55 protein-coding genes, 4 tRNA genes and 1 pseudogene (2 of these 60 cut by a window edge) are annotated in these 57,671 nt (G+C 34.1%); 33 read left to right on the plus strand and 27 right to left on the minus strand.

What is annotated here, in order from left to right; translation table 11 throughout:
* The 7 genes from ABWH96_RS06035 to ABWH96_RS06065 form a co-directional block, all read right to left on the minus strand.
* Nucleotides 1-1,029, minus strand: the 5' portion of a protein-coding gene (locus tag ABWH96_RS06035) for an NACHT domain-containing protein (protein WP_375580586.1). 3,306 nt of this gene lie to the left of the window's left edge; the window shows 1,029 of its 4,335 coding nt (coding positions 1-1,029); its start codon is at nucleotides 1,027-1,029; its stop codon lies off the left edge, out of view.
* Between the two features lie 205 nt (nucleotides 1,030-1,234).
* Nucleotides 1,235-2,968, minus strand: a complete 1,734-nt coding sequence (locus ABWH96_RS06040) for a restriction endonuclease subunit S (RefSeq protein ID WP_375580587.1) — start codon at nucleotides 2,966-2,968, stop codon at nucleotides 1,235-1,237.
* Nucleotides 2,968-3,432, minus strand: coding sequence for a hypothetical protein (locus ABWH96_RS06045; protein WP_375580588.1), 465 nt, complete (start codon nucleotides 3,430-3,432; stop codon nucleotides 2,968-2,970). Before ABWH96_RS06045 ends, ABWH96_RS06040 begins: the two co-directional genes overlap by 1 nt.
* Before the next feature lie 3 nt (nucleotides 3,433-3,435).
* Nucleotides 3,436-4,875, minus strand: a complete 1,440-nt coding sequence (locus ABWH96_RS06050) for an N-6 DNA methylase (protein WP_375580589.1) — start codon at nucleotides 4,873-4,875, stop codon at nucleotides 3,436-3,438.
* On the minus strand, nucleotides 4,850-6,058 hold the full coding sequence (locus ABWH96_RS06055; protein WP_375580590.1) for a PD-(D/E)XK nuclease family protein: 1,209 nt from the start codon (nucleotides 6,056-6,058) through the stop codon (nucleotides 4,850-4,852). The genes ABWH96_RS06050 and ABWH96_RS06055 overlap by 26 nt, the downstream gene beginning before the upstream one ends.
* Nucleotides 6,058-8,454 carry an EcoAI/FtnUII family type I restriction enzme subunit R gene (gene hsdR / locus ABWH96_RS06060; RefSeq protein ID WP_375580591.1) on the minus strand — a complete coding sequence of 799 codons (2,397 nt, stop codon included), beginning with the start codon at nucleotides 8,452-8,454 and terminating at the stop codon, nucleotides 6,058-6,060. The genes ABWH96_RS06055 and hsdR overlap by 1 nt, the downstream gene beginning before the upstream one ends.
* A 197-nt stretch (nucleotides 8,455-8,651) precedes the next feature.
* Nucleotides 8,652-8,873 carry a helix-turn-helix domain-containing protein gene (locus ABWH96_RS06065; RefSeq protein ID WP_375580592.1) on the minus strand — a complete coding sequence of 74 codons (222 nt, stop codon included), beginning with the start codon at nucleotides 8,871-8,873 and terminating at the stop codon, nucleotides 8,652-8,654.
* A 355-nt stretch (nucleotides 8,874-9,228) separates the two neighbouring features.
* Between ABWH96_RS06065 and ABWH96_RS06070 the strand changes: the two genes are divergently transcribed.
* The gene (locus ABWH96_RS06070; RefSeq protein ID WP_375580593.1) at nucleotides 9,229-10,353 is read left to right on the plus strand and encodes an SIR2 family protein; all 1,125 of its coding nucleotides are present in this window, start codon (nucleotides 9,229-9,231) and stop codon (nucleotides 10,351-10,353) included.
* Nucleotides 10,354-10,361: 8 nt separating this feature from the next.
* On the opposite strand, the gene ABWH96_RS06075 is transcribed toward ABWH96_RS06070, so the two are convergent.
* The 4 genes from ABWH96_RS06075 to ABWH96_RS06090 form a co-directional block, all read right to left on the minus strand.
* Complete coding sequence (locus tag ABWH96_RS06075; RefSeq protein WP_375580594.1) at nucleotides 10,362-11,402, minus strand: hypothetical protein; 1,041 nt, start codon at nucleotides 11,400-11,402, stop codon at nucleotides 10,362-10,364.
* Nucleotides 11,403-11,435: 33 nt separating this feature from the next.
* The gene (locus ABWH96_RS06080; RefSeq protein WP_375580595.1) at nucleotides 11,436-12,005 is read right to left on the minus strand and encodes a hypothetical protein; all 570 of its coding nucleotides are present in this window, start codon (nucleotides 12,003-12,005) and stop codon (nucleotides 11,436-11,438) included.
* A gap of 59 nt (nucleotides 12,006-12,064) precedes the next feature.
* Nucleotides 12,065-12,853, minus strand: a complete 789-nt coding sequence (locus tag ABWH96_RS06085) for a phospholipase D family protein (RefSeq protein ID WP_375580596.1) — start codon at nucleotides 12,851-12,853, stop codon at nucleotides 12,065-12,067.
* Nucleotides 12,854-12,926: 73 nt separating this feature from the next.
* The gene (locus tag ABWH96_RS06090; RefSeq protein WP_375580597.1) at nucleotides 12,927-13,532 is read right to left on the minus strand and encodes a hypothetical protein; all 606 of its coding nucleotides are present in this window, start codon (nucleotides 13,530-13,532) and stop codon (nucleotides 12,927-12,929) included.
* A gap of 179 nt (nucleotides 13,533-13,711) precedes the next feature.
* Between ABWH96_RS06090 and ABWH96_RS06095 the strand changes: the two genes are divergently transcribed.
* Nucleotides 13,712-14,509: a HipA family kinase gene (locus tag ABWH96_RS06095; RefSeq protein ID WP_375580598.1), complete on the plus strand. Its 798-nt coding sequence runs from the start codon at nucleotides 13,712-13,714 to the stop codon at nucleotides 14,507-14,509.
* The gene (locus ABWH96_RS06100) at nucleotides 14,506-15,351 is read left to right on the plus strand and encodes a hypothetical protein (RefSeq protein WP_375580599.1); all 846 of its coding nucleotides are present in this window, start codon (nucleotides 14,506-14,508) and stop codon (nucleotides 15,349-15,351) included. The genes ABWH96_RS06095 and ABWH96_RS06100 overlap by 4 nt, the downstream gene beginning before the upstream one ends.
* 192 nt (nucleotides 15,352-15,543) lie before the next feature.
* Here ABWH96_RS06100 and ABWH96_RS06105 read toward each other — a convergent pair whose 3' ends face one another.
* The gene (locus ABWH96_RS06105; protein ID WP_375580600.1) at nucleotides 15,544-16,002 is read right to left on the minus strand and encodes an MgtC/SapB family protein; all 459 of its coding nucleotides are present in this window, start codon (nucleotides 16,000-16,002) and stop codon (nucleotides 15,544-15,546) included.
* A gap of 113 nt (nucleotides 16,003-16,115) precedes the next feature.
* Complete coding sequence (locus ABWH96_RS06110; RefSeq protein WP_375580601.1) at nucleotides 16,116-16,964, minus strand: agmatine deiminase family protein; 849 nt, start codon at nucleotides 16,962-16,964, stop codon at nucleotides 16,116-16,118.
* A gap of 135 nt (nucleotides 16,965-17,099) precedes the next feature.
* Here ABWH96_RS06110 and ABWH96_RS06115 point away from each other — a divergent pair, with 135 nt between their 5' ends.
* A complete protein-coding gene (locus ABWH96_RS06115) occupies nucleotides 17,100-17,930 on the plus strand; it encodes a hypothetical protein (RefSeq protein ID WP_375580602.1) in 831 nt (276 codons plus the stop codon).
* 79 nt (nucleotides 17,931-18,009) lie between these two features.
* Here ABWH96_RS06115 and ABWH96_RS06120 read toward each other — a convergent pair whose 3' ends face one another.
* Both ABWH96_RS06120 and ABWH96_RS06125 read right to left on the minus strand, forming a co-directional pair.
* Entirely contained in the window at nucleotides 18,010-19,707 is a 1,698-nt protein-coding gene (locus ABWH96_RS06120) for an acyl-CoA dehydrogenase family protein (RefSeq protein WP_375580603.1), read from the minus strand.
* Nucleotides 19,708-19,841: 134 nt separating this feature from the next.
* Nucleotides 19,842-20,111, minus strand: a complete 270-nt coding sequence (locus ABWH96_RS06125) for a hypothetical protein (RefSeq protein ID WP_375580604.1) — start codon at nucleotides 20,109-20,111, stop codon at nucleotides 19,842-19,844.
* Between the two features lie 106 nt (nucleotides 20,112-20,217).
* Between ABWH96_RS06125 and ABWH96_RS06130 the strand changes: the two genes are divergently transcribed.
* The 3 genes from ABWH96_RS06130 to ABWH96_RS06140 all read left to right on the plus strand — a co-directional run bounded on the left by ABWH96_RS06130 (nucleotide 20,218) and on the right by ABWH96_RS06140 (nucleotide 25,642).
* Nucleotides 20,218-21,588, plus strand: coding sequence for an MATE family efflux transporter (locus ABWH96_RS06130; RefSeq protein ID WP_375580605.1), 1,371 nt, complete (start codon nucleotides 20,218-20,220; stop codon nucleotides 21,586-21,588).
* A 370-nt stretch (nucleotides 21,589-21,958) separates the two neighbouring features.
* The gene (locus ABWH96_RS06135; protein ID WP_375580606.1) at nucleotides 21,959-24,175 is read left to right on the plus strand and encodes a S9 family peptidase; all 2,217 of its coding nucleotides are present in this window, start codon (nucleotides 21,959-21,961) and stop codon (nucleotides 24,173-24,175) included.
* Between the two features lie 375 nt (nucleotides 24,176-24,550).
* Nucleotides 24,551-25,642: a fasciclin domain-containing protein gene (locus tag ABWH96_RS06140; RefSeq protein ID WP_375580607.1), complete on the plus strand. Its 1,092-nt coding sequence runs from the start codon at nucleotides 24,551-24,553 to the stop codon at nucleotides 25,640-25,642.
* Nucleotides 25,643-26,251: 609 nt separating this feature from the next.
* On the opposite strand, the gene ABWH96_RS06145 is transcribed toward ABWH96_RS06140, so the two are convergent.
* The gene (locus tag ABWH96_RS06145) at nucleotides 26,252-29,236 is read right to left on the minus strand and encodes a TonB-dependent receptor (protein ID WP_375580608.1); all 2,985 of its coding nucleotides are present in this window, start codon (nucleotides 29,234-29,236) and stop codon (nucleotides 26,252-26,254) included.
* A gap of 212 nt (nucleotides 29,237-29,448) precedes the next feature.
* Between ABWH96_RS06145 and ABWH96_RS06150 the strand changes: the two genes are divergently transcribed.
* From ABWH96_RS06150 to ABWH96_RS06180, 7 genes are read left to right on the plus strand one after another with little or no spacing between them, the layout of a single operon-like run.
* The gene (locus tag ABWH96_RS06150; protein WP_375580609.1) at nucleotides 29,449-31,407 is read left to right on the plus strand and encodes a BatA domain-containing protein; all 1,959 of its coding nucleotides are present in this window, start codon (nucleotides 29,449-29,451) and stop codon (nucleotides 31,405-31,407) included.
* Nucleotides 31,408-31,409: 2 nt separating this feature from the next.
* A complete protein-coding gene (locus ABWH96_RS06155) occupies nucleotides 31,410-32,693 on the plus strand; it encodes a dihydroorotase family protein (protein ID WP_375580610.1) in 1,284 nt (427 codons plus the stop codon).
* A 2-nt stretch (nucleotides 32,694-32,695) separates the two neighbouring features.
* Nucleotides 32,696-33,220, plus strand: coding sequence for a DUF4199 domain-containing protein (locus tag ABWH96_RS06160; RefSeq protein ID WP_375580611.1), 525 nt, complete (start codon nucleotides 32,696-32,698; stop codon nucleotides 33,218-33,220).
* Nucleotides 33,217-34,182: a glycosyltransferase family 2 protein gene (locus ABWH96_RS06165; protein WP_375580612.1), complete on the plus strand. Its 966-nt coding sequence runs from the start codon at nucleotides 33,217-33,219 to the stop codon at nucleotides 34,180-34,182. The genes ABWH96_RS06160 and ABWH96_RS06165 overlap by 4 nt, the downstream gene beginning before the upstream one ends.
* Nucleotides 34,179-35,162: a glycosyltransferase gene (locus tag ABWH96_RS06170; protein ID WP_375580613.1), complete on the plus strand. Its 984-nt coding sequence runs from the start codon at nucleotides 34,179-34,181 to the stop codon at nucleotides 35,160-35,162. The genes ABWH96_RS06165 and ABWH96_RS06170 overlap by 4 nt, the downstream gene beginning before the upstream one ends.
* 51 nt (nucleotides 35,163-35,213) lie before the next feature.
* Complete coding sequence (locus ABWH96_RS06175; protein WP_375580614.1) at nucleotides 35,214-35,612, plus strand: HEPN domain-containing protein; 399 nt, start codon at nucleotides 35,214-35,216, stop codon at nucleotides 35,610-35,612.
* Nucleotides 35,561-35,896: a nucleotidyltransferase domain-containing protein gene (locus tag ABWH96_RS06180; protein ID WP_375580615.1), complete on the plus strand. Its 336-nt coding sequence runs from the start codon at nucleotides 35,561-35,563 to the stop codon at nucleotides 35,894-35,896. The genes ABWH96_RS06175 and ABWH96_RS06180 overlap by 52 nt, the downstream gene beginning before the upstream one ends.
* A 6-nt stretch (nucleotides 35,897-35,902) precedes the next feature.
* On the opposite strand, the gene ABWH96_RS06185 is transcribed toward ABWH96_RS06180, so the two are convergent.
* Nucleotides 35,903-36,670 carry a class I SAM-dependent methyltransferase gene (locus tag ABWH96_RS06185; RefSeq protein ID WP_375580616.1) on the minus strand — a complete coding sequence of 256 codons (768 nt, stop codon included), beginning with the start codon at nucleotides 36,668-36,670 and terminating at the stop codon, nucleotides 35,903-35,905.
* 337 nt (nucleotides 36,671-37,007) lie between these two features.
* Here ABWH96_RS06185 and ABWH96_RS06190 point away from each other — a divergent pair, with 337 nt between their 5' ends.
* The 5 genes from ABWH96_RS06190 (at nucleotide 37,008) to ABWH96_RS06210 (ending at nucleotide 41,971) form a co-directional block, all read left to right on the plus strand.
* Complete coding sequence (locus ABWH96_RS06190; RefSeq protein WP_375580617.1) at nucleotides 37,008-38,267, plus strand: efflux RND transporter periplasmic adaptor subunit; 1,260 nt, start codon at nucleotides 37,008-37,010, stop codon at nucleotides 38,265-38,267.
* A complete protein-coding gene (locus ABWH96_RS06195; RefSeq protein ID WP_375580618.1) occupies nucleotides 38,268-39,611 on the plus strand; it encodes an ABC transporter permease in 1,344 nt (447 codons plus the stop codon).
* Entirely contained in the window at nucleotides 39,604-41,061 is a 1,458-nt protein-coding gene (locus tag ABWH96_RS06200; RefSeq protein ID WP_375580619.1) for a TolC family protein, read from the plus strand. Before ABWH96_RS06195 ends, ABWH96_RS06200 begins: the two co-directional genes overlap by 8 nt.
* A gap of 48 nt (nucleotides 41,062-41,109) precedes the next feature.
* The gene (locus tag ABWH96_RS06205; protein WP_375580620.1) at nucleotides 41,110-41,511 is read left to right on the plus strand and encodes a hypothetical protein; all 402 of its coding nucleotides are present in this window, start codon (nucleotides 41,110-41,112) and stop codon (nucleotides 41,509-41,511) included.
* Between the two features lie 166 nt (nucleotides 41,512-41,677).
* The gene (locus ABWH96_RS06210; protein WP_375580621.1) at nucleotides 41,678-41,971 is read left to right on the plus strand and encodes a hypothetical protein; all 294 of its coding nucleotides are present in this window, start codon (nucleotides 41,678-41,680) and stop codon (nucleotides 41,969-41,971) included.
* 4 nt (nucleotides 41,972-41,975) lie between these two features.
* Here the strand turns inward: ABWH96_RS06210 and pncA are convergent, their stop codons facing one another.
* The 5 genes from pncA to ABWH96_RS06235 all read right to left on the minus strand — a co-directional run bounded on the left by pncA (nucleotide 41,976) and on the right by ABWH96_RS06235 (nucleotide 46,896).
* Nucleotides 41,976-42,581 carry a bifunctional nicotinamidase/pyrazinamidase gene (gene pncA, locus ABWH96_RS06215; protein ID WP_375580622.1) on the minus strand — a complete coding sequence of 202 codons (606 nt, stop codon included), beginning with the start codon at nucleotides 42,579-42,581 and terminating at the stop codon, nucleotides 41,976-41,978.
* 97 nt (nucleotides 42,582-42,678) lie between these two features.
* On the minus strand, nucleotides 42,679-44,091 hold the full coding sequence (locus tag ABWH96_RS06220; RefSeq protein WP_375580623.1) for a nicotinate phosphoribosyltransferase: 1,413 nt from the start codon (nucleotides 44,089-44,091) through the stop codon (nucleotides 42,679-42,681).
* 15 nt (nucleotides 44,092-44,106) lie between these two features.
* The gene (locus ABWH96_RS06225) at nucleotides 44,107-44,631 is read right to left on the minus strand and encodes a macro domain-containing protein (RefSeq protein WP_375580624.1); all 525 of its coding nucleotides are present in this window, start codon (nucleotides 44,629-44,631) and stop codon (nucleotides 44,107-44,109) included.
* 57 nt (nucleotides 44,632-44,688) lie between these two features.
* Nucleotides 44,689-45,894, minus strand: coding sequence for a porin (locus ABWH96_RS06230; RefSeq protein ID WP_375580625.1), 1,206 nt, complete (start codon nucleotides 45,892-45,894; stop codon nucleotides 44,689-44,691).
* Nucleotides 45,895-46,074: 180 nt separating this feature from the next.
* Entirely contained in the window at nucleotides 46,075-46,896 is an 822-nt protein-coding gene (locus ABWH96_RS06235) for a purine-nucleoside phosphorylase (RefSeq protein ID WP_375580626.1), read from the minus strand.
* Nucleotides 46,897-47,029: 133 nt separating this feature from the next.
* Here ABWH96_RS06235 and ABWH96_RS06240 point away from each other — a divergent pair, with 133 nt between their 5' ends.
* Nucleotides 47,030-47,620, plus strand: a complete 591-nt coding sequence (locus ABWH96_RS06240; RefSeq protein WP_375580627.1) for a YceI family protein — start codon at nucleotides 47,030-47,032, stop codon at nucleotides 47,618-47,620.
* 76 nt (nucleotides 47,621-47,696) lie between these two features.
* Nucleotides 47,697-48,221 carry an NADPH-dependent FMN reductase gene (locus ABWH96_RS06245; protein WP_375580628.1) on the plus strand — a complete coding sequence of 175 codons (525 nt, stop codon included), beginning with the start codon at nucleotides 47,697-47,699 and terminating at the stop codon, nucleotides 48,219-48,221.
* Nucleotides 48,222-48,223: 2 nt separating this feature from the next.
* On the opposite strand, the gene ABWH96_RS06250 is transcribed toward ABWH96_RS06245, so the two are convergent.
* On the minus strand, nucleotides 48,224-48,832 hold the full coding sequence (locus tag ABWH96_RS06250) for a TetR/AcrR family transcriptional regulator (RefSeq protein WP_375580629.1): 609 nt from the start codon (nucleotides 48,830-48,832) through the stop codon (nucleotides 48,224-48,226).
* A 61-nt stretch (nucleotides 48,833-48,893) separates the two neighbouring features.
* Between ABWH96_RS06250 and ABWH96_RS06255 the strand changes: the two genes are divergently transcribed.
* Nucleotides 48,894-50,024 carry an FAD-dependent monooxygenase gene (locus ABWH96_RS06255; protein WP_375580630.1) on the plus strand — a complete coding sequence of 377 codons (1,131 nt, stop codon included), beginning with the start codon at nucleotides 48,894-48,896 and terminating at the stop codon, nucleotides 50,022-50,024.
* A 59-nt stretch (nucleotides 50,025-50,083) separates the two neighbouring features.
* Here the strand turns inward: ABWH96_RS06255 and ABWH96_RS06260 are convergent, their stop codons facing one another.
* From ABWH96_RS06260 to ABWH96_RS06275, 4 genes are all read right to left on the minus strand, one after another.
* Nucleotides 50,084-50,806: an outer membrane beta-barrel protein gene (locus tag ABWH96_RS06260; RefSeq protein WP_375580631.1), complete on the minus strand. Its 723-nt coding sequence runs from the start codon at nucleotides 50,804-50,806 to the stop codon at nucleotides 50,084-50,086.
* A 145-nt stretch (nucleotides 50,807-50,951) separates the two neighbouring features.
* Nucleotides 50,952-51,512, minus strand: a complete 561-nt coding sequence (frr, locus tag ABWH96_RS06265) for a ribosome recycling factor (RefSeq protein WP_375580632.1) — start codon at nucleotides 51,510-51,512, stop codon at nucleotides 50,952-50,954.
* A gap of 6 nt (nucleotides 51,513-51,518) precedes the next feature.
* Complete coding sequence (gene pyrH / locus ABWH96_RS06270; protein WP_375580633.1) at nucleotides 51,519-52,232, minus strand: UMP kinase; 714 nt, start codon at nucleotides 52,230-52,232, stop codon at nucleotides 51,519-51,521.
* 71 nt (nucleotides 52,233-52,303) lie between these two features.
* The gene (locus ABWH96_RS06275; protein WP_375580634.1) at nucleotides 52,304-52,804 is read right to left on the minus strand and encodes an acetyl-CoA carboxylase biotin carboxyl carrier protein subunit; all 501 of its coding nucleotides are present in this window, start codon (nucleotides 52,802-52,804) and stop codon (nucleotides 52,304-52,306) included.
* Nucleotides 52,805-53,145: 341 nt separating this feature from the next.
* Here ABWH96_RS06275 and ABWH96_RS06280 point away from each other — a divergent pair.
* The 11 genes and pseudogenes from ABWH96_RS06280 to rplL all read left to right on the plus strand — a co-directional run.
* Nucleotides 53,146-53,228: transfer RNA gene (locus ABWH96_RS06280), tRNA-Tyr, on the plus strand.
* Nucleotides 53,229-53,309: 81 nt separating this feature from the next.
* Nucleotides 53,310-53,382, plus strand: a tRNA-Gly gene (locus ABWH96_RS06285).
* A 98-nt stretch (nucleotides 53,383-53,480) separates the two neighbouring features.
* A tRNA-Thr gene (locus tag ABWH96_RS06290) sits at nucleotides 53,481-53,552 on the plus strand.
* Nucleotides 53,553-53,612: 60 nt separating this feature from the next.
* Nucleotides 53,613-54,800: an elongation factor Tu gene (gene tuf, locus ABWH96_RS06295; protein ID WP_375580635.1), complete on the plus strand. Its 1,188-nt coding sequence runs from the start codon at nucleotides 53,613-53,615 to the stop codon at nucleotides 54,798-54,800.
* A 115-nt stretch (nucleotides 54,801-54,915) separates the two neighbouring features.
* Nucleotides 54,916-54,988 (plus strand) — tRNA-Trp (locus tag ABWH96_RS06300).
* 21 nt (nucleotides 54,989-55,009) lie between these two features.
* Nucleotides 55,010-55,201: a preprotein translocase subunit SecE gene (gene secE / locus ABWH96_RS06305; RefSeq protein ID WP_013455138.1), complete on the plus strand. Its 192-nt coding sequence runs from the start codon at nucleotides 55,010-55,012 to the stop codon at nucleotides 55,199-55,201.
* A 20-nt stretch (nucleotides 55,202-55,221) separates the two neighbouring features.
* A pseudogene (gene nusG, locus ABWH96_RS06310) lies at nucleotides 55,222-55,774 on the plus strand (transcription termination/antitermination protein NusG).
* Between the two features lie 4 nt (nucleotides 55,775-55,778).
* A complete protein-coding gene (gene rplK, locus ABWH96_RS06315; RefSeq protein WP_375580636.1) occupies nucleotides 55,779-56,222 on the plus strand; it encodes a 50S ribosomal protein L11 in 444 nt (147 codons plus the stop codon).
* 12 nt (nucleotides 56,223-56,234) lie between these two features.
* Nucleotides 56,235-56,933, plus strand: coding sequence for a 50S ribosomal protein L1 (gene rplA, locus ABWH96_RS06320; RefSeq protein WP_375580637.1), 699 nt, complete (start codon nucleotides 56,235-56,237; stop codon nucleotides 56,931-56,933).
* Between the two features lies 1 nt (nucleotide 56,934).
* Nucleotides 56,935-57,465 carry a 50S ribosomal protein L10 gene (gene rplJ, locus ABWH96_RS06325; protein ID WP_375580638.1) on the plus strand — a complete coding sequence of 177 codons (531 nt, stop codon included), beginning with the start codon at nucleotides 56,935-56,937 and terminating at the stop codon, nucleotides 57,463-57,465.
* Between the two features lie 47 nt (nucleotides 57,466-57,512).
* A protein-coding gene (gene rplL, locus ABWH96_RS06330; RefSeq protein ID WP_013455143.1) for a 50S ribosomal protein L7/L12 crosses the window boundary here: on the plus strand, nucleotides 57,513-57,671 show its beginning. Its footprint extends 219 nt past the window's final position; only the first 159 of its 378 coding nucleotides appear in the window; its start codon is at nucleotides 57,513-57,515; the stop codon falls past the right edge of the window.

The raw sequence follows: 57,671 nt of genomic DNA on the forward strand, positions 1-57,671 counted from the left end.
AGATATGTCGCGTAGATCAGCATCGTAGTTAAGGTCATAAGTTCTGACCGATATAATAATTCTTACGCCACTAATGGTTGCGAGACTATTGATAAGTGAAAGAAATGAATCAAGATATTCTCTCTTCGCAGACATGGATTGTGAGAGTGCATCTAGTTGGTCGATCAATATAATTACGTAATCATTTGTTACAGCAAGTGTTTCTACTAGTGTTTCAATAGGAAGGTCAAAATCCAATCGCTCCTGAAGCTCCTTTTTGGTTTTGGGATAATATTTGTCTGCCTTAATACCTAAGACAGGAATTTTTGCAGTATTTAGCTCTTCATAGAGATCTCTGGTAATAACACTCTTGCCATAACCTGCATTACCTTCCAAAAGTATAATTCCTTTCTCATCCTTACCAAGGGGGTTTTTGATCCATTCCATTAATTGTCTTGTCTCTTTTCGAGGAATATGAGAATCTGCCAGGCCTTCGAAATATTGATTGATATTTTGAAGGTGACAAGATGATAATTTAAACTTTTCTAATATCTCTTTTGATGAGGGTAAGGTAAGTCGAGTGAAATAACGATTGTATATGCGTTGGTTTTCTGGTTGCGAAAGTTGAATCTCCAATTGGCTAGGTACTTTCCAAACTAGCTTGATGTCTAGCTTTTTAGCCTCATCCTCTATTCGGGTTTGTATTTGTGATTTTTTTTGATTGGGGTCTCGGTTTTCTGTAAAAGGCTGATTAATATAGAATAAAACCTTTGATAATTCAGGGTTCTTCTTTTTCGCGCTTTGAAACGCCTCAATCAACTTTGATTTCCTTTTTGTAGGGTTGACATCAAGGAATTTTGCTTGAAATCCTATATAATCTTCTCCAACCTTAATAGGATCAGCTTCAATACCCGTTTGGTTTTTATACGAATGAATGCCAAATGGTCGGCTATATTCTTGACAAAAGAGCTCATAAGCAAGTGCCTCAAATGCATCTTGTTCTTTGCCAGAGAATTTTTCCTGAAAGATTGCCCATTTTAATTCTATCATTCTGTTACACTATTTTTTCGCTTTCTTTACTCAAATATTTTGAAGGTTTAGAAAGTCTTAACTTTTCCTCATAGGTGTTTTATAAATTCTAAATCTTTTTGGTTGCTGCTTCATTTTGAGATAATTCTTTCTTGCTACTTAAACCATGCTGGGTCATTTGATTGTTGGATTTTTTTATTTTTTGGTGAGTCATGGCTGAAAACTTTTATTGATTTATATCCCCCTCAAAAACCTCCTTCAAACAACTTTGCATCAGCTGCTCTATTTGTATTGTACTTTCTTCAATTGCCCTTTCCAACTGATCACAAAATGACAAAAAAGTATTGACCTTTTCTACGATGACCTTTTGTTCTTCTAAAGAAGGGATTCCAATTGGCATTTTTCTAAAATCACCAACATTAACACCTGGTAATGCAGCACCTTTTGTTTCTCCTTTCATATATTCTTGACCATACGGGGAATCAATTACGGTTCGTAAAAAAACATTATCCAAATTAGCATTAATTGAAAACCGCAATACATGTTGAGTTATATTACCTCCTGTTAATTCTTTCTGAACAAAGGCAGTTTTACCCAAAGTACCCCCATCTTTTGCAATCAACAAATCGCCTTCCAACAAGGTAGTCTTAGAGAATTTTTCAGCTCTTTTTGGATCACAATAAACTATAGATTCTAATGATATCTCACCATTAATCATATCTTTAATTCTGACGGTAGGTATACCGTCACTTACCCACACTGGCTTTAAAATCCCATATGTTATTGTTGAAGTTGGCTTAGTTAATTTAGAACATCTTGCCCATTCCCAACTATCAGGCAATTCATAAGGAATTTCATCTGCATGAATTGGTGGCAAAGGCTTTTCCTTCTTAATCTTCTTCTCTTTTATCAGCTGCTCTTTTTCAGCTTTGATTTTTTCAAGTAAGGCTGAAGCGGGCTCTACATCTGGGTTTTCAGCACGCCATTTTTTAGTGAGTTTGCCTTGCACGGCTAATTGCAATACGGTTTCTCGTAGTTTTTTTACGGTACCCTTTTCGGTAAAGAATTCTTTAAAATGAGGTATTAAGCTTGTCCACGCTTGTTCCGTAGACTGAGTACTTAATTCACGTAGCGCACTTGTAACATAATCTTCTTTCAGCTGTACTCGAAGCTTAGTTTGTACTTCTAATTGTTCTAATTCCTCAAATAGTTGCTCAACTATTTCAACTATAGCTTTCTGTTCATCTAGGGGAGGTAAAGGAAAATATAAACTAGCAAAATTGTTTCTTGATATACCGCCAATAATACCTGTCATACTTTCCTTAAATGCATTTTGAAAAGATTTTGAGCCATATACAGCTTGGATGTACGTAGGATAAATATTTGCAAACTGTTTAATTGCATACAGTTTATTACCGAAGCAAACGTCCTCTTCGACAATCCCCATTTTTTTCCCCGCACTGCCCCCTTCTGAACAAATTAAGACTGACCCTTTTTGAGCAATTTTAAATTGTGTTTCATTAAATGGAATTTTTATTCCATTTTCATAATTGATGGGGTCGTTAAGGTAGCCTACATCTTTTGTGGCAATGTATGGATATCCATCGGATAACCCTTCGTACTTCGACTCCTTTAAATTTTTATTAATGCTATCTCCATTGAATACAAAACCGATATTTCCGATTCTAGCCCACGCCCAGCTATCTGGAATTTCGAAATAGACCTTATCCATGTCAACAATGCCAATATTATCCTTTCTGATTGTCTTTTCTTTAATTAATTGCTCTTTTTCGGCTTTGATCTGTTCTAGTAAGACTGACGCAGATTCTACATTAGTATGCTCACCTCTCCATGTCTTAGTTAAATTCCCCTGTATTGCCAATTGCAGAATTAAGCCCTTCAGCTGTTCAGCATTTTTTGGAAGGTTAGTAAGTTCCTTAAATTGTTGTATTAGCTTCATTATTTCTCATTAAATCCACAATTCAAGAGCAATTCATCTATCCTCTTATTTGTAACATCAATTGCCTCTAAATAAGAATGTTTATCCTTAATATTTATTATTAAGTTGTATAACACACCTAACCCAAGACTCTTTCCTCTATGGGATTCATTTGTATACCATAAATTTATTTCTTTATGCAAATCATTAAACATACCAGATAAGGAAGAAACTATCTCTCCATCAAGGGATGCTACCGAAAAGACTGCTCCTGATTTACTCCTAATTTCTAAATTCTTTTGGAATTTCTCAAAACTGCTTAGTTTTGGATTTATAAGTTGTTCATTTAGGTAATATGAATGGATTAAGTCTTCTGGAATTTCTTTATAGAAAGTAAAATCGTATTCAGGATTTGCCACTTTAATATCCTTTAATGCATCTTCAAAGGAATAACTCACATTATTAAATATGATAATTCTGTCCATGATCTATAATAGGGCTTTGGTTAATACTTTCATAATCTCTTCCTGTACATCACTTAACTTTTGAGTGCTGACTTGGTATTGCTTTAATATTTCCTCTGGGCTTGCTAAATTATCACTGACTTGGTGAGGATTTTTAATGTCCAAATTAAAGTTTCTATTCTTAATTTCATCCGCAGATACTTTCCATGCGTACTGGCTAAATTTTTCATCTTCTCTATTCTCCCACCATTCTTTTTCTAAATCAAATTCTTTGATATTGATAGGTTTTCCTTTGTTATAGCTCTTTACGCCATCTGGGTAAGGGTGCTCAAAATACCAAATATCCTTGGTTGGTTGCCCTTTTTCAAAGAAGAGTAAGTTGGTTTTAATACCTGTATAAGGATTGAAAACGCCATTGGGTAGGCGCACAATGGTATGGAGATTGCATTTTTCCATCAGCTCCTCTTTCAGTCGTGTTTTTACGCCTTCGCCAAAGAGCGTGCCATCTGGCAATACTACTGCAGCTCTACCTCCATCTTTCAGTAAACGGATAATAAGGGCTAGAAATAAATCGGCTGTCTCTTTGGTACGGAATTTTGCTGGGAAATTGGTTTCTGTACCATCTTCCTCAACTCCACCAAAAGGAGGGTTGGTCAAAATCACATCTACTTTGTCTTTCCCACTCCAATCGCTATAGGGTTTACTTAATAAATTATCCCTCCGTACTGCTGGTAAGTCAAAACCGTGTAACATTAAGTTGGTAGTGCACAATAAGTGTGGTAAGGGTTTTTTCTCAATTCCCTTAATCCCTTTTTGTAGCTTTTCCCTTTCTTCTGCTGTCTTTACTTGATCCCGCATGGCATCAATCACACAAGTCAAAAAGCCACCAGTACCGCAAGCAGGATCTAAAACTGTATCTCCTAATTGAGGAGCTGTTATATCTACCATAAACTGTGTTACTGCCCTTGGGGTATAATACTCTCCAGAAGAACCAGCGGATTGCAATTCTTTTAGGATGGTTTCATATAAGTCATTAAAAAGGTGGCGTTCTTCTGTATTATTGAAGTCGATTTTATCAATTTCATTAATCACTTGTCTGAAGAGCGTACCATTCTTCATATAGTTGTAGGTATCTTCAAATACTGATCGAATGATTCTTGCCTGTGGTGAAATGGTAACATCCAAGTCCTTTAGTGCAGGGAAAAGCTCATTATTAATGAAGTCCATTAACTGATCGCCTGTTAGTCCTTCATCATCTGATGCCCAGTTTTGCCACTTTAATTTATCAGGAATAGGGCTTTCGTAGTTTTCTATAGTTAAATCCCATTCCTCTTCCTTATCGGCAAAGATTTTCATAAAAAGCATCCAAACCATTTGTGAAATTCGCTGCGCATCACCATCTACTCCGGTGTCTTTACGCATGATGTCGCGAATGGCTTTAATATTGGTTGTTATTGTAGGCATCTGCTATCTTTTCTTTATTCTTCTTTAAAACTTCCTCTAACTTACTAATTACAGTTTTATAATCGTCTAGAAATCTATTGGCATTCTCTTTCAATTTTTCATCTAGCTCTAATCCAATATCATAATAATTTATCCCCATAGTTTTTCTTAAAAAATAAGGCCAGGCTTTTTGAGTAGAAGGTTCAGCCTCATTAATTTCTAAGATAATATTTTGAAGAATTTCTGCTAAAGGGTGTGGACTAAGCACAATTTTTAATGAAATATGATCATCTTTCCAAAATGAAAATTCTATAAGCAATGGTTCATTATTCGACCATCCACCCTTCTGTTGCTTATATTCTGGAAGAATACTTTTAATGGTATCAGTAGAAAATCTAAGAAATCTTTTATTTCTACTACCCTCTTTGAAGCCTTTTTGATTTATAAGTTTTCGAAAGTAATCTGTTACAATCCCCCTTTCATCTGGTTTATTTTCAAAAATGAAATCCAGTATGTCTTTATGACTTTTATAAATTTTCTGAGCTAATTCTATTGATTGATCATTGTCCATAACATGTCTTTTTAAAGTCTTGAGGTAATCATTAATATAGACAGAAGCATTTTCTCCAAGAGTGCTACCACGAATCTGAATTACTCTTTCAATAATCTCAGCAATTTCAAAGTACGAAATTGAAACATATTTATCACTTTCATCGATTGCTTCTATTCCTTCAGGAGTTAAGAAACCATAAACTGTCTTTTTAATTCCTTTATATTCTTGCTCTACAATATCAAAGTATCGAGTTAGTTGTTTAGAGTGTTCTTTAGAGTACAGTTTATTTTCTAAAGCAATAACAAGATTATCAAATTCAATGAATAAGTCAATATGCTGCCATTCTCTTAAAATATTTACGCTTTGGTAATTAAGATTTTCAACCTCTATTTCTGTAATATCTTTAGCTCTATCATCTGAAAAAAGTTGACGAAGGAAACGCTTTAAGATAGTTTCACCTAATCCATGAGATGCTTTGGGATCGAGCAACCATGCCAAAAAATTTGAATGTCTAATTTCAGCTTTTGATGCTCCAATTATTTCAAAGAATGTGACAGCTTCCAATTGTAACTCTAACTGATCATAATCAATATCATTTACTAGATTGAGATAATGTTTTTTTACATCAAATTCAGTTTTTATCTCTCCCATTAAGCTCTTTTATATAATTCAGTTTCTAATTCTTTCACCGCTTTTTCAAAATCACCTCTTTTACCAAAAGCTCTCACAATCTCAACCGGAGAACCAATTTCGTTTAATGGCTTTAATTTCAGTACCGCTTTATCTTCAATTGAACTTACCCCCTCATCCTCATATTTTTTAAGAAGGGCTTTCATTACGTTTTGTGCCTGCTCACTATATTTTCCAAAGTAGTTACGCTTTCGCACTTGTTCTGCACGCTCTTTCCGTGTTAAGGGTGGTTGATCAAAAGCAACATGCGCTACCAAATCAAAGTCATCCATGTCTTTTCCTACTTCCTCTCTAAGGGCTTCCAGTAGAATACCCTGTTCAGCTAATTCTGAAAGCAGTTCTTTCTTCTTATCCGAGCTGTTCCATTTTTGAATAAAATCATCTAGAGAAGCAAAATCCTTTTGGATATTCTTTTTGGTGTAGTCTTTTAAAGATTCTGTAATGAGTTTACCATCTGCACCGTAGTACTGAACTCTTTCGTGCGCCACTGAAACGGGCACGTTCTGCACGTAGTACTTTTTAGGTTCAGAATCTTCCTCATCACCACCTGAGATATCAATATCGGGAGGATTACCATTAATATCTTCTGTATTTTCATCAGGATCATCACTAATCAACACCCCATCTGCACCCTCTTCACCCCCATATTGATCCTCTGGATTTACGGGATCATCAATACCTGGCTCGTAGATTTGAACAGGATCTCCATCAAAATCAGGGTCAGCAAATAGATTGGTAGCCTTCCTGAAATCCATAATGGTGAAATATACTTTCCCCTCTGCTTCCCGAATACGGGTTCCTCTACCAATTATCTGTTTAAATTCCGTCATGGAGCCAATGTTGGCTTCTAGTACTACCAACTTGACCATCTTTGTATCTACTCCCGTTGTGAGCATTTTTGAAGTGGTGGCAATGACCGGAATACGCTCTTCCACATCCATGAAGTTATCTAACTCTTGTTTTCCTACCTCATCATCACCCGTAATCTTCACTACGTAATTTGGGTGTTTGGCTACTAAGTCTGCGTTCTCATTGATTAACGCCATACGCATTCTATTAGCATGGTCGATATCCGTACAGAATACTATGGTTTTAGCGTATCGGTCGAAGGATTTAAGGTATTCAGTGATTTTTTGTGCCACCAGTTGCGTACGCTCATCTATTGCTAAGGTACGATCATAGTCCTTTAGATTGTAAATACGATCCTGTATTGTATTACCGTACTTATCACGTAGTCCTTTCGTAGGACGCCAGCCTTCATCTACCGTAGTACTAATCCTGATTACTTTATAGGGAGCTAGAAAACCATCCTCTATTCCTTGTTTTAGGGAGTACGTATAAACTGGATCACCAAAGTAGGCTATATTCGAAATATCTTTAGTTTCCTTCGGAGTAGCAGTTAAACCTATTTGTGTGGCTGCTGAAAAATAATCTAATATTTGTCTCCAAGCCGAAGCTTCAGAAGCACTCCCTCTATGGCACTCATCAATCACAATGAGATCGAAAAAATCTTTACTAAATTCTGAATAAACGTTTTTTACATCTTCATTTCCCGTCAGCCCTTGATAAAGGGCAAAGTAGATCTGATAAGACTTATCTATTTTCCGGTTCTTAATGATATGCATGATATCACTTCCAAAAGGTGAGAAATCACCATTCTTGGTTTGTGTCAGTAAAGCATTTCTATCCGCTAAGAAAAGAATACGCTTTTTCGTACCGGCTTTCCATAGTCGCCATATGATATTGAAAGCAGTGTACGTTTTTCCCGTACCGGTTGCCATTACAAGTAAAATCCTGTCCTGACCTTTGGCAATAGCTTCTATTGTTCTATTGATAGCATTTTGCTGATAGTAGCGAGGTGACATTCCGCTCATATCTAGATGATAATCTTGCGTGGCTATTTCTTTGGCTTTGGGTTCGGTTAAACCTCGATATACTTCATAAGCCTGCCAAAGCTCCTCGGGACTTGGAAATTCTTCTAGTTTGATCTCTTTTTCAAGATCTCCGAATTGCCCAGTATGATCATGGAATAGAAATGAATCGCCATTGGAGGTGAATACGAAAGGAACTTGTAAAATTTCACTGTACTCTAATGCTTGTTGCATTCCATCACCAACAGGCTTTTTATTGTCTTTTGCTTCTATAATGGCAATGGGAATGTTGGGTTTGTAATAGAGGATATAATCTGCACGCTTTCTTTTACCTCTGGTATGCATTTTACCCTGAACAATAATACGGCCATCTGTAAAGCTTACCTCTTCTCTGATTTGCTTTTTCACATCCCATCCAGCATTCTGAATAGCAGGGGTAATAAACTTAGTGCAGATGTCTCTTTCCGATAGGTCTTTCTTATTCATTGGTTGTAGTTGAACCTATAAATTTATAAGTATTTATGTAATTGACCTTAAGAATAAGAGTTTTTCGATGAGTGTAAGAAAAACCCTTGGAATAGTGATAGGTTTCGAGGTAAAGTGCATTGTTGAGGTAGTGGTCTTTGCGTGTTAAGAGGGTGAGGTATCTTTGAAAAGATAAAACCTCATATAAACTGTTTCAATTATGCTAGTGCTCTAATTAACTCCTCTTTTACATAGTACACCCTTCCTCCCAGATAGTGCGCTTTGATTATACTTCTTTTACTCCAATCACTCAGAGTCACTAATGTTATCTTGAGAAATTCAGCAGCTTCATTTCTACTAAGTAGTTGATATCGGTCTTCTTTAACAGGTTGCTCCACTGGCTTTAACGCCTTTATAGCTTCAACAACAACTTGATTCATTATTGCTTGAAACTCTTCAACAGAAATTGATATTAGAATTTGCTTTTCCTTGATTAATATAGTTATGAAGTTGGGTGTCTAATATATAATACTGGCAGCTTATCTAGCTTATTTTAGAGTGTTCACACAGTGTAAAGAGGGTGTAAAGCTTTTCTAAGGCTTTATAAGGATATATTTTTTGACACTGAATTCACACCCACTCACCACATCCATTTTTTGTGGTCGTAAATAAGAAGTGTTGAAAATTAAACTATACTAAAATAAATAAGAACTAAAGATATATTTCCAATCTAATTCCCTTATATTAATAGTTTATCTTTAAATCTTAGGTTTTTCAATGTGAGTAAGGATTAATATGGCAGAGAAGAAAAATAGAACGATAGTGTTAATGGGAGCTGGATCGGTTTTGGATTTTGGTGCGCCAAAAACTGAGGAATTAACTCTGGCATTATTAAAACATGAAGATGTAGGCGGAATCAATAAGGACATATTTTTCCTGTTAGAAAAAAATGAGGTTTACGCTGATATAAATTTCGAATCGATTATTCATTTTTTAGATTCTCTTATAAATTATCTAAGATCAGACTTCAAAAGTGGATTTAAAGATATTTACCAAGCTTTTACTTTTCTAGATGAAAACTTTTTAAAAAAATTAGAACTTGTTGATAAAATACAATTTTTAGAAGGTGGTAATCAATTCAGGGAAAAGCATTACAGGCGAGCTGTAAAATTATTATTTTTCAATTACTATAAAATTTTGATGCCACAACTCACACCATATTGTGATGCTTGGTCTGTAACCCATAAAAAGAATAAAAATTTAAAAAATTGGTATCTAAAAGAGTCAGAAAAATCAGTTCTAAGAATATACACTACAAATTATGATCGGCTAATACCTAATTTATTATCTAAATCTGGAATCAATGTATTTGATGGCTTTCAATATCAAAGCGATTATGATTATTTAAGTGTCAAGCCAGATTTATTTGGGATACTAAATAAATTAGATATCGCTGTACACTATAATTTACATGGTTCTCTTTATTGGAGCCTTGCATTTAATCAAATTAAGTATTGGAAAAGTAACCAAACAGAATTATATGGAGCAGATTCTTTTCAAAAGAACTATAGTAACTCTGAACCAAATCATGCTAATTTCTTGATACCAGTTATCACTGGATATGCCAAATTACGAAAAGCTCAGGTTAGTCCTATACGTGAATTTTTTAATGCATTTCAGAAAGACTTACTTTTAGCTGATAAAATTATAATTGCTGGGTACTCATTCAGTGATGATCACATCAATAATCTTCTTAGTACAGCTTGCTTATACAATCAGAACGTCCAAATCGAAATTGTGGATTATGATGAAAAAGGTAGTAATAAAAATATCTCAAAAAGATTAAGAGAAAAAGTAAAGAAAATGAATCAGAATAAAATTATCTACCATATGAAAGGATTTTCTCAATATTTACAATAGAAAATTATCTAACTTAAAATTGAAGCTTCTGCAATAATAAGTTCATTTATTTCTGTATCCCACTTGAAACGACTAAAAATAGCATCTATCTTGTCCTTTAGCGATGGATTTAAGTTTATTGTATTATAGCCGTCTTCATTAAAATAAATAACATATATTTTGTGATAATTAGGTTTACTTAAAAAAGGAATAAATTTCCCTACTTCAATTTCGTTGATTAAATTAACCAACTCAATATCCGATGAATTTTTGTTATAGAATTCTTTCTTCCCTTCCAAAAAATTCCTACTTTCTATTGCACTATTTTCTAGGAGATTGAAAAATTCCTCAACTGACCCATCATTTTTGTCAATACCCATCCTCATAAGAAAGGATTCATATTCAACCATTGATTCAATTAAACCCACATTTTTTACTTCATAAACAGTCATTAAAAAAAGTAAAAACTCTTTAAAGTATTTAAAGAATTGAAAACCATTGACATCATAAATATTCTTTATATGTCTTTCTGTTCCATAGATTCCACGATAAAAAAAATGCTTAAAAGTCGGGATATCTGATAATGCTTCTCTAAAATAAGGAAGCTGTTGAACTGTTTTGAACTGCTTTTCAGATATTATATCATTCAGCATTATAATAGGATCATCATTTAACTTAAGGGAATCTATAAATTCTTCAACATCAAAATCTTCTTTTACTAATTTTTTACCCTCATTAGTATTGACTTTCTTACCTCTAAAAATAAAACCTTTTTTTTGTCGCTTTAATATTTCATTTAATCTCTCTTTTGTTAGACGATTGGGTTCAAAATGATCTTGAGAATTTGGATTGATGATCATCGCACGTAAGAATACCTGGAAATTAAACCAGGCTTTTGCTTTCTCATTAAAGTCATTCCAATCTATAAATTCCCCTACTTTTTTATGGCAAAGTTGATTTAATTCATCTTGATTTAGGAAAGATGCTAAACCACCTCTCTTTATAATTTCAGAATGTAAAAAATCTAAATCAGCTATTACTTTTTTTCTTTTGATTTTCTCAAGTATCATATAGACTATTTAATCTCCCTATAAATTTAAAAACTAATTTAGGATCTTTTTGAAATATAGTTTCATTGCCGGAACGAAGAACTCTTTCCAATCAGTTTCAGATATCAAATTACTTTTTGCATTGTTACAAAATGGACAAGCTAGAACAGAGTTTTCATAGGTATAACCTTTGCTTGGATCTAACTTTTCTATTTCTAGTGTTCCTTTTGACCTTTTGGTTTTTTGATTTAATGTGAGATTACCATTTCTTTTATCCACTATTCTTAAAAGGTCTTTTTGAGATACTTCACAATATTTGCATTTCTCCCCCTGCTCTTTATACCACTTCATAAATTCTTCGGAATTAGAAAAAAGTTCACCTCTGGATTTATTAAAATACTTTGCATATAATCTATTGAATTCCTTGAAATGAGATTTAACTTTAATCAATTCTTCGTTTGAAATACTAAGCTCTTCCATGTAGAATTCATCGATTGAATTATATTTTAACTTTGCTTCACCTGGTTTTAAATTGCTATATACATCTATTTTAGAATATTCATGAATACGATATGTATAACATAATTGGTAGTATTTATCTTTTATGCTCAATTCTAATTTCATTGTCGTTTTAGATTATGGTATGAAATGATATGATTTGTAAAGACTAAATTTCAAGTGAATTAAACCTTTTTAGTTGCCTCCTTCCAATATTTCTGCAATACAGGTCGTGAAAAAGATGTTTGACCATTGGACTTTTCTCCTGAGAAATGGCAAAATTTTTCATTATAGTTTGGGTCACTATATTTTGACCATGATTTAAACGCCTTTTCTGAAAAGGGATGCTTTATATTAAATGGTATTTGCTCACCAGTTCTTATACAATAGCCTTTTAGATTCTTGTTTGAATTCTTAGGCTGCTTAAAGTAGTCATCTAAAATATCTATTTCCACTTCAGAACCTTTAAAGCTTTCTGAAAAGCCTAGCAACTTTGATTCTACAATCGGTCTTTTTTGATATAAAATTTTACTATTTTCAATTACTTTATCAAAATACCCCCAAGAATCGATATCAATATCTTCACTAGTAAACCTTCCAGCTTTCATCAATATTCCAAATTCAATATTATTGTTTTGGGAATAGTCATACAAATTCATGGAGCTTAAAATCGAAGAAGTCTCATTTGCATAATATTTAGCATGAAGTTTAGGTTCATACCGAATCTCTACATTAGGGAAAGATTTAAAAAACTCTAGGTCTTCTATACTTAAGCTTTTACTTAAGTCATTCTCATTCTTGCCAAACACAATAATTAATTCAAAATCATAATACTCTGATTTCTCCTGTAATCGCTTTTTTAACCGATCGTGCAACTTTATAAAAGGAGAGATTATTATAAAAGTCTGTTTCGCCTCTTCAATCAAATTAGATACTGCACCATTAAGGTTATCATCAGTTAAGAACTTAGCCATATTTTATTAATTTAACGTGTGAATATATTAAATCAAATTAAAAGAATGAGTATAAATAAAGATCTCTAAAATACTAATATTTACTAATACCCAATTTATCTCGCAATTGATAATCATGAAGGTCAAATAAATTATTAGTACTTAACTTCCCCTCTTCTATAGCCTGATGTTTTTTAAAGTGCCAATATAAATTATAGCTTCCTGTTTTTAACCATAAATAAATCAACTGAGTCTGATCATTGAATTCATACTGAATATCATCAACAAAAAAATAATCTGTACCTACCAATGCTTTAAAGTGATAAATATTAATAGCCTCGCCTATCCTTGGAATAACTGGTAAATTACTGAAATTTAAGTTTATTGAATTATCGAAACCTTTTATATAGAAAATATATTTAACTGAATTGATTTGAACCGGATGATCGTATGTCATTAAATAGATTTCTTTATATCCTTTAACAAGTAGATTTCTTGTAGACTGATAGCTTAATCCTGTCCATTCTGATAGTTGTTTTATATTAGGATATGCTAAGTCTTCATCATTGTAATAATCTTTATCAGTAAGTATCTTGAATAACGGGTAATATTTTTTTGTTTTATCCAACATTGAGATTACTAAGTTTCTCATTGTCATAACATCTTTAATGATCTGCTTGGGAGAGGGATTATCATTCATTTTGTTTATAGTTTAGTTTCTAATGAAATTACCGATTTTAATCTATATTAAAGACTTGATAAGATACGATTTATAAAAAAGATAGCAACTATAGGTATTTGATAAACACCTTATAAATCTGTTAAAGAGATAGTTTCAAAAAACTTATATATATTTAACTTGTAAAAAATTGTAATTATTTGATCCCAGTTTACAAAGCCATATCATTTATTAAAGTGATTCCTCAAGAATCGGGGCATACTAAACCTTGGGTAGTTTTGGTTAAGGAAGATTCAGGGATCAACCCTTATGTGGTTAAATTATATACTACTGATCAAATCGAAAATAGGAATAGTGTAGCAGCTGAAGTTTTAGGAAATCATTTGGCTTCCGAATTTGATTTTTATGTTCCAAAAATGGCATTGATTGAATTTCCTCAAGAGTTTATAGCTACATTACCTCAAGAAGAAATGTTTCAATTTGAACAATCTGATGAAAGATTGAAATTTGGATGTTTATATCTTCCCGATGCCATAAATTTCACAAGAGAGGTTCAGAAAAAGTATTTATCTTCCAGTATTCAATTAGATACGCTGTATGCCTTTGATAATTTTATCCGCAATGGAGATAGGGGTACAAAAAAGCCTAATTTGTTATTTAAAAAAGATGAAGCTTGGTTAATTGATCACGAATATGCATTGGATATCAAGGAGGATACCCTTCAAAGATTGTATGATTTTAACTGGGAAGATAAATTTGCTAGTCATCATATCAGTTTACCTTATTTAAAAAAAGTATCAAAAACCAATAAATTATCGTTATTCAACAGCTTTACAGAATACTTAAGGACAATGAATTTAAATGAGGTTCATAATGTTTTAACAACACTAGAAGGACACGGGTTTAACACCCAAAGTACACTAATAATACACTATTTCACTGAAATTAGAAGAAATTCAGCTATTTTTGTAAATAATCTGAAAGGATTTATCCAATGAACGACCTATTCACATATCAAATATTGAAGTATAAAAGCAGTATTGTAGCCGGTGAGGCTGTCAATGTTGCTGTGCTTTTCTATTTTTCAAAGTTTAATCACTTTGAGTTGGTAAGAGGTGATTTGAAGCGTCCTAAATCAATTTTTCCTGATTTTGATTCAAAATTGGTTAATCACTATTTAGATATTATTCAGGATAGAATTGAAGAAAAGAAGATAAATTTTTCCAAAGCACCTGATGAAAAAAGTATTCAACTGTATGTGCATGAAAATATTTTGGCGGTCGATGCAGCAGGTTTAGTTTTCGATTCTCCTGTTAAAGTGACGGAAGGATTAGATTCCATAGCTAGCACTGTTTCAACATACAGTCATTTATTATTGCCTGGACTCACACACCCTAAAAAAATAAAAGTACAGCACAACGAAAAATTCATAATCACTCAATATTTGAATAATATAACTTCCCAAAAGGAGGAAATAGAGGAAAAGCTGATTAGAAATAAGACCATTGAAACCAATACAGTTTCTTTGAAGTTTGATGTCGCTTGGAAGAACGGGACTTTAAATCACGTAAAGCCCATAAGTTTTGATTTAAGTCAACCTAAAGATATTCAAAATAAAGCAACACAATTTTTTGGTTATGTTTATCAATTAGCTGATTATGCAAAAATAACTTCTTCCCGTTTCGACTTTTTAGTTTCAAAACCTCAAAATAAGGAATTGATTAGAGATTACGAGAATGCATTAGATATTTTAGACTTTGATAAGACTCTCCCTAAAAGAATTATCACTGAAGATAAGCTAGAAGAATATTCACAAGAAACAGTGAATGAACTAAAATAACATTAACTACAGAGGATAGCGAAATAAAACAGGACTTCACTTCTTTATCTTATTTGAACACTTTCGAAACCAAAATCAATTTGAAATCTGTCTCTATTTTGTCTCTGTAATAATATAAAATACTTATTTTCAATTAGTTAATATTCCTGTATTGGTAAATAGTACTTAAAAAATCACGAATTTTAAAACCAATCAAACATTTTGATAAATAATTTTGGCCACACGATTAATAATTAGCAACAATAAGGTGGCCATAACAGCGAGAATATATTGTTCCAATGCTACTGCTATACCTATACCTGCAGAGAAAAGTACAGTAGCCGCAGTAGTTAGATAATACACTTTACTTTCATCACTGGCTTTTAAAATAGTCCCTGCCCCGATAAAACTAATTCCTAAAATAATGGCTTCAATAATCCTTGTTGGATCGGGTTGGATAATATCTTTTAGTCCATCTTGTATGTAGTTTTCAACCAGTATTTCACCTAAGGATAATAGCAAAGCTGCAGAAGCCCCAACAATCATATTTGTTCTAAATCCAGCAGGCTTATTTTTTACTTCCCTTTCCAGTCCAATAAAACCAGTTAAAACTGCAGCAATAGCCACATTCATCAGTATCAGTAACTCACCGTTCCAATTAAATTCTATCATCAAAATGGATTTTGGTTCTTAGAAAATAACGGAAAAACTACGTTATCGTTAGCTGGGGAATTGCGGCTGCCTACTTACGTTTTGGAATTAATAGTCATATTTAATTGCTAGAATCACTCCTTCAAACACCAACTAATACAATTCATCAACCCGCCATGTTTTCCTACAGCATCAATGTCGATAGGAATAATCTTTCTGTCAGGAAAACTATTCTTCATGATTTCTAAAGCTTCCTCGTTTTTCTGCTTGGGATGATAGAAAATAGGAAATAAAATGACATCTGCTATCTCAAGGAAATTAACATATACTCCAATAGCAGAATAGTGATTTTCTGCATCATCTTCAAAGAAAGGTAAATCAATATAATTGAGATGATATTTTTTTAACATTTGCTCAATATTCTCTCGGATTGGCTTAAATTCCTCACTTAAGCGATTGCCAATAAGCGTATTTTCATTTACAAATCGCAGCATTCCATCTGCATGACCTGTCATGTCAACTTTTTCAGAATGAGCTTTAATCACAATTACTTCTGTTTGTAAGTCTTGTGCAATCCTCTCATACAGTAGATTATGATCATTTTTATAGATGTGATTTTCTTGAACCACCCGATCCGTTATGATGACTTTGTCCTTCCATTTTACAATATTTCCACCATCCAAATTGATATTGTGATCTGAGAAATGAGTTTTTAAATTATTGGCTTTAATTACGTTCTTTGGAGAAGTCCAATTGGCTCTGGGTTCATAACTAGGTTGATATCGAAATTTTATTAAACGCTTATCAGCAGTTTGAATAGGCATATAATCCCTTGCCCATTCGTCTTTGGTTCCTTTTAGTAATTTTACATTGACGTAATCAAAAGGAGCGAGGGCATCAGAAATGCGCTTGAATTCATCAGGGAAATTTTCTTTTAACTTCTCAGAAAAGTAAACGGTATTACATTCAGAATCAATAATCATTCATCTAAATAAGTTAATGCTAGTCGAAAAAACTAATTTTATGCTTATCTGCAAAGGGAACTATATTTAAAGCTGCAAAATGCTTGACAATTTGAAGTTGATTAACTTATTTGACATTAAACCAATAAAATCAAGATGGACAACCAAAACAGAAATGAAGACGAGAATCAGGAAAAACTGAAGCAGGAAATTGAATTAAAGAAACTCAAATTAAGAGCTGAATTTGGGGCGAAATTCATGGAAGATGATCAAGAAAAACCAGATGTTCCGGCTGAGATAGAATCCCAATTTTTAGATTATGTTCAAAAATTTGAAGAAGCTGCGGCAAAAAAGGAAGTTAAAACAGTAAAGGAAGTATTGGGTAAACCGATCTTTAAAAAGTTAGAAGAGTTAAATGATAACCAATTAAAGGCAGAATTGGATAAGATTCTTGAATTTATGAATCTTCATAACTTGCAATTGGATGTAATTTATGAGGTAGAGGATCGTGAAATTTATCGCTTCATCACTGAGGAACTGATGGAGGAAGAAATTGATATTATTGATGTTCCGGGGATGAATACTTGTTTTATATATGAAGAATTTCATCCCAATCATTATGAAGATATTAAAAGGGAGACTGAGGATTTTCTTAAGATGTTGTTAAAGCAAGATTTTGAATACATAAATTTTCATTGTGCAGATCGATTGATACTTCATGAAAAGGAAATTCCTTTGGATGAGTTTTTGGAAAAAGCTAAAGAACTTTTAGAAACACAAAATGAAATTATTTTACCTGAGGTAGAGGTCAAGAATGTTGAAATTGAGAAAGATAAAGCTACAGTGAGCTGTGAAATTCAATTTGAAAATGTGTTTCCGGATCAAGCTAATCAGCAACAGAAAATAGAAGCTGAAGTATTCCATTATTTTGAATATGGATTTTGGAATCTTAACCAAGTTAAAATTCCTGAATTGGGTTTTAAATAAAATGGAAATAATAATAAAAGGTTCTAATTAATAGCATTGGGGGAGATATTAGGGGGATTTAATGGAAAAGCTGTTTTCATCAAAGCTCCCAGGCTATAAGTCCTTTAATGCTTTCAACAGTCCTTACTTTTAGATTTTCATGAGGTTGTAATTTAGATTTTAAAAATTCAGCGGTTGGTGCCATCCAATCATGATTACTATCTTCCCAATTTTTTAAAATCAAGCTTAATTGATACAAAGTAGTCAGTTTTTCAAAGAAATATTTGGCATGGAGTTCTAACTCATCTTGCTCCATTTTAAATAAGCTTTTCATTTTACTTTGCAGTTCTTTTAAATGCTCTAAAATAGCATTATCATAGTCGGACTTTTTGCCCAGTGAGGTTTTGATTTCTTCCATCATTACTTTCAATCCATCAGATTTGAAACTGGCTCGAAGCATATCTAGCGTCATGATATTTCCAGCGCCTTCCCAGATCGGTAGAACCATAACATCTCGCATAATTTTAGGTAGGACACCGTCTTCAATATATCCGATTCCACCCATTAACTCCATGCTTTCTCGGGTAATATAAACAGCTTTTTCGGCTGACCACTTTTTCACCATTGGTGTCAATAATCTGCCCAAATGTCTTTCATTTTCGTCTCCATTATCTGCTTTATCCAAAGCTTCTATTGCTCTCCAAGTCAAATAAAAATTGGCTACGTTTAAACTCCCCAGTTCAAATAGTTTTTCTTTAATAAGCGTATGTTCAATTGCGGTTTTGCCAAAGCTTTTTCTGAAAAGATTGAAATTATAAGCCTCTACTAATGCGCGTCTTCCTCCCGATAGTGCCGCTATGGAATTGTACAGACGTGACAGATTAATCATATCTGTCATGATTTTAAAGCCATTGAATTCATCACCAATCAATTTGCCTACAGTTCCGTCCAAGACGCATTCGGCACTTGCCATGGAGCGAACACCCAGTTTATCTTTCAACCGAACAATGGGTAATTTATTTTTACTACCATCTGGTAAGTGTTTTTCTATTAGAAAAATGGAAAGTCCACGAGTTCCTTCTTTACTTTCGTCTGTTCTGGCCAATGCAAAAATAAGTTCTGCATTCACATTGCTGCAAAACCATTTTTCTCCACTCAAAAGGTAGGTATGATTCTCTTGCTTTTCGGCTTTTACTAAATTTCTACCTACATCAGAACCACCTGATTTCTCAGTCAAAAACATGGCTCCAGTAAAAAAGTCCTTTAAATCAGTAGTGTGGATGTGAGGCAATAATCTATTTTTGTCCTCCTCTGTGCAATGAAGCTCAATTAATCGGGCTACTCCGTCCGTCATGCACAATGGGCAATATTGACCCAACTCGCTCATGGCATAGAGGTATCCTGAGGCAAAGCCTAGGCTATGACGCTCAAGCTTAAAGTCATTTTTCAGATTCGGTTCCCATTTTACTTTAAACATTTCAGAATCAATGGCGATTTGCATCAATTCCTGATAAGAAGGATGGAATTTCACTTCATCAATATCCTCACCAAAGAAATTTCTTTTAATGAGTTGAGGGCCATTTTTGTCAGCATCCAATGAAAGCGGATCCATTTTTTGTGCAGCATCTTCTCCAGTTTTGCTGAGTTTAGGTGTCATGTAATCTAATCCCGTAGGACTGACTTTCCTTTTTAAATAATCTTGAAGGATTAAATCACTGGTAAAGAAATTTTGGCTTGAACGATAATCATTTTCTACTACCTGATTTTTTACGGATTGCTTTTGCTTTATATTTTCCACAGTGTTTTGATTTTGAGAATAAAAGTTAAATCAAAAATCTGATAAAAAATAGGCTTTTATGCCTAAATTTAAATTCAGTTGTTAGGATATTGAAAAATTAAGCTAAATCACCTTGAATCTATTAATTTAATTGCTTAAGAATCTTTTTTCGGATCATGATTTAAACCTCCTTCATTTCTCCACCCATAAGGGTTTGCATCAGCTGTGGTTATTTCAGAATTAATTTTTTCTTCGGCAGGATCTTGCGTATATACCATGGCACCAGTACTCCATTTTAGCAATTTCACCTTTTCGATCAATTCCTTCTCATTACCATTAAAAAGTTGATCTACCATGTCATTTTTATCGGCAGCATTACAATTTACTGTGGTCCCATCTTTATAAAAAACTTCGTATTCTCTCATAATTTTTTATTTAAATAACAGCTTGTAAAAAAGATTGTTAGATTTTAGCTTGACTTGATTAGTTGTAATTTGCAAACTCATCAATTGAAATACCGTATCTTTGAGGATGGCAAAATCCAAGAAATATACTGAAGGAAAGATTTTGAATTCTTTGGTTAGTCTGGCTTTCCCTATCATTATGGCTAATGTATTACAAACAGCCTATCAATTAATTGATACTTTTTGGCTGGGTAGATTAGGTGCAAATGCAGTCGCAGCCGTAAGTTTAAGTTTTCCAATTTTATTCTTGGTTTTGGCTTTAGGTGGAGGCTTAACTTTGGCTGGAACAGTTCTAGTTTCCCAACACAAAGGAGCAGAGAACCAAGTGAAAGTGAATTATGCTTCCTCTCAAACCGTGATGGTCATATTTTTCATCTCTATTTTATTGGCAGCGGTTGGTTATTTTTCAGCTGAACCTTTAATGAAAATAGTAGGGGCAGGGCCAGAAATTTTGAAGGAATCCATCAGCTATTTCCAAGTATCTTCTTTTGGATTTGTATTTCTATTTATGTTTTTCGTTTTCCAATCGCTCATGCGTGGAATTGGGAATGTTTACCTTCCTATGTTCATCATATTGGGTACTGTATTTCTAAATTTGGTGCTAGATCCGCTCTTTATTTTTGGCTGGGGGCCAATAGAAGGAAATGGAGTGGCAGGTGCAGCAATTGCAAGTGTTTTTACTCAGGGAATTTCAGCCGTAATAGGATTGGCAATTCTATTTAAAGGCAAACGCGGAATTAAGATCAAATTTAAGCACATGAAATGGGATTTTCCATGGGTGAAAAAACTGTTCGAATTGGGAATCCCTTCCAGTTTAGATCAATCAAGCAGAGCTGCAGGCATGACATTTATGATCATGCTGGTAACCAGTTTTGGTAGTGAAGTGGTGGCTGCTTATGGTGTAGGCGCAAGAATTTTGAGTTTAGTAGTGGTGCCTGCCTTGGGATTTGCCATTGCCACCACTAGTTTGGTCGGCCAAAATATTGGAGCGAACAAACTCAAGAGAGCGGAAAAGATAGGAGATTTAAGTAATAAAATCGGGTTTTTTGGATTGACAGGGATTGGTGTTCTATTATTCATATTTGCAGAACCTATAACCGCTTTCTTCATTCCTAACGACCCAAGTGTAATCAAAAACGGGGCTTTATTTATTAAAATCATGGCTCCAAGTTTTGGTTTATTAGGTGTTCAGCAAATTTTAAATGGTGTCTTCAATGGAGCTGGTTTTACCCAAGCCTCTATGCTAATATCAATTTTCAGCTTATGGATAGTACGCTTTCCAACAGCTTTTATGTTATCTGAAAAAACTTCACTGGGATTTGAAGGCATTTGGTGGGCTTTCCCAATATCCAACTTTTTAGCAGCAATCTTAGCCTTTGCTTATTATAAAATGGGCTATTGGAAGCTACGAGTGATTAAGAAAAGAAATGAAATTTAGATCATTAGTCGTAGTGAAGCGAAGATCCCGGAGTAACGAATCGGGAACAATAGACAATAGTCAATAGACAATGAACAGTAAACAAAAAGGACAATGAGCAAGATGTAAAGTAATTGCCTGACTGGAAATAAGAAGTGAACTATAGACATTTTTTTATTTAAGTGAATAGTAATAATAAAATAGTGTGAACGGGGACTTTTGTCAATTGAAAAAGCCGGAGGCTATTTATTGTCAACTTCCTAATTAATAATTGAAGACAGATACCTTATCGATCAGATAACTTGTAAACCTGATAATCTGCTAACTTGGCAACCTAGAATCCATTCCTTTTTAGTAAATTCAGGCGCAATTAAAAAATAGATATATAAATATGATACGGAAACGATTTATGCAGCTGTTTAGCTTGCTTTTATTGATGTGGTGCTTCTCAGTTTCAGCACAAGAAAAACAAACTTTTAATAGTTTTCAAGAAGCTATGGCTGGCTTGAGGCCTCTTGGAGGAAATTCAGGCCCAAGTAATGTAAACTGGATTAATGATGGACAAGCTTATTCATTTACCGAAACGGGAGAAAATGGAGCTCAAATAATAAAATCTTTCAATCCTAAAACACAGGAAGAAAAACTAATCTTTTCAACTGAGGGTTTAAAAGTGCCGGAAACAGAAGATGCTTTTCAATATGTGTCATTCCAATGGTCAGATGATTCCAAATATTTATTATTCCAAACTAATTTCCGACCAGTTTGGAGGAGATCAGGTATTTCAGATTATTACTATTATTCTATAGAAGACAAGACCTTAGATTTAGTAGCAAAAGATGCTCAAACTGCTGAATTATCTCCAAACGGAAAAAAGGTTGGTTATGAAAGAGGGGGTAACCTTTTTGTCTTTGATTTGGCGAATAAACAAGAAACACAATTAACAGATGATGCGGAAGATGGATTCTACAACGGTCGTTTTGGCTGGGCTTATGAAGAAGAATTTGGTCTGGCTCAAGCTTGGGAATGGTCTCATGACAGTGAATATATTGCTTTCTGGCAGTCAGATGAAAGAGAAGTGCCGATTTTCCAAATGACGGATTATCAAGGCACTCATAAAGAATGGGTAGAATTACCTTATCCACAAGTAGGGGACACAAATCCTACCGTGAAAATAGGGGTAATCAATATTTCAAAGCAATCAAAAGAATGGATGCAAGTGCCTTTGGAAGAAGGCTATATCCCTAGAATTTACTGGACGGCAGAAAAGGAAAAATTGGCTGTAATGCATCTTAATAGAGCGCAGACTCATATGAAATTATTTATGGCAGATGTAACTACTGGCAATGCGAATATGATTTTGGAAGAAAAATCAGATGCTTGGATTGATGTATTTGATTTCTTTGCGGGGATTATGCATTATGCCTTTTTCCCTAAAGATGCCAAGGAGTTCTTCTGGATTTCCGATAAAGATGGTTATGCGCATTTATATCGATATAGTTATGAAGGTAAATTGCAAAATCAGGTAACAACAGGAAATTGGGAAGTCGTTTTTGTTCATGCTGTGGATAGTAAAAAGAAGAAAATTTATTACAGTTCAACAGAAGATTCTCCATTGGAAAGACAATTATATGTGGTGAATTTTAACGGTAGAGGTAAAAAGAAAATTACTGAAATGGAAGGGCGTCACAACATTGATATGGCGCCAGAAGCAACCTATTTTATCGACCGTTATTCGAATATAAATACTCCAACAAAAATAGAACTAAAAGAGGCTTCAGGTAAGACAGTGAAAATGTTGGAGGAGAATAAAGAAGTGGGCGAAGCTTTAAAGAATGTAGCTTTCGTTATGCCTGAACTTTCAAGCTTTGAAAATGGTGAGGGAGATAAAATTGATTTTTCCATTTATAAACCAGTAGGATTCGATGCATCTCAAAAATATCCAATGGTAGTGGATGTTTATGGAGGTCCAGGAGCTCAATCTGTCTATAATCAATGGAGTGTAAGTGCATGGCATCAATATTTACTACATAATGGATATGTAGTGATTCAGGTAAATAATAGAGGAGGAGGAGCTTACGGCCGAGAGTTTGAAAAAGTGGTTTACAAAAATCTAGGCCATGCAGAAGCTCAGGATTTTGCTGATGCTGTGAACTTTATGGTGAATCAGGGATACGTAGATGCCAATAAAGTGGCTATTAGAGGACATAGTTATGGCGGTTATATGAGTAGCTTTTCTATTTTGAATCATCCTGATGTTTTTAAAGTAGCTTTAGTGGGAGCACCAGTAACGGATTGGAGATTATATGATAGTATTTATGCTGAGCGCTACATGGGGTTAGAAGAAGATAATGAAGATGGCTATATCAATTCTTCTCCAACGACTTATGCTAAAAATTTAACTGGCCATATGTTTATTGCACACAGTACAATGGACGAAAATGTTCATGTTCAAAACACTTTTCAATTAGTGAAAGGGCTAATTGATAATGGGAAAGATCACGACTTAAAGATTTTCCCTCCGGGTGCTCATGGAGTAGCCTATAATTATCCCAGTTATTTATTATTGATGAATAACTACATCAATTATTTGGATAAGTATTTGAAATAAACGATAAATATTAAACCTGCCAGGTATCACGGATTCTATTCTGCATAGGATCATAAGCTAATACGAACTATTTAACAAAACCTGGCAGGTTTACATCAGCATTCCCCCTTCTTTTAAGCATTTTAACCTAAAAACTTCGGGGATCATGATAAGTCTTCATTAAAACCTGACAGTTTTATCACATCTTTTATAAATCATTTAAAAAATTATTTTTGAAAAGTCCCAACTATATTCAAGAATATAGTGTCAGATATAAGCGTGCAAAAGAATATTTGCCTAATTTAGTCGTTATGCATAATAAATAATTGCAACAATATTTTAAGAATGCGGTTTAAATACCTATTTTCACAACTATTAAACAAAATTAAAACTACTATGAAGAAGAAAAATCTATTTTTAAAATCAACTAGCAGCTTATTAGCGATGCTATTTGTAGTAATGTCGGCTTTTATGTTTACGGCATGTGATGAGGAAACGGATGATCCAGATCCTGAACCAGAGCCTGAAAATTCAATATTGGAAATTGTTTCAGGAAGTGAAACACACACTCAATTGGAAGCTTTTGTAACAGCGGACACTGAATTAGCAGCTGCTTTAGGTGGAGATGACTTAACATTATTTGCTCCAAATGACGCAGCTTTCGACAGATTAAGAACTATTTTAGACGTGGAAAGCTTAGATCAAGTAAATCCTGCTGTAATAGGTGCTGTGTTAAGGTATCATGCAGTAGCGTCTGTTGAGCTGAGAGAATCTTTTACAGAAGACACGGAATTAACTTCCTTACAAGGGGAAAATATTACCTTTAATGCTGATGTAAATATTTTCAATGGGGGAACAGATACTGACGTTGAATTTATTGGTGATGAAATCTTAGCTACTAATGGTGTTGTTCATGTAGTAGAAACTATTTTAATTCCACCTTCAATTTTCGCTACCATTGGTGCAAACCTTGGGAAAGTTTCCCAAACAGTTTTATTAGGTGCTGATTTTAGTACTTTAGCCGCTGCAATTCAAAAAGCTGATGAAGGTTATGCAGCATCAACAGAAGGAGTAGATCTTTTAAGTGATATTTTGGCTGGTAATGCAGGTTCAGATCAAATCACAGTCTTCGCACCTGTAAACCAAGTGTTTGAAGCAGGCAGTATCACATTGGATACATACACTGCTCAGCAATGGTATGGATTAATTGCTAATCACGTTTTAGGGTCTAAGAAATTATCAAGTGATTTAGTAGAAGGTCAAGGAAATGTTACCTTGGCTGGAGGAGCAATTACTTTACTACCTTCTGGTGGTTTAGATTCAAACGGTGTCTCTGGAGCCGAAGCGACTTTTGCAGTTGATCCTGAAACAGGTGAAGAGATTGTTAATATTGAATCTGACAATGGTGTCGTACATGCTATTGCAGGTATATTAGCTCCTGCTTCTTCTGGAAGATACGCTGTGGATGCAAAGTATAACTTTAAATAGTTTAGCCATATCACATAGTTAAAATTAAAAAGGTCATCATTCGATGGCCTTTTTTTATGCTCTATTTTCTGTAGCTACTATCACATGTTTAATTCCTTTATCTACTATATAACTAGGTTTTATTTTTCCAGCCGACACCCCTGAAGTCCCCTCAAAGGGACAGTCTCACAGATTTACATAAGTAGAAAATCATAAGCTTTATCACTATTTTCTATTAGGTAAAAGTCCTGTTATCTCTTTTGAGGTTCAGTTCTCAGCCAAAGGCTGACCAACCTCTGGTTGGAAAGACTGCGAGGACTTGATAGAGTATACTAATATAGTTGTAGGTTTTGGAGTGAAAATATTCCAAAATTGAAGATAAATTGAAGATAAAGAGTTGCCCAATATGTCAATTAATAAATGTTAATTTTCCCTTTAATAGTAATAATCCAAATATCCATACATGTTACACACTAGAAGGTCTGAGGTAAGCAATGCTTTTAATCTAAAAGAGTTCTTATTAGAAAATATAAATCACAGAGAGAATTCTTGTTTTGTTTAACTGTAGCACAAAAAAAAGGTGACCAAAATATTGATCACCTTTTGAAAACTAGATTCTATTATAGTCTCCTAATTCATTAACTGGTCAAATGTTATAGAAACATAGTAGATTCCACCAATTCTTGGAGCACCAAAACTTTGTACATAATACTGATTAAATAAATTTGAACCCCCTACCTTTAACATCATTTTAGAAGGTAGTTTGTAAGAAACCTGAGCATCTGCTGTCCCAAATGCTGGAATGATACCATCTCCAAAAGAAGATTCCCAGAAGAACTCTGATTGCCATCTGTAAACAATATTAAAGCCTAATTTATCGGTTAATTTTCTATTGCCGAATTTCACATTGAATTTGTGTTCTGGAGTATTAAATCCAAAAACAAAATCATCGCTGGCATCTTGTGTATTAAGTTTATTGAAGTTATAGTTTACACCCACTGTGTATTTCTTTGGTAAACTATAATTCAATTCTCCTGCAAAACCGAATGCACTAATTTGTTCATCTGCATTAGTGTAAACTTGGAAAGTGTTATCTGCAGTACCATTTAATAAGGTCAAAGGATTAGGAGTACCATCAGAATTCAAACCTGCTCTTCTCATTCTTTGCTGTACAATGAAATTGTTATAGTTATTGTAGTAACCTACAAAATCCATCATTAATTTATTATCGATTACACTTTTATAGCCTAATTCAAATGATTGAACTTGTTCTGGAGCTACAGGACTAAAATCTTCAATTGCTCTCAATTGTTGAGCTGCATTGGGTATGAAGTTGGCATCCGCTCTTTCCTGAGGAGTGGCGGCAAAAACATCTGCAGCAAAAGCATTTACTGATTCAATGGTGTAGATATTTGGGTTAGTTCCAATTCCATATTCTTCTAAATTGCCTGGTAATCCACCTAATAATCTACTGGAAATGATATCCAGGTTGATGTATTGTCCCTGTGTAGTAGGGTTTCTGAACCCTGTTTGGAATGAGCCTCGGATATTGTGAGTTTTATTGAAAGTTAAAACACCAGATAATCTTGGGCTAAATACAGCATCAAAGTTTTCGTTTTTATCTGCTCTAATTGACCCAATTAATTTTAATTTATCTTCCAGAACTTTCTTGGATGCTTGAACAAAACCACCAATTTCATTAATTGTAATTGGATTTTCCGGACTATCTGGGAAGATTGTACCATTTGATCTTAAATCATATTGTCTGAAACTTGCGCCTGCTAATATATCTACAAATTCAATTTTATCGCTAAAATCATACTGTGCTTCCGCGTGATACATTCTGGTTTGATCATTAAACCTTGGACCCGATGGTACTGTACCCTCTGATGCCTCTTGCAAAATTCTTTGTCCTTCTTCTGAATCAAAATCTACATCGAAAAATGCTTCTGTAGTTGTTCTAGCATAATTAAATGCATTTCTTTGAATTTCTGGAGTCACATCTGCTACTGAGTTGTTTTGAGGGTCTATTCCTTGCTGCGATAAAGAGGCTAAATAGTTGTACGCATAAGTTCCTAACCAACCGGATACATCTTGGGTGAAAACGCCTACAGGGCTATTGGCCACACTTAAATCTAAAACTCTTTTAGCATAAAATTCAGTAATATAAGAATCACCTGAATTTTCCAAAGTTGCATAACCTCTTACAAACCAGTTGGTTCCTTCAAATTGCAATCTATGTTGTTGTATTCCAAAATTTTTCAAGCTGTATCGCTGAGCTCCTGTGTATATACTAGTACCGTAACCTGCATTCCAAAGATAGCTTGCTTCAATATTATCGGTTAATCTATAGTAAAGTCCAACATTTGCTTTATAGTTTTCAGCTCCATAATCAATTAATTGATGCTCTTGATAAGGAGTAGCAGATACTAATTGGTTTGGTAAGAAACCATTCTGTACAAATTGATTAGCAGGAACCCCTTTCATTATAAGATTATCTCTTTGGATTTGAGAGTTGTTGCTTAATTGCCCCGCTAAAGTACCCCAAGCATCAGAAAGCGATAAGATGGCTAGATTAACAGCTGCTTCATCTCCCATTAAGTTGGGTGCGTCTTTTCCTGGATTAAAATCTAGGTTATCAGGCTGTAAACCTGCGTTCCTATCAGCATCGTAATTGGTAGCATACCAATCTTCAGCTCTCATATAACTGGCATTCACTTTAAAGGCAAAGCGATCGTTAAACAATGATTTTGCATATCTTACTGATGCTTCATACATAGGTTGTGGCGTACTAGGAGCACCTGCTTCAGTGTCAGCTCCTACATGATTTACACCTGACTTGGCAAAAAAGCTAAAACCTTGGTACTCAAAAGCAGATTTACTGGTTACTCGCATTATACCGTTGAATGCATTAGGTCCATAAAGTGCAGATTGTGCACCTGGAATGAATTCCACACTCTCTACATCCAATTCAGATGGGCCGTTTAAGTTTCCAATTGGAAAGTTTAGAGCTGGTGCTTGTGTATCCATTCCGTCCGTTAACTGAACAAAACGTGTATTTCCTGTGGAGTTAAAACCTCTAGCGTTTACAATCTGAAAGTTGATACTGCTTTGGGTTACGTCCACACCTTTCAAATAGCCAATTGATTTATAATAATTATCGGCTGGCGTCTGCTGAATAGATAATACATCCATTTTTTCTATGGAAACGGGAGATTGTAATATGCTTTCTTCCACTCTTGAGGCAGAAACGACCACCTCTTGCCCCATCAGGGTTTCTTCTTTCATAGAAATTTTAATATTCGTACTTCCTCCAGTTTGTCTTTCTGGATTGTCAGCGTTTCCACCAATGGTATATTCCTGTGTTTGATATCCCACCATACTAAATTGCAAGGTGATAGGTGTAGGGAGATTTACACTAAATTCAAAGTTACCATCAAAATCAGTAGTAGTTCCCAATACTTTTCCTTTCACTACTACATTTACGCCAATAAGGGGCGTTTTGGAGTCGTCATCTATGACTGTCCCTGAAATTTTTGTGCTTTGTGCATTACTTTGCCATGCTATTCCTAACGTGAAGCAGAAGAGTAAGATAGTTTTTTTGAGTAAATTCATTTCCATAGAGTATAGTTTTAAAAATCTTGTATCAATTTAATCAAAAAATGTAGTTGATTAAGCTGTACAACCGACAATTTTAAATAATTTAATACAATTTATCTCAATAAATTAAAATTATCTTTTGGATTACCCTTATTTATTGATGAATGGGCTAAATATTCCTACAAAGTATTGATTACTTTCATCTATTGCACTAATTTGCCTCTTGTATGAATATCACCAATCCAAATGCTTTTTGGCTTCTATTTTTTATTTTAATCCCTATACTGATTCATCTTTTTCAGTTTAGGCGATACAAGAGTCTGAAGTTTAGCAATCTTTATTTTTTGAGTGCAGTAAATGAGGAAGAAAAGAGAAGTAGAAAGCTTAAACACCTACTAATTTTACTCAGCAGGATATTGCTGATCACATTTTTGGTTCTAAGTATTGCTAAACCTTTTTGGGAAAGTGATGCAATGCAATCAGAAGTAAATTTGATTGTGCTTGATAAAACGCCATCAAACTTAAGTTTTGCTGAAGGGAAAGCCAATCCTATTATTGAGGAAAATATGGGTTTTATTAACCAACTTTATGAAAAGTACCCTCAGGAATTGAAAGTAGTAGATCAATCAAATCAAGCATTTGAGCCTTACAGTGATGTAAATGTAGAAGAAAGCAAAAGTAATTTTAATTTGAGTAAAATTTTAGAGGAAAATGAGGAAGCTGAAAAAATATTGATTTTAAGCGATTTTCAAAAGCCTGTAATAGATGAGAATTTGGAATCTTTTCAAGACTCTACCATTGCATATGTTTTTATGCCCCCGTATTTGGAATCTACCAATAATGTAATGCTTGATTCTATTTGGGTTGCGCAAAATAGTAGTAAGGGTGGAGGAAATGCTGATCTCAAAATCAAAATTAGTTCTATAGGAAAAACAAATGAAATTGATATCGCTTTGCATAACAACGGACAATTGGTAGGGACTCAGCAAGTAGAGCTAGAAACTAATTCAAACGCAGTATTGGATTTTCCTATAGAGCGCTTTTCCAATAACAGTTCTAGAAATTTTGAAATCTCTTTAGAGGGAGATGAAATTGAGTTCGATAATGAATTTCACTTTACGGTTTTGAATCAGGATAAGCTAAAGGTACTCTCATTATCCACTAAGGAGAATAATAAATTGGTTAATACTGTTTTTGAAAATGAGGAGTTATTTGATTTTCAGTCTGAGTCGTTAAATAATTTTTCCTTTCAGGATTTAGATGAGTTTGATTTAGTATTGCTCCACTTAGGAGACCAATTGAATAGCTTTGCATCTTCCGCTTTAAAAACTTATGCTTCTAGCGGCAATAGTTTAGTGGTAATACCAGAAAGTAATTTTAATCAATTTGCATTTCTTCAGGATTTAGGCTTTTCTGAAGCAAGTCTTATAAATCAAAGGAATGAAAACTCAATCAGTTTAAAAACGCCAGATGTTCAAAATCCTTTTTTTAGTAATATTTTTAGTTCAGTGGATGAGAAACTGACAATGCCTGAATCTAAATTGTTTATGAAATGGGAAAGTGGGCAAAATATCCTTTCCTTTATTAATTCATATCCCTTTTTAGGGTTGAGTGGAAGAGAGGATAATGTTTATGCTTTTTCAAGTCCATTGAATGAGGAGTTTACAAATTTTCCACAACACGGAATATTTCTTCCAGTTTTATATAAAATCGCCTTTTCAGGAAAAAAGGAAAATCAAGTGCAATATTATTATTTGGATGATGAAATTATTGAAATCAATATTCCTGATTTGGCTTCTGGTGATATTTTTAAATTAAAGCAAGCGGATCAGGAGCTGGTTCCTGACCAAAGAATTAGCGGAAACCAATTAAGGTTAATTTTACCCCAAGAAGATATTAAGAGTGGGTTTTACGATATAATTAATTCTAAAACAGGGAATTTTGTAGCTAAATTGGCATTGAATTATCCTAAATCAGAAAGTGAAAGTAGCTATTATACTCGCTCTGAATTGCAGGAATTATTCCAAAATCAAAAAAATGTTGCAATATTAGATGGATACGATTTTTCGTCTATAGATGATTACATAGGTGAAACCAAAAAAGGTTTTCCTTTGTGGAAATACTTCTTAGTATTAGCTTTGCTGAGTTTATTAGCTGAAGTTTTAATCATCCGCTTTTTTAAATAAATATGCGTACCTATATAAAAGCTGTTAAAATCATTAATCCTGCTTCCGAATGGCATAATCAATCTATTGATTTGCTTATTGAGAATGGGGAAATTGCAGACATTAATCCAGCAGGAAATGTTAAAGCGGATCATGTAATTGATTCAAATCAATTGTATGCATCACCTTCCTGGTTGGATATGCGTGTTTTTTCTGGAGAGCCTGGAGAAGAATATAGAGAAGATTTTGAGAGTTTGGCCAGTGTTTTAGAGAGTGGTGGATTTGGAGCTGCATTATTAATGCCCAATACAAACCCTACTATTCAAAATAAAGCAGATATCAAAACGGTCATTTCCAATAATAAATCTCAGGTAAGCCAATTTTTGCCAGCAGCTGCTATCACGATTAATTGTGATGGAGAAAATTTGAATGAGATGTTGGATGTATATCATGCAGGTGCGAAAGCATTTACAGATGGTGCTCAGCCACTTTGGAATAGTGATATTTTAGTAAAGTCTCTACAGTATTTACAAAAATTTGATGGCTTGCTTATCAACTTTCCGCAAGACCACAAATTGGCATTATTTGGCCAAATGAATGAAGGAAAAGTGAGTACAGGCTTAGGTATGAAAGGTATTCCACATCTTGCAGAAGAAATAGTGATTCAAAGAGATCTTGAACTCCTGCAATATGCTGGAGGTAAATTGCATTTCAGCTGTATCAGTAGTGCTAAAAGTGTGCAAATGATCAGGGATGCTAAAGCTAAAGGGCTTAAGGTGACTTGTGATGTTAATATTCATCACCTTATCTTGGATGATGAAAATCTAGAGACATTCGATACTAACTATAAAGTTTTACCACCTTTAAGGACTCAAAAGGATATAGAAGCCTTAATTAAAGGGGTGAATGATGGGACAATTGATGTTATAGTTTCAGCTCATCAGCCTTATGACCAAGATCATAAAAAAATGGAATTTGACTTGGCGGAATTCGGGATAATGGGTGCACAAATTATGTTACCGCTCTACCATAAATTTCTATCCGATAAAATTGAGTTAGATACCTTCATTGCCTGTATTGAAAGTAATCCGAAACAGATTTTAAAATTTACTCAAAATAAAATAGAGAAAGGTGCTGAGGCTGATTTAACTTTATTTTCTTTAGCAGAAGAATGGAAGTATGATTCATCATCTAATAATTCGAATAGTGATAATTCCCCTTTTATGAATACTGAATTTGCCGCTAAGGTTTTAGCAGTATTCAACAACAATCAACAATATCTAGATTCAAAATACATTCATTCTTAAATATGAGTTTACTAGTCAAAAGCCCTTTACGATTTAGCTTACTTGCCATAATTTTTGTGGTGCTAATGTTTTTCATCCTTATATTTTTAGAGAAGAACCCTGTTATTTATTCAAGTAATATAATTTTCATTGGCCCGCTGATGAGTATTTTCTTATTCTTTAGTATCAAAGTTTTCCGTGATACCAATCCAGATGGGTTAAGATTTTGGCAAGGATTTTCAATAGGGCTTTTATATACTCTTTTCTTTACTGTTTTCTATTCAGTTATCCTTTGGATGGATGGTAGTGTTTTTGAAACTTCTCATTTTGATGAGTATAGGGAAATGATTACCGAAAAAATTGTTGCGGGTAAAGAAATGCTTGTTGACCAAATGGGTGAGGATGGATATCAAGAGTATTTGAAATCTGGAGAATCATCAAATGCAAGAATTATAGGAAGTTTAGCCTTCAATAATATCATTATAGGCATTTTAGTAACACCATTGGTTTCATTATTTATGCGTACTAGCGAACCTAAGCGATTATGAAGTATAATTTAAGCATAGTGATACCAGTCTTCAATGAGGAGGAATCGATCCCTGAGTTGATTGCATGGATAGAAAAGGTAATGACAGCACACCCAATGCTGACTTATGAAGTGCTGATGATTGATGATGGAAGCTCAGATGAATCATGGGAAATTATTCAAGGACTAGCTAAAAACAAGCTTCAGGTAAAAGGAGTCAAATTTGCAAGAAACTACGGTAAATCAGCAGCTCTTCATACTGGTTTTCGTTCTGCTGAAGGAGATGTTGTGATAACAATGGATGCTGATATGCAAGACAGTCCTGATGAAATTCCAGCTTTGTACGATATGGTGATGAAAGAAGGCTATGATATCGTTTCAGGTTGGAAAAAGAAAAGGCATGATCCTATAAGTAAGACTATTCCTTCTAAATTTTTCAATTTTGTCACTCGAAAAATCTCTGGAATTAAATTGCATGATTTTAATTGTGGTTTGAAAGCTTATCGTCATAAGGTAGTCAAGAATATAGAGGTTTATGGTGAGATGCATCGCTACATTCCTGTAATTGCAAAATGGAATGGCTTCCGAAAAATAGGGGAGAAAGTGGTGCAACACAGAGCTAGGAAATATGGGGAGACTAAATATGGTTTAGAAAGGTTCCTTTATGGCTTTTTAGATCTATTGTCTATTACTTTCGTTTCAAAGTTCAAGAAAAGTCCAATGCATTTTTTTGGTGCTATGGGTACGCTTTCTTTTATTTTCGGTTTTTTTGTAACCATTTATATTATTGGGAAGAAGTTTTATGAAATGCATTATAGCTTGCCTGTCAGAGAAATTACAGATCAACCGCTTTTCTTTTTGGCTTTAGTGGCATTGATAGTTGGAGTTCAATTATTCTTAGCTGGTTTTATTGGGGAAATGATTACCATGAACTCCCCTAGAAAGCTTGATTACATAGTGGATGAAGAAATTGGAATTGGATGAGGTTTTATTCAGTTATTATTCCCATTTATAACCGTCCTGATGAACTGAAGGAATTATTAGAGAGCCTTACGCAACAATCATTTGAAAATTTTGAAGTTTTAGTGGTTGAAGATGGTTCAAGCCTGAAATGTGAGGATATCTGTACATCCTTTTCATCTCAATTAGACATTAAATATTTTTATAAGGAAAATTCAGGTCAGGGTTTTAGCCGTAATTTTGGTTTTCGGAAGGCTAAAGGAGACTATTTCATCGTTTTTGATTCTGATTGTATTGTTCCCTCCGATTATTTTCAAATTGTTGATGATTTTTTAAATAAGACTCAGCTCGATGCATTTGGTGGTCCTGATGCCGCACTTGATAGCTTTACTATAGTACAAAAAGCTATAAGTTATTCTATGACCTCTTTTTTCACGACAGGAGGAATAAGAGGAGGAAAAAAGCAATTGGAAAAATTTCGTCCTAGAAGTTTTAATATGGGAATTTCAAGAGAAGTATTTGAAAACACTGGCGGCTACAATATCACCCGAATGGGAGAGGATATAGAATTTAGCATTCGAATAGAAAAAGCAGGCTTTAAAACAGGATTAATTCCTAATGCGAAGGTATTTCACAAAAGGAGAACAAAATTAGGCCAATTCTATAAGCAACTTTTTTTCTTTGGAAGGGGAAGGATTAATATATTCCGTTTTTATAAAAGTGAATTAAAAATTGTTCATTTATTACCACTATTTTTTGTCCTAGCATTGTTTTTTTGGCTGTCAACTGCTTTATGGAATTGGCAACTATTTCAATTGGGCGGAGTCCTGCTTGCACTTTATTACATTTTGATAGGGATTGATGCTTTTATGAAAACCCATAATTTTTTAGTAGCCTGTCTAAGCTTGGTTACTTCTTTTATCCAGCTTTTTGCTTATGGTATGGGATTTATAAAAGAGAGTTTTGCTTATATTGGGCAGCCAAAGCCAACTGGTTTGAAATAATTTTTTTCTTACTCCCTAATATGAACTATATTAGGTTTTCAAATTGTTTAGATGGGTAACAATATTAATCTTGAAAAAGTGGTGAATCATTGGATAGATACATCTAATGAAGATTTTGATACAATGATGAAATTGTATGATTCTAAATCATACCATTGGTCACTATTTCTAGGTCATATTTCTACAGAAAAGTTATTGAAGGCACTTTATGTAAAAAGAAATCGAAAACATGCTCCATTTACTCATAATTTATATAGACTAGCAGAGAAAATTAATTTAGATATGGATCATGAAATGGAAGATTGGCTTGATCAAATCACAGTATTTAATTTGAATGCAAGGTATGATGATTATAAAAGAGAATTTTATAATCTGTGTACTGAAAATTATTGTAAAGAATGGATAGAGAAAATAGAAATAATAAGGAACTGGATATTCAAGATGCTTTGAAAATAGCGAAAGATTATCGAAACGTAGTATCTGGTTTACCTCACTTTAGTGAACTTTGGTTGTTTGGTTCTTTTGTAAAAGGTAATTTTCATAAAGATAGTGACTTAGATATTGCTGTAATATTTGATGAATATAAAAGCAAAATGGATATTCAATTAGAACTCATGCGCTTAAGAAGAAATATTGATAGTAGAATTGAACCTCACCCATTTAGAAAAAATGAGTTTAATTCTCATAATCCGCTAATAGATGAGATTAAGGAATATGGTCAAGTCATTGCTTAAAATATATCATTTCCCCACCCTATAAATAATTTCTCCCTTAGGTAGAGCATATTTTTTAACCCTGTATTCTGGTAATTCATTAATGTAGTTTTCTTCGGTCACTTTGAATCCTGCTTTCCTAAGTCTTTCAGGGTAATCTTTTCCATAAAGTCTCACATGGTCATCCTGCCCAAAGATTCTTTCTCTTTCCTTTGGGTCGGTTATACTATCATCTTCAAAGGTTTTATCAGGTATAGGTTCAAAAAATGGAATTTGCAATATGCCCCAACCACCTGGTTTCAATACTCTATAGAGTTCACTCATGGCTTTAATGTCATCTTCTACATGTTCCATCACATGATTACAAAAAACAACGTCAAAGGTGTTTGCTGGAAAAGGAATATCATGAATATCCATTTTCACTTTTGCCAAAGGAGATTCTAAGTCTGCAGTAATGTAGTCATCGCCATGAAGTTTCTCAAAATGATCCATGAAACATTGCTCGGGAGCAACATGCAATACTTTTAGCTTTTCATTGAAAAAATTGGTCTTTTCCTTTAGATATAACCAAATTAAGCGATGTCTTTCCAGTGATAATGTATCAGGGCAAAGTGCATTTTCCCTAGGATTTACCCTGCCATAGGGTAAGAATTTTCTATAGCCCTTTCCATTTATTGGGCAATAAACATTATCCCCTCTAAAAAATAGACCAACAATTTTTAAGCTAATGCCACTAATCCTCTGGATGTATTTCCGAGGGACATTTCTTAATAAAAAACTTATAATTTTCTTCATGAGCTCATCTTGGACTGCAAAGGTAATAAAATGCTTGAATCTTCTAAGACACTGTTTATGAATGAATATCCATATAAGATGTTTGAAACTTTTAGATGGTGCATTGAGAAAATAAAGTTCATCATACTTATGAGTACTGATTCTTCATAAAAATGATTCTACTAAAACTATTTTTCAATTTAATCATCATACTATTAATAACACTTGGTGTAACAGTAAGGAAAAAACTATTTACTTAGTAGGCTTGATTAATTGATAAATGGTTGTAATAATTCTATTAATTATCAATAATTTTACAAATATATCGTTTAAGGTCTTTCTTTGAATAACAGCTCCTATGAATAAAAAATTAATTATAGCATTGTCTGCATTAGTGATTATCGTAATCGCTTTCTTCACCTTTAGGGGGAGTGGTACTACGGAAAGTATAGAGATTATGACGGAAGCCCAAATGGGGGAATTCGTAATAGCCATAACCACCACAGGTGAATTAGAAGCTAAGAATGCAATTAAAATTACAGGACCCTCAGGTTTACGAGCTGCAAGATTATGGAATGTTAAGATTGATAAATTAGTAGATGAGGGAACAGTTGTTCAAAAAGGTGATTTTGTAGCTAGCCTAGATGCATCTGAACTTTCAGATAGATTGCGAGAGGTTGAAAATGAATACCAACAAAGTCTTTCCCAATACACTCAAACAAAATTAGATACTGCCTTAACCCTTAGAGAAGCAAGAGATGAATTAATCAATTTAGAGTTTGGTGTAGAAGAAAAGAAATTAGTATTGGAACAATCCCAGTTTGAGCCCCCTGCAACAATCAAGCAAGCCGAAATTGATTTGAGTAAAGCCGAAAGGGCTTTTAAACAAGCAAAAGAAAATTATTTATTAAAAAGAGATAAAGCTGTAGCGCAAATGCAGGAAGCAGCTGCTGAACTATCCGAAGATCGGGATGAGCGAGATTTTTTGGTTGAACTAAGAAAGAAATTTAGAATTATGGCTCCTGAAGATGGGATGGTAATTTACGTTAGGGAGTATGATGGTTCAAAGAAATCTGAGGGAGCTTCAATAGGTGCCTGGGATCCAACGGTGGCTACTCTACCAGATTTATCCACCATGATTTCGACCACTTTTGTAAATGAGGTTGATATTCGTAAAATTTCAAAAGGGCAACATGTTAATATAGGGCTAGATGCATTCCCTGAAAAGAAATTAACAGGCGAAGTTATTTACGTAGCAAATGTAGGGGAACAAAGACCCAATTCAGATGCTAAGGTGTTTGAAGTTAAAGTAGAAATTAACGAAAGTGATACTACCTTAAGACCAGCTATGAGTACTGCAAATGAAATTATTACCGATGTAGAACCAAAAGCAGTTTTTGTTCCTTTGGAGTCTGTTTTTAACCAAGGCGATTCAATTTCATATGTCTACAAAAAATCAGGTTTGGAAACCATCAAACAAGAAGTGATTTTGGGCAAAGCAAATGCAAATGAAGTTATTGTGCAGGAGGGTGTGGATGCAGGTGAGAAAATTTATTTAATAGCCCCTTCAGATTTAGAAGAAAAAGATGTTACGCTTTTAAAATCATCGCAGCTTTAGATGAAAGAAAAAATCATTGCAAATCTTAATATTGCTTTTGAAGCAGTAGTAGCCAATAGAACCCGTTCTTTCTTGACTGCTTTGGGGATAATATTTGGTGTAGCTGCCGTAATTGCTATGTTGGCTATAGGAAATGGAGCTCAGCAAGAAATCCTCAATCAAATAAAATTGGTAGGTGTAAATAATATAGTTATTGAGCCAGTAGTAGAGCAGAAAGAGGAGAACCTTCAGCAACAAAGTAACGGCAAAAAAGAAAAGAAGAAATTTAGTCCTGGTTTAACTTTGGCTGATGCTCAAAGCATTAAAGATATCATTCCCGGCATTGAAGCAGTAAGTCCTGAAATCATTTTGGAAACCTATGTGATTCGAAATGGAATAAGACGTTCTGCAAAATTAGTAGGAGTAGATCCTGCTTATTTCAACCTGTCAGCCTTTGAACTCAATGAGGGTCAAATGTTTATTGATGAACAATTAAAAATTGGCAGTAGAGTATGTATAATTGGTAAATCAGTAAAAGCCAGATTTTTTCCAAACACCAATCCTGTGGGAAAAATGATCAAGGTAGGGCCTCATTGGTTAGAAGTAATAGGTGTCTTAAAAGAAAGAATTTACAGCCAGAAAAGTTTAGATAATTTAGGGCTGAGAGATTTTAATATGGATATTTATACACCAGTGCAGACCGTTTTGGTTAATTACAGAAACAGGGCGGCACTTACTCAAGCTCAGTTAAAAAAAGCTAATTCCAGAAATGATGATGAAAATGGAAATAATCAGAACCAAGGAAGCAATAATTACCACCAAATAGATAAGCTAACTGTACAGGTTTCAGAATCAGATAACTTAAATGCAACGGCAGAAATCATTTCCAGAATGTTGAAAAGAAGACATTACGATAAAGTAGATTTCGAAGTTACTATCCCAGAATTACTATTGAAGCAACAACAGAAAACAAAGAACATATTTAATATCGTGCTGGGTGCCATAGCAGGGATTTCGCTTTTAGTAGGGGGGATAGGCATAATGAACATAATGCTAGCCTCAGTGATGGAAAGGATAAAAGAAATTGGTCTTAGATTATCTCTAGGAGCTAAGAAATCAGATGTAGTTTTACAATTTTTACTTGAGGCTGTGATGATCAGTATAAGTGGTGGAATTATAGGGGTGATTTTAGGAATTATATTCGCCTATCTAGTGGCTTCATTTGCAGAAATTCCCACTATTGTAAGTGGTATTTCGATTGTGATTTCATTTGGCGTTGCAGCTACAGTGGGACTAATTTTTGGTATAGCACCAGCAAGAAAAGCAGCAAATCAGGATCCGATAACTTCTTTAAGATATGAATAGAAAGTATATTTTTAATGCAGTGATAATCATAAGCTCTTTATTTTTGAGTTTAAATTTGTATTCACAGCAAACTTATACCTTGCAGGATGTAATTCAGATTGCTAAAACTCAATCCCCTGCTTATAAACGAGCTGAAACCATAAAGGAAAACAGATACTGGCAATACAGGGTTTATAAATCCAATTTTGTTCCGCAATTGAGCTTAAGTGGGACTTTACCTAATTTTAATCGCTCAGTTACACCTGTAACGCAAGAAGATGGTTCCACGCAATATCGTTCGGTTTTCAATAGTAATTCTGATGTATCCTTAAACTTAGAACAACAAATTGGGCTGACAGGAGGAACTGTTTTTTTAAATTCAACAGTTAATCGTTTCGATGATTTTGAAAGGAATGATTTCAGATATGGTGGAGATCCTTTATCTATTGGGTTTATTCAACCATTATTCAGATTTAATGAATTAAAATGGGATAGGGAGATAGAGCCTCTTCGTTATGAAGAATCGAAGAGAGAATTCGTGGAAGAGTTTGAACAAATTTCTAAGGATGTAGCCACTCGCTTTTTTGATTTGCTCAGTGCTCAGGTTAGTCTAGAAATAGCTCAAAAAAACTTAGGTAATAATGATACCATTTATAAGATTGCCCAAGGGAGATATGAACTTGGTAAAATACCTGAAAATGAACTGCTTCAGTTAGAATTAAGTTTGATGAATTCAAGACAATCAGTTGCACAAGCCAACTTAGATTTAGAGACAACTCAGCTGGCATTAAAAGCATTTTTAGGGTTGAAAAATGATGATGAATTAAACCTAATTGTCCCTCAAGATATTCCTGAATTTTTAATAGATCCAGATTTAGCATTGCAAGAAGCTTTAAACAACAGACAGGAAGCCATTGGTTTTAAAAGAAGATTGTTGGAGGCAGATAAAGAAGTCGATAGAGCTCAGGGAGAAACTGGGTTAAATATGGATTTATTTGGAAGTTTTGGATTAACAAATCAGGCAACTCAGCTTCCTGCCATTTATCAAACGCCTGAAAATCAACAAAGAGTTCAATTAGGATTTACCATCCCTATAGTTGATTGGGGAAGGCAAAAGTCTAGAGTAAGAACCGCAGAAGCAAACTATCAATTAGTTCAATACACAGTAGAACAAGAAAAAGTGAATTTTGAGCAAGAGGTATATACTCAGGTAAGAACTTTAGAGATGCTTAGAGATCAAGTAGCGATTACGCAAAAAGCAGATGATATTTCTCAAAGAAGATATAATATTGCCAAAAATCGTTATTTGATCGGTAAAATAAGCATAACGGACTTATCAATTGCACTAACTGAAAAGGATCAAGCCAAAAGAGATTACATCAACTCTTTAGGAAATTTTTGGCAGGCATATTTTAATTTAAGGCAGCTTACACTTTATGATTTCGAAGAAAACAGGCGTTTAATTGAATAATTATAGGTTTTTAGCTTTTTTATTTAATTAATTTCTGATAATTGTAGTATGAGAGTACTGACTACAGCGGCTTTTTTATTATTCATTTTATTTTCTTTACCATTAATAGGTCAGGTTGATTATAATAATAAAGCGACTGAGAAAATTAAAAAACAGCCCGAACTGGAGCCTGAGCGTAATCAAAAACAAAGAAATTTATTAAGTATTTATATCAAAGACACTAAAAATGTCCTTTATGGAAACCCTTGCATGGATAAGATAAGTGAGCGTTTTGGATATGAGTATGTAGTAATGCCCAAAAATGCATCTAAGTTTCATTCAGGCTTTAATAGAAGCATGCATAATTTCTTTGTTAAAACAGTCCTCTTTTTTAGAAACCCCTTCTGGAAAATCATATCCAATAAAAAAGCGAAAGAATGCAGGCAAAAGACAGGAGATTATGCTGGTTAATAAAACGAAATAATATTCTGATTTTTAATCCTTTTACCATTGATCTAATTTATTTTAAGTTTTAAACAATTAAAAAAGAATGCTTTTTGCTTAAATATGTTTTGATTTGTTTTTAAGTAGTTTCAAATTTTTATAAATTGAAAAAGGAAACAACTCATTGTGAATCATGGATTTAAGTAAAAATGCTATAGTAGATTTGTTAAATCATACTATCAAAGAAAGAAGGGATATAAGCTGGAAGATGGGCGTAGGATATCATAATGGAGTAGATATTTCTATTTACGAAATACTGATATATGAAATTAAAAACAACAAAACTATTGGGCGTTTCGCTTTTAACGGTGATTCTGGAAAATTAATTAACCAAAGGATAATTGGGTATCGTCAAAAAATGGCTGACAATATAGTAGATGCCTTGCTGGATATAAATAATTATTTAACAAAAAAAATAATGGCTTGATATCTCATAATCCGTTGCTTTTGATGATTTTAACTCCTTGAGATTTTAATTCCTGTTTTTGTTGCTCAAAATCATCCGAATCTAAAGGACGTGTGGCATCTTCTATCAAATGGACATTAAATCCTTCTTTTAAAGCATCCTTTAAAGTAAAATAAACACATATATCTGCTGCTAATCCACAAAAGTAAAGATCATTCGCCTTTTTTTCTTTTAAATAACCACTTAAACCAGTGCTTTTTTCATGTCCATTGTCATAGAAACCACTATAGCTATCAATATTAGGATTCATACCTTTTCTAAAAATAGCTTCTATAGTGTTGGTTTTTAAATCAGCATGGAAATTAGCTCCCCCTGATCCTTGCACGCAGTGATCAGGCCACAATGTTTGCTTCATTCCCTTCCATTCAATAACATCGAATGGGTCTTTACCTTTGTGACTTGAAGCAAAACTACTATGACCCTCTGGATGCCAGTCTTGCGTAGCCACCACAAGATCGAATTTCTGCGAAAAGGAATTTATGATGGGTATTATCTGATCGCCATCTTTTATTTCTAAGGCTCCACCTGGCATAAAATCATACTGTGGATCTACAATAATCAAGGTTTTCATATGTATTATATTACTTCTAGTATTTCCAATGAAATCTTCGATAAAAAATTTATCTTCGAAGGGTACAAAATTTGAATTTAAATTTTCAATCTTGATTTCATAATGTTTTCTTTTTTTCTTCTGAGATAAAAGTATTCCTCAAATTCATTAAGTTTTTACTTAACCCAATTTTGTAAATATGTGGATTATCAAACCTTTTATATTCAATCGGTAATTCTGCCAACCTTTCTTTACTGTATTTTTGAATCTCTTTCAATGACTTCTTTTTAAAAAGACGTTTCCCGTCCTTCATAACCACTTTAAGTAATGGCTCCTGCTGGCAATCTGAAAATTTCAGAGATTTATCCGCCTCAAAAGGATGATGCATTTCATGCACTGAGTTTTCGTCTTCAAGAGTTACCACATCTGCACCTATCAATTGTTGCTGGTCATCCCTTAATCTGAAGACTTGTTTTTTACCTGGCAAAGTTATTTTGGCCTTGTTTTCCGACAATTTAATCCTTGCTTTTCCCTTTGTGTAGGCTAATTTATAAACTCCATCTAAGGCTGCATCGGGTTTTCCAGTAACCAAGCTAGTTCCAACACCCATTACATCTATAGGGGCACCTTGTTCTAACAAACTTTTAACAACATACTCATCTAATTGATTGGAGGCTGCAATTTTTACATAATCTAACCCTTCCTGATCAAGCATTTTTCGACTTTTTTTAGCTAAGTAAGCTAAATCGCCACTATCTAGTCGAATTCCTTTTAATTGATGACCATTAGCTTCCATTTCCTTTGCAACTTTAATGGCATTTGGAATGCCACTTTTTAAAGTGTCGTAAGTATCAACCAATAATACACAATCATTAGGGCGTGATTTGGCAAACGTTCGAAATGCAGTTAATTCATCTTCGTGACTCTGAATAAATGAATGGGCCATAGTGCCCGAAACAGGGATATCAAAATCTCTTCCTGCCATAACATGACTACTTGCATCAAACCCACCTATAATGGCTGCTCTGCTTGCATGGTAGCTACCTAAACCCTGAGCTCTACGCATACCAAAATCTATCAAAGTTTGATTTGGAGCGGCAAGTCTTATTCGTGAAGCTTTAGTAGCAATTAATGATTGAAAGTTGAGAATATTCAATAATAATGTTTCTATGATTTGAGCCTCAATTATGTTGCCTTCTATTCGAACCACAGGTCTTGCAGGAAATACAATATCCCCTTCTAATACACTATATACTTTCCCTGAAAATTTAAATTCTTTTAGATATTGTAAAAACTTTATATCGAATCCTTGAGCTTTTAAAAAATTAATATCCTTTTTAGAAAAGCTTAATCCCTCAAGTATGTCAATTAAATTTTCTAGACCAGCAAAAATAGTGTAACCACCATCAAAAGGTGATTTTCTGAAAAAGTAGTCAAAAATAGCTTCTTGTTCAGTTCCATTATTATGGAAATATACTTGAGCCATTGTGAGTTGATACTGGTCTGTATAAGTTCCTGAAATTATATCCATATAAATTCTCCAGAGTTATTTAATTCCCCTTAACTTATTCTCATAGTACTCATAATCTTTATTTGAAAAGAGAACAAAGCGAATCTTTTTGATGGAGTGAGCTTTTTTAATGAAATCTTGAACTGTGGATAAAACAATTTCAGTAGCATCTTCAAACGGATAGCCAAATGCTCCTGTCGAAATTGCAGGAAAAGCAATAGATTCAATATTATGGTTTTCGGCTAATGTTAAAGCATTTTCATAACAATTGCTCAGTAATTTTACTTCAGGCTTGTTAAATCCATAAATAGGGCCTAATACGTGTATAATATGTTGATTGGGTAGTTCATATGCACCAGTAATTACAGCTTCGCCCGTTTTGATTGGGGCTAATGCTCTACATTCTTCGGCTAAGCCTTTTCCTGCGGCAGTATGAATTGCACCTGCGACACCACTTCCGATTTGTAATTCTGCATTTGCGGCATTAACAATTGCTGAAATATTTTCTTGCTTTGTAATATCGCCTTTTACAGCTTCCAGTTTCACATTACTATTGCTCATATTCCTATTCCTCTTTATAGGTATATCGAACAATAGGCAAATATGTTGTCTAGGGTTTTAGAAATTAACCTGGGCTTGTAATCTCAATAATCTTCCTGTTTGTAAATTATCTTGATTCATAAAGTCTTCATATCTTCTAGAAGAAATGGTATAATGGGCAACTAATTCAAATGCCCTGACAGGTCTCCATTCCATTCCAATTTCTAATTCATTTACATTATAACTTCTGGCATCACGCTCGAACTTCTTACCACCATCATAATAATGGTATCGCATGAAGGGATAAAATAATTGTTTGAATTTTGTAAACTTATAAGTAAGTGTAGCATATCCCCCTTCTAAAGAAGTTTGTTCAATGGTATTGGTTTGTTTATTGAATTCTGGTCCTGTTCCCCAATTATATTCCGCTTGAATTCCAAATGGTTGCGGGTATAGTATAAAAGAAGCAGCAGCTCTCTGATCTAAATAGTTTAGACCTTCTTTTACGTTTACACCATCACTTAAATTACCAAGTGGCATTTGATACTGGCCTGTATAAGCCTGAACACCAGGTTCTATTATTTGATTTCCAAATTTCATTGGGTAACTAATTCTCCCTACAACATGGAGGTCATCATTTAATTCGGGAGCATTACCAGTTTGACCATTAAATACACCAAATCCAACCACTCCATAATCTCCAGAACCTTTTAAACCTTCAGCAACTAATTCTCTGAATAATTTTCTAGTCTCCTCAGGTGCCCAATAAAATAAAAGACTTAATTCCCGCTCATTTTTGATTGAACTATTCATCCCATCATTTCTATCAAGCGGTAATCGGTTTTGGCTGGATTGCATGTTTTCGAATCCATATGGAATTTTACTCTGTCCAAACCGAAATCGAAACTCTCTTTTCTGATCTAAGCTAACATCAAAATATGCATCTCTTAGTTGCCCAAAATGTTGGCCTGTTCCACTTCCTGAACTGGCAAAATCGGGCTGAATATAGAAATATACATATTTACCTACATTACCTGAAAACTTTAAACGAACTCGTCTCAAGGAAATGCCATTTCCTGCGCCCCAGCTTTTATCACATTGATTGCAATCTAAATCAGGATTGGTCTCAAGCAATCTATTGTATCTGGATTGTACGTATCCACCTATTTTAATATTCTCGAACCAAGTATTTCCATTAATATCATAAGGAAGCTTTTGTATTTGGCTTGTTGCACTAAAAGCTAAGAAAAATAGGAGTAAAAAAGTCAGGCTTGTTTTCTGCATTTCTTAAAAGTTTTTGCAAAAGTAAACCTGTCTAATATTATCATATCATTTATTGTGTTAATAAATAATTAACAATATCATTAATCAACATGAAACGGCTTTTATTTAATTCAAAAATTGCACTTCATTATTAATTAAAGCTATATTAAGTTAACATTAACTTAACATAGCAATTAAAATTTAATTCAATTTCTCTAATAGTTTCTTAAAAACCTTTGTCATTTTAGGTTCTGCATTTATGGCAGCGCCAATTATTTCAGGAATTGCGGCAGGTTTTAATTTTTCGGGATAGCACAAATCAGTTATAACTGAAACTGCAAATACTGGAATTTGAATATGTCGGGCTGCAATATTTTCAGGAATAGTACTCATCCCAACAGCATCTGCACCAATTATATCCAAATATTTGTATTCTGCAGGCGTTTCCAAATTAGGGCCTTGTACACCTGCATATACACCTTCCTTGATGTTAATTCCTTCTTCTTTGGCAATTTCTTTTGCCAATTTTATGAGTTTAGGTTCATATGCATCATACATATCAGGGAATCGTCCACCAAATTCATCCAAATTATTCCCTCTAAGAGGATTTTCTGGGAATAGGTTGATGTGATCTGTAATAATCATTATATCACTTAATTCTAATTCCTTATTTAATCCACCCGCTGCGTTAGAAATAAATAGATATTGTATTCCTAAAAGATGCATTACTCTTACTGGCATTACAACTTGTTCCATGGTGTAACCTTCGTAATAGTGAAACCTACCTTGCATAGCCACCACTTTCTTGCCACTTAGCTCTCCAAAAATCAATTTCCCGTTGTGAGACTCTACTGTTGAGATTGGGAAATTTGGAATGTCATTATAGGATAAGGTATGTTCAATTTTTATATCCTCAACTAAAGCTCCTAGACCAGTACCTAATATTATCCCTACTTCAGGCTTTGTATCTACTTTGCTTTTGATGAATTCGGTTGCTTCTCTTATTTCTTTTATGGTATCCATGTTTTTCAAACAATTTGGCCACAATTTGATTCAAGTCTGTATATCTTCAAAATATTTTTAAAATTATTTAAACCTTTTGAGGAATTTAAAGTATATGTACCTACATTTAATGTCATAACAATAAAAAATAGAAATGAAAACAAAAATTTTATCAATCGGAATCGCAGCATTAATAATGACTGCAGCTTTTACAGTTTTACAAAAAGAAGTAAAAGTAGACACTAACTCAAGCCAAATAGCATGGGTAGGAAAGAAAGTAACAGGACAACACAATGGTACTGTAAATATTAAAGAAGGTGCTTTAGAGATGGAAGATGGCCAAGTAACGGGTGGATCTTTCGTAATTGACATGACTACCATTGATGTATTGGATTTAGAAGGAGAGTATAAAGGAAAATTGATGGGGCATTTAAGATCTGATGATTTCTTCAGTGTTGAAAAATATCCTACTGCAAAATTCACTATTACTTCCATCGACAAAAGTGAAGCAACTGATGCTACTCATTTCGTAGCTGGTGATTTAACTATTAAAGGAATTACAAATAAAATTACTTTCCCTGCTAACGTAACTATTAAAGATGGAAAAGCTAATGCAAAAGCTTCTTTCGCTTTAGATAGAACTAAATGGCAAGTTAAGTATGGTTCTGGTTCATTCTTCGATGGATTAGGAGATAAAATGATATATGATGATTTTGAGTTAACTGTAAACTTATCGTCTTTATAATTTAAAACTCATCGAATTAATTATTGAATAGGGACTTTTTGTCCCTATTTTTGTTTTTTTAACACACTATAGTAGAATGATCACCATTATTTCAGGTACTAACCGTCAGAATTCCGTTTCAGCTAAAGTAGCACACCTTTACCAAAGTTTGTTAACGCAACATCAGGTTGAATCCAATATCATTGATTTAGCGGATTTACCTAATGATTTTGTGTATACAGCACTTTATGACAATAATGGAAAAAACCCTGAATTCAATAAATTTTTAGAACAATTACGTTCTTCAGAGAAATATGTATTCATTATCCCTGAATATAATGGCTCATTTCCGGGAGTCTTAAAAGCGTTTATTGACGGTATGGAATACCCCAATAGTTTTCAAAACAAAAAATGTGCGCTAGTAGGTATTTCTTCCGGAATGCAGGGTGCAGGGCTAGCCTTGAGTCATATGACCGATATTTTCAATTATTTAGGCATGAATGTTTTAGCATTAAAACCTAAACTTGCGAGAATTGAAAAGAATTTCGATGGAGAGGAAGTAACTGATAAACTTTATAGCCAATTACTTGAAGAACAAGTAAAAAAGTTATTAGATTTTTAGATTTAACTTTTTAAGATATTCTGATAAGCTCTTTTCCCTTTATCTGTTAAATAGGGGTAGATCATTTCAAAAAGCAAATCGCCATAGTATTCAACAGAATTGTTTTTATCAAAAGTGGCATAAATATTTATCCAGCTGTCTCCTATAATATTCATCCTTTGATAAAGCCTATCATATTCTTGCTCTAATTCTGCCGGTCTCAAAATATTGGCTTCTATAAGCGACTGAAACATTTTTTGAAATTGCTCATTCCTAATCTTCATTAAAGTTGCATAGTGAGATTTAATTTTACTGTTTTCATTCATTAAATGGATAAAATCGATTAAGATGAATTTATAATCATACATTTTTTCCATTGTCTTTATTGAGGATTTATATAATGACTCTAATTGATTATCATTCCCCATGGATTTCATCTGATTATCCATTTCTTCTACTAACTGAAAATACAAAGCTTCCACAATATCTTCTTTCAACTTAAAGTGGTAATTCAAATTTCCTTGGCTAATGTTTAATTCTTGGGCAATCTGCCTCAAACTGACATTCACCATACCTTTTTCATTGAATAATAGGAGAGATGCTTGAAGTATTTTCTCTTTAGTGTTTTTCATTTTAGTAAACTTGACCTAATAATTATATTTTAGTATATTTGACCTAAAATTATGAATAAGTATGGAGATAGCAATAATTGGAGGAGGTATAGCTGGTCTTACTACTGCTTTGGCTTTAAAAAATGAGGGGATTTCATCCATTGTTTATGAACGCGCAGACCAACTGAATGAAGTTGGAGCTGGAATATGGCTTCAACCAAATGCTATAAAGGTTTTGAACCAATTAGGCTTAAAGGAAAAAATAATGAATAATGCTGTAAAGTTAGATAGGGTTGATATTACGGATTCCCAGCTGAACTCATTCCAAAAAAGGAATGCAGTTGTTCAGGATAGTGAAGGAAATCAAATATTATCCATTCACAGAGCAAAATTACAGCAAATATTATTCGAGGCTCTTCCTGATGACAGTGTAAAATTAGGGCATGAATTCAAATCCTTTTCTCAAAACACTTCTAAAATAGAATTGGAATTTGACCATACTTCAGTAGTGGTAGATTATGTTTTGGGTGCCGATGGAATAAACTCCAAACTACGCAAGCAGCTATTTCCGAAGTCTGCTTTAAGACATTCAGGTCAAACTTGCTGGAGAGGAATTGCAAAGATAAGGTTGCCAAAAGAACTTCAAAATTTGGGTAGAGAGGCTTGGGGCTATAATGTAAGGTTTGGTTTTTCTCAGGTTTCTGATGATCTGGTTTACTGGTTTGCCGTTGCCAAAGCTAAGCCTTTTCAAAAAGATGATAAATCAAAAATTAAGGGCCAATTGATTGAGAAGTTTAAAAAGTTTCATCCGATTGTTAACCAAATCATCAATGCAACAGACGAACAGAAAATCATTAGAGGAGATTTATTGGATTTGAAAAGATTGGTTAAATGGCATCATCAAAATATAGGTTTGATAGGTGATGCAGCACATGCTACAACTCCTAATATGGGACAAGGAGCAGGGCAGGGAATAGAAGATGCTTATGTAATGGCTAAATTATTTTCTCAAAACCAAGCCTCAGAGAATCTTTTTGAGAATTTTGAAAAAATCAGAAGAGAGAAAGTAGATTATGTGGTGAATAATTCTTGGCGCTTTGGAAAAATGGCGCATAACCCCTTTGGCAGGGTAATGATGAAAGCAGTGATGAGGGTGACTCCTCAAGCTGTAATTAATAAGCAGCTAGAAAAACTTTATACAATTGGAGACTAATAAGGGAAAAAAATCAGAGAGTTAATTCAATAAACTCTCTGATTCTACCTCATAAATCTTTAATCAGCTAAATTGATCAAATAAGTCAAATTAATACCTAGTGTTCTAGTTTTAGCTCCTAAATCATAAGTTACGAAATTTCCGCCACCCATATTTTCAGTAACCTCATTTGAGGTGTTTAAAACGCCAAAGTTGTAACTAGCACCAATTTTAACAATTCTTTTATCGTTGATATTATATTCAAAATCAGCTTTTAATAATAATCCCAGATCTAAAACATAAAAATCATTAACATCATCAGCATCATCAGCTTCTCTTGTGCTAATTATATCCCTGTTTATTTGTGAATCGGTAGTGCTTTTCCCTGAGAATGCATAAGCACCATAAAATCCACCACCTATTTGTAAATATGCATCATTAAATAGGTCAGTTCTAAAATTGAAAACTAAGGGAACTTGAACATAATCTAATGTAACGGTTTCACTTTCAGTTTTATAACCAGATCCTGAATAAAATAGTCCAATATGAAATACGAAATTTTCTGTTGTACCAGTTTCAGAGTAAATCCCTGCATTTAGACGTGGTAGGAATTGTAAATCTGGGTAGATGTTTGGATCACTTACTTTTGTGAATACCATACTTGCAGAATTCATTCCAACTTGTAAGCCTACTCGTGATATTCTACCCTCTTCGGTGGTTGATTGACTTGTAAAATCATCTTGTGCAATAGCGACATTAGAAATCGCTAAAAACAAAATCAAAATTTGTAATTGTTTTCTCATTTTAAGTTATTTAATTTTTGGGTCGCAAAAGTAGTTATTTACCTATGTCTGTAGAAACTTAAACTCTATTATTTTTTAAATTCAATAAAAAAAGCTACTCTCAATTAAGAAAGTAGCTTGGATAATTTAAATTTTTGGAGCAGAGTTAAACCGTCATAATCTCTTTCTCTTTATGCTCTAGAATGTCATCAATTTTTTTAGAGAAATCATTAGTTAAGGATTGTACTTTATCTTCTCCTCTTTTAACATCATCCTCAGAAATCCCTTCCTTTTGTAATTGCTTTAATTGGTCATTAGCATCTTTTCTTGCATTTCGAATAGAAATTTTGCCATCCTCAGCTTCATTTTTGGCTTGTTTCGTTAAAGCAATTCTTCTTTCCTCCGTCAATGGTGGAATATTTATTCTAACAATTTCACCATCATTTTGAGGAGTGAATCCTAAATCACTATTGATTATAGCTCTTTCTATTTCACCGATGATGTTTTTTTCCCATGGCTTAATAATGATAGATCGTGCATCTGGCGTACTGAGAGAAGCAACTTGGTTGATAGGAGTGTCATTACCATAATAATCTACCATTAAGCCATCAAGCATTGCAGGGGAAGCTTTGCCTGCTCTAATTTTCTGCAAATTACTTTTTGTGTGCTGAATGGCTTTTTCCATTAGCTCTTTTGCTTCATCCAATACTAAATCTATTTCTTCCATTGCTTTTTATTTTTCAGAATTTATCAATGTACCAACATTTTCTCCATTTATCAGGTCGTATAAGTTGCCCGCTTTATTCATATCAAATACAATAATAGGCAAATTGTTTTCTTGACAAAGCGTAAAGGCAGTCATATCCATCACGTTTAAGCCTTTTTCATATACTTCCTGAAAAGTAATATTAGAATATCTTGTGGCATCTGCATTTTTCTCTGGGTCAGATGTGTAAACACCATCCACTCTTGTTCCCTTTAAAACAACATCCGCCTCTATTTCAATAGCTCTTAAACTTGCAGTAGAATCAGTAGTGAAATAAGGATTTCCAATTCCAGCTCCAAAAATCACAACTCTACCTTTTTCAAGGTGTCGGATTGCTCTTCTTCTAATGAAAGGCTCGCAAACCTGCTCCATATTAATACCAGACATCAATCGAGTGAACATGCCGTGATTTTCCAAAACACCTTGAACAGCCATGCCATTGATAACGGTGGCAAGCATTCCCATATAATCACCTTGCACTCTATCAATACCAGCAGCTTCAGCTTGTATTCCTCTAAAAATATTTCCTCCACCTATTACGATAGCTACTTCAATACCTTGATCGTGTATTCTTTTAATTTCTTTTGCATATTGAGCTAGCCTTTTGGGATCAATACCGTAGCCTTCATCTCCCATCAGAGCCTCACCACTTAATTTCAATAGAATGCGTTTGAATTTCATAAGTTAATTTGTTGCTGTCTCTTTAAAAGTCTAATTTATATATTTAAAAAATCAATTCTATTAATAAGTGATTAGAATTGAATGATCAATTGATTTTTCTCTACGCTATCACCTTTATTAGCTTTAATTTCAGCAATGGTGCCATCACCAGCTGCCTTTATCACATTTTCCATCTTCATAGCCTCCAATATTAATAGAGGGTCTCCTTTTTTAACCTCGTCTCCAGGTGAAACCATAATATCAATGATTAACCCTGGCATAGGAGCTTTCACATCATTCATCTGGTTTTGATCCAAATCAGTGATCCCCATTTCCTCTAAAAGTAAATCCATCTTGTCTTTCAATTCCAATTCAATGATCTTACCATTCAATTGTAGTTTGAAGATTTTGCTTTCGTAGTCTATTTCTACTAAATGAGCATTAAAAGTTTGATTATTATGGATAATGTGGAAGGATTGTTGATCGGTTTTACTTATGTCCCAATCAACTTGTTTGTCGTCTATGAAAATATTCCCGTCTTTAGTGGACAGTCTATATTCTTTTTCGGATTGACTGAATTTTATTTCGTACATAATTAAAATTTAACACGAAGATAGGAACACATATTAAATTTTACACATTTCATTTTAAAATTAGTGTGATGGAGTAGATTTTTTTTCACCTTTGCAGCGAAGTTTTAACTCAAAAACAGATCAGGATTAGGCAATACATAGAATCCATCTATTTTTTCAAACTAAGATCAAAATTCTATTTTTTCATAAAGAACTGATTTCCAATAGTTAGCAATCACTTTGAAATTAACTTTGAAAAAAAGTAATCTTTTTTGTCAGTAAAGTTTGATAAAATATAAAATCCATATAATTTTGCACTTCCTAAAACGAAAGGGATTTAGGAAATGCTTATTGAAACCAATGGGGGAATACCAAAGCGGCCAACTGGGACGGACTGTAAATCCGTTGTCTTTCGACTTCACAGGTTCGAATCCTGTTTCCCCCACTTTGTAATCCGAGGCTTTAGTGAAGGATTACATTTTGATAGAAGCAATGCTTGTTTTAAGTTTTGTTTCATCATTAAAAAGCGAGAGTAGCTCAGTTGGTAGAGCGGCAGCCTTCCAAGCTGCAGGTCGCGAGTTCGAACCTCGTCTCTCGCTCTATAATACAATAGGCATTTCGGTGAAAATTTAAGGCAGAACGGAAACGTCACTGCCTTTGTTAGGATGTGCCTGTAAAAGGCACTGAATGATTTCAAGCCGATGTAGCTCAGGGGTAGAGTGCTTCCTTGGTAAGGAAGAGGTCGGGGGTTCAAATCCCCTCGTTGGCTCAATCAGTGTTATTGAATAAATATATTATAAATTTTAACTAAACTGAGGATTTTTCAAATATGGCTAAAGAAACCTTTGACCGTTCGAAACCACACGTGAATATCGGAACTATCGGTCACGTGGATCATGGTAAAACTACATTAACTGCTGCAATCTGTAAAGTATTGTCTGATAAAGGATTTGCAGAGATGAGAGACTTCTCATCTATTGATAATGCTCCTGAAGAAAAAGAAAGGGGTATTACAATTAACTCTTCTCACGTAGAGTATGCTACTGCTAACCGTCACTATGCACACGTTGACTGTCCAGGTCACGCGGATTACGTGAAAAACATGGTTACTGGTGCTGCTCAAATGGATGGTGCTATCTTAGTGGTTGCGGCTACTGATGAACCAATGCCACAAACTCGTGAGCACATCCTTTTAGCTCGTCAGGTAGGTGTTCCTGCTGTTGTTGCTTTCTTAAACAAAGTAGATTTAGTTGACGATGAGGAATTATTAGAGTTAGTTGAAATGGAAGTAAGAGAATTACTTTCTTTCTATGACTTCCCTGGTGATGATCTTCCAGTAGTTCAAGGTTCTGCTTTGGGTGCTTTAGAAGGTGATGCTAAATGGGTTGAGAAAATTGATGAGTTAATGCAAGCTGTTGATGATTATATTCCATTACCAGAGCGTTTAACTGATAAAGATTTCTTAATGCCAGTTGAGGATGTATTCTCTATTACTGGTCGTGGTACTGTTGCAACAGGTAGAATCGAAAGAGGTGTAATTAACTCTGGTGACCCTGTTGACTTGATCGGTATGGGAGCTGAAAACTTAAAGTCTACTGTGACTGGTGTTGAAATGTTCCGTAAAATATTAGATAGAGGTGAAGCTGGTGATAACGTTGGTCTTTTGTTAAGAGGTATTGAAAAAGCTCAGATCAAAAGAGGTATGATTATCTGTAAGCCAGGTTCTGTAACTCCACATGCTCACTTCAAAGCTGAGGTTTACGTTCTTTCTAAAGATGAAGGTGGACGTCACACTCCATTCTTTAACAAGTATCGTCCACAGTTCTATTTAAGAACAACTGACGTTACTGGTGAGATCAAACTTCCAGAAAACGTAGAAATGGTTATGCCAGGTGATAACGTTACTATCGAAGTTAACTTGATCAACAAAGTTGCTTGTGAAAAAGGTTTACGTTTCGCTATCCGTGAAGGTGGTAGAACTGTAGGTGCTGGACAGGTAACTGAAATCTTAGACTAATACTTAAGATATAGTAATAAATTAAACAATGCGCTCTCGAAAATTTGGGAGCGCATTTGTTTCTTATAAAACTTTTATCTACCTTTGCAGACCATTTTGAGTTGCATTGGTGAATACGGGTGTAGCTCAATTGGTAGAGTAGTGGTCTCCAAAACCATTGGCTGGGGGTTCGAGTCCCTCCACCCGTGCAATTTTAACACATTAATAAGATGCAGAAATTAAGTTTATTCTTAAAAGAATCGTGGTCAGAAATGCGATATAAAGTAACATGGCCACCATATAGCAAACTTCAAAATAGTTCTATTTTGGTGTTGGTCGGAGCTTTAATTTTTGCCCTTTTAATTGGTGTTATTGATTTGGCATTCGATAATGCGATGGAGTGGTTTTATAATGCCTTTTAGCATTTAAGAAAATTGAGATAATGTCAGAATTTAAATGGTACGTTTTAAGAGTAATTAGTGGTCAGGAGAAGAAGATTAAAACTTATCTTGAAAACGAGATTGCTCGTCAAAAAATAGAAGATTTTATTCCTCAAATTCTTATACCAACTGAAAAGGTATATGAGATGAGGAATGGTAAGAAGCGTGTCAGGGAAAAGAATTTCTTCCCAGGATATGTTTTCGTATCAGCTGATATATCTCATGGAGAAGCGCATCACGTCATCACTAGTATTCCAGGAGTAATTGGATTTCTAGGCGGACAAGGTGATGAAAAAGAGCCGGTTCCTTTAAGACAAAATGAAGTGAATCGCATACTCGGAAAGGTTGATGAAACTGAAGAAATGGATGAAAAGCTGAGCACTCCTTATATAATAGGGGAATCAGTGAAAGTGATGGATCTAACCATTCAGTGGGTTTACCGGATCTGTAGAAGAAGTATTCGAAGAAAGAAAGAAGCTAAATGTTATGGTGAAAATCTTTGGACGAAATACTCCTGTGGAATTGAATTACATGCAAGTAGAAAAAACAGAATAGCAAGATGGCTAAGGAAATAAGTGGATATCTGAAATTACAGATTAAAGGAGGGGCAGCAAACCCGTCACCTCCCGTTGGTCCTGCATTAGGTAGTAAAGGACTTAACATAATGGAGTTCTGTAAGCAATTTAATGGAAGAACTCAAGAGAAAGCTGGGCAAGTATTACCAGTGGTGATTACAATTTACAAAGACAAATCTTTTGATTTTGTAATTAAAACTCCACCAGCTCCGGTACTTTTATTAGATGCTTCAAAAAAGAAAAAAGGTTCTGCTGAGCCAAACCGTGTTAAGGTTGGTACTGTAACTTGGGATCAAGTGAAAGAAATCGCTGAAACCAAAATGACTGATTTAAATGCATTTAAAATTGAATCAGCCATGCGTCAAGTTGCAGGTACTGCAAGAAGTATGGGTATTAAAGTTACAGGAACTGCTCCTTGGAAATCTTAAAAAATAGGTAAAATGGCAAAGCTTACTAAAAATCAAAAAATTGCAGCTGAGAAAATTGATCCTTCTAAGGCTTATGCTTTAGATGAAGCTTCTTCTCTAGTTAAGGAAATTACAACTACCAAGTTTGATGCTTCAGTCGACCTAGATATTAGATTAGGAGTTGATCCTCGTAAAGCAGACCAAATGGTAAGAGGCGTAGTGGCTCTTCCACACGGAACTGGTAAGGATATCAAAGTTCTAGCATTGGTTACTCCTGACAAAGAGCAGGAAGCGAAAGATGCTGGTGCGGACTATGTTGGACTAGATGACTACATCAAGAAAATTGAAGGTGGTTGGACAGATATTGATATTATCGTAACCATGCCAACTGTTATGGCAAAAGTTGGTAGGTTAGGTAAAGTGCTAGGGCCAAGAGGTCTTATGCCAAACCCAAAATCAGGAACTGTTACGCTTGATGTTGGGAAAGCGGTTCAAGAAGTAAAATCAGGTAAAATTGATTTTAAAGTGGACAAATTCGGAATTATTCACGCTAGTATTGGCAAAGCTTCCTTCTCGAAAGAGAAAATTGCTGAGAATGCTAATGAATTAATTCAAACTTTAGCGAAGCTGAAACCAGCTTCTTCTAAAGGTACTTATTTCATGAGTATGACCATGTCATCTACGATGAGCAAGGGAATCTCAATTGATAAAAACTCTATAGCTGGAATTTAATATGAATAGAAAAGAAAAAGGACAACTTATAGAGGAACTTACAGAAAAATTTGCGGAATACCCGCATTTTTATCTGGCTGATGGTTCAGGAATGACTGTTTCTCAAACCAATACTTTTCGTCAACTATGTTACGAAAAAGGGCTTGAGTATAAAGTAGTGAAGAACTCTTTAATACAAAAGGCATTAGAGAAACAAGAAGGAGATTACTCTGAGATTTTTGGAGCATTGAAAGGTTTCTCAGGAATTCTATTTTCTCCAGAAGTAGGTAATGCACCTGCTAAGGTTATTAAAGAATTTCATAAGAAAAATAGTATAGAAAAGCCTTTATTCAAAGCTGCTGCTATAGATACAGATATTTATGTAGGTGCAGAACACTTAACGCCATTAAGCGAGCTTAAATCTAAGAAAGATATGCTTGGCGATATTGTTGGTCTATTACAATCACCTGCTAAGAATGTTATTTCTGCTTTACAAAGTGGAGGACATACTGTTTCAGGATTAGTAAAAGCGCTTGAAGAAAGAGCACAATAATTAACAAATTACTAGAACAAAATCATTAAAATTTAAATAACACAATCATGGCTGATATCAAAGCAATTGGAGATCAATTAGTAGAATTAACAGTAAAAGAAGTTAATGAACTTGCTGATTACCTAAAAGAAACACACGGTATCGAACCTGCTGCAGCAGCAGCGCCTGTAATGGCAGCTGGTGGTGCTGGCGGAGGAGACGCAGCG

This window comes from Marivirga tractuosa (genome assembly GCF_042140215.1).
Taxonomy (GTDB): domain Bacteria; phylum Bacteroidota; class Bacteroidia; order Cytophagales; family Cyclobacteriaceae; genus Marivirga; species Marivirga tractuosa_A.

Bases quoted from the DNA above. Each gene is read 5' to 3' on its own strand.
- ABWH96_RS06110 (WP_375580601.1), bottom strand. From the start codon at position 16,964: ATGATTATTGATTCTGAATGTAATACCGTTTACTTTTCTGAGAAGTTA.
- ABWH96_RS06225 (WP_375580624.1), bottom strand. From the start codon at position 44,631: ATGAGCAATAGTAATGTGAAACTGGAAGCTGTAAAAGGCGATATTACA.
- ABWH96_RS06075 (WP_375580594.1), bottom strand. From the start codon at position 11,402: ATGATACTTGAGAAAATCAAAAGAAAAAAAGTAATAGCTGATTTAGAT.
- ABWH96_RS06065 (WP_375580592.1), bottom strand. From the start codon at position 8,873: ATGAATCAAGTTGTTGTTGAAGCTATAAAGGCGTTAAAGCCAGTGGAG.
- ABWH96_RS06275 (WP_375580634.1), bottom strand. From the start codon at position 52,804: ATGTACGAAATAAAATTCAGTCAATCCGAAAAAGAATATAGACTGTCC.
- ABWH96_RS06140 (WP_375580607.1), top strand. From the start codon at position 24,551: ATGAAGAAGAAAAATCTATTTTTAAAATCAACTAGCAGCTTATTAGCG.
- ABWH96_RS06175 (WP_375580614.1), top strand. From the start codon at position 35,214: ATGGGTAACAATATTAATCTTGAAAAAGTGGTGAATCATTGGATAGAT.
- ABWH96_RS06165 (WP_375580612.1), top strand. From the start codon at position 33,217: ATGAAGTATAATTTAAGCATAGTGATACCAGTCTTCAATGAGGAGGAA.
- ABWH96_RS06195 (WP_375580618.1), top strand. From the start codon at position 38,268: ATGAAAGAAAAAATCATTGCAAATCTTAATATTGCTTTTGAAGCAGTA.
- rplA (WP_375580637.1), top strand. From the start codon at position 56,235: ATGGCAAAGCTTACTAAAAATCAAAAAATTGCAGCTGAGAAAATTGAT.
- ABWH96_RS06185 (WP_375580616.1), bottom strand. From the start codon at position 36,670: ATGAAGAAAATTATAAGTTTTTTATTAAGAAATGTCCCTCGGAAATAC.
- ABWH96_RS06135 (WP_375580606.1), top strand. From the start codon at position 21,959: ATGATACGGAAACGATTTATGCAGCTGTTTAGCTTGCTTTTATTGATG.
- ABWH96_RS06255 (WP_375580630.1), top strand. From the start codon at position 48,894: ATGGAGATAGCAATAATTGGAGGAGGTATAGCTGGTCTTACTACTGCT.
- rplJ (WP_375580638.1), top strand. From the start codon at position 56,935: ATGAATAGAAAAGAAAAAGGACAACTTATAGAGGAACTTACAGAAAAA.
- ABWH96_RS06210 (WP_375580621.1), top strand. From the start codon at position 41,678: ATGGATTTAAGTAAAAATGCTATAGTAGATTTGTTAAATCATACTATC.
- ABWH96_RS06160 (WP_375580611.1), top strand. From the start codon at position 32,696: ATGAGTTTACTAGTCAAAAGCCCTTTACGATTTAGCTTACTTGCCATA.
- ABWH96_RS06130 (WP_375580605.1), top strand. From the start codon at position 20,218: ATGGCAAAATCCAAGAAATATACTGAAGGAAAGATTTTGAATTCTTTG.
- ABWH96_RS06260 (WP_375580631.1), bottom strand. From the start codon at position 50,806: ATGAGAAAACAATTACAAATTTTGATTTTGTTTTTAGCGATTTCTAAT.
- ABWH96_RS06050 (WP_375580589.1), bottom strand. From the start codon at position 4,875: ATGCCTACAATAACAACCAATATTAAAGCCATTCGCGACATCATGCGT.
- ABWH96_RS06150 (WP_375580609.1), top strand. From the start codon at position 29,449: ATGAATATCACCAATCCAAATGCTTTTTGGCTTCTATTTTTTATTTTA.
- ABWH96_RS06090 (WP_375580597.1), bottom strand. From the start codon at position 13,532: ATGAATGATAATCCCTCTCCCAAGCAGATCATTAAAGATGTTATGACA.
- ABWH96_RS06240 (WP_375580627.1), top strand. From the start codon at position 47,030: ATGAAAACAAAAATTTTATCAATCGGAATCGCAGCATTAATAATGACT.
- pncA (WP_375580622.1), bottom strand. From the start codon at position 42,581: ATGAAAACCTTGATTATTGTAGATCCACAGTATGATTTTATGCCAGGT.
- ABWH96_RS06055 (WP_375580590.1), bottom strand. From the start codon at position 6,058: ATGGGAGAGATAAAAACTGAATTTGATGTAAAAAAACATTATCTCAAT.
- ABWH96_RS06200 (WP_375580619.1), top strand. From the start codon at position 39,604: ATGAATAGAAAGTATATTTTTAATGCAGTGATAATCATAAGCTCTTTA.
- ABWH96_RS06115 (WP_375580602.1), top strand. From the start codon at position 17,100: ATGGACAACCAAAACAGAAATGAAGACGAGAATCAGGAAAAACTGAAG.
- ABWH96_RS06125 (WP_375580604.1), bottom strand. From the start codon at position 20,111: ATGAGAGAATACGAAGTTTTTTATAAAGATGGGACCACAGTAAATTGT.
- ABWH96_RS06190 (WP_375580617.1), top strand. From the start codon at position 37,008: ATGAATAAAAAATTAATTATAGCATTGTCTGCATTAGTGATTATCGTA.
- ABWH96_RS06080 (WP_375580595.1), bottom strand. From the start codon at position 12,005: ATGAAATTAGAATTGAGCATAAAAGATAAATACTACCAATTATGTTAT.
- ABWH96_RS06235 (WP_375580626.1), bottom strand. From the start codon at position 46,896: ATGGATACCATAAAAGAAATAAGAGAAGCAACCGAATTCATCAAAAGC.
- ABWH96_RS06085 (WP_375580596.1), bottom strand. From the start codon at position 12,853: ATGGCTAAGTTCTTAACTGATGATAACCTTAATGGTGCAGTATCTAAT.
- ABWH96_RS06100 (WP_375580599.1), top strand. From the start codon at position 14,506: ATGAACGACCTATTCACATATCAAATATTGAAGTATAAAAGCAGTATT.
- ABWH96_RS06250 (WP_375580629.1), bottom strand. From the start codon at position 48,832: ATGAAAAACACTAAAGAGAAAATACTTCAAGCATCTCTCCTATTATTC.
- frr (WP_375580632.1), bottom strand. From the start codon at position 51,512: ATGGAAGAAATAGATTTAGTATTGGATGAAGCAAAAGAGCTAATGGAA.
- ABWH96_RS06170 (WP_375580613.1), top strand. From the start codon at position 34,179: ATGAGGTTTTATTCAGTTATTATTCCCATTTATAACCGTCCTGATGAA.
- ABWH96_RS06040 (WP_375580587.1), bottom strand. From the start codon at position 2,968: ATGAAGCTAATACAACAATTTAAGGAACTTACTAACCTTCCAAAAAAT.
- ABWH96_RS06220 (WP_375580623.1), bottom strand. From the start codon at position 44,091: ATGGATATAATTTCAGGAACTTATACAGACCAGTATCAACTCACAATG.
- ABWH96_RS06245 (WP_375580628.1), top strand. From the start codon at position 47,697: ATGATCACCATTATTTCAGGTACTAACCGTCAGAATTCCGTTTCAGCT.
- ABWH96_RS06205 (WP_375580620.1), top strand. From the start codon at position 41,110: ATGAGAGTACTGACTACAGCGGCTTTTTTATTATTCATTTTATTTTCT.
- rplK (WP_375580636.1), top strand. From the start codon at position 55,779: ATGGCTAAGGAAATAAGTGGATATCTGAAATTACAGATTAAAGGAGGG.
- secE (WP_013455138.1), top strand. From the start codon at position 55,010: ATGCAGAAATTAAGTTTATTCTTAAAAGAATCGTGGTCAGAAATGCGA.
- pyrH (WP_375580633.1), bottom strand. From the start codon at position 52,232: ATGAAATTCAAACGCATTCTATTGAAATTAAGTGGTGAGGCTCTGATG.
- ABWH96_RS06105 (WP_375580600.1), bottom strand. From the start codon at position 16,002: ATGATAGAATTTAATTGGAACGGTGAGTTACTGATACTGATGAATGTG.
- ABWH96_RS06145 (WP_375580608.1), bottom strand. From the start codon at position 29,236: ATGAATTTACTCAAAAAAACTATCTTACTCTTCTGCTTCACGTTAGGA.
- ABWH96_RS06070 (WP_375580593.1), top strand. From the start codon at position 9,229: ATGGCAGAGAAGAAAAATAGAACGATAGTGTTAATGGGAGCTGGATCG.
- hsdR (WP_375580591.1), bottom strand. From the start codon at position 8,454: ATGAATAAGAAAGACCTATCGGAAAGAGACATCTGCACTAAGTTTATT.
- ABWH96_RS06180 (WP_375580615.1), top strand. From the start codon at position 35,561: ATGGATAGAGAAAATAGAAATAATAAGGAACTGGATATTCAAGATGCT.
- ABWH96_RS06230 (WP_375580625.1), bottom strand. From the start codon at position 45,894: ATGCAGAAAACAAGCCTGACTTTTTTACTCCTATTTTTCTTAGCTTTT.
- ABWH96_RS06155 (WP_375580610.1), top strand. From the start codon at position 31,410: ATGCGTACCTATATAAAAGCTGTTAAAATCATTAATCCTGCTTCCGAA.
- ABWH96_RS06045 (WP_375580588.1), bottom strand. From the start codon at position 3,432: ATGGACAGAATTATCATATTTAATAATGTGAGTTATTCCTTTGAAGAT.
- tuf (WP_375580635.1), top strand. From the start codon at position 53,613: ATGGCTAAAGAAACCTTTGACCGTTCGAAACCACACGTGAATATCGGA.